Genomic DNA, 57,671 nt, shown 5'->3' on the forward strand with positions numbered 1-57,671 from the left:
CACCCCTGAAACACCGCCGGCCAGGAGAATTCCGCGACGTCCCCCTGCCGCGATCCGTAAAGGAAGCCATCGAACGCTTTGAACAGCGACACGGCGCGACGGACGAGGGCTACCTGCTGCGCGGATCGAACGGCTATTTCACCTACCGGATAGAGAGCACGCGAGCAGCCAAACTGCACACCGTGCTGCCTCCGCCGGACGGCATGACCCTCTCCGGCTACCGCGACCTGTTCGCCTCCGTCTGCCTGGAACACGGCATCCCCATCACCGACGTCTCCGAATGGCTGGGTCACCGCAAGATCGAGACGACCTACCGCACCTACCGACACGTGATGCCCGGATCGCTCGCACGGGCCAGGCAAGCCCTGGACCACACCCCCGCAACCTGATACCCACCCGCCCCCCGCAGGCCAGGGCACCGCCTCATCGACGGAATATCGGTGGCCTGCCATCACCTCGACACCGAATACCCGCCGCTCCCCCACAACAGGGCAACCAGCGCCGACCAGAGCCCCTCCGGCAACGGCACCGCCACTACAAACAAGATCCACTGACGAACCGTCAGGAAAGTCAGCAAGAGGTCAGCATGAAGACTGCCGAAGCCGCCCACACGTGAGCACACCTGCACATTGGCGAATCCGCATACTCCCCTTCGCTACCTGCAAAAACGCCGGTCAGCGCGCCATCTGCTAACTGACTGCAAATCGCAGTGCCAGTGGAAGCCGAAGGGGTACCGCACCGCCCAGTACCTGACCGGTCCGCCCTGCCATGCACGTGGACCACCACGCCCCGCTGCTCCTGATCACGCGTTGACGGCCTGGTGACGGTCGCCCTCCTCCTGGGCGGTGCCGACAGCCCTACCCCCGCATTCAGGTCGCTGACACCAAGATCCCGCAATTCACTGACCATTCACGGACCAACGCTCTGCTGACGGCAGTCACAGCAGCCCAAGTGCAGAATTCGCAGTGGTTTTTGGCATTGCTGAGAGCTCATCGTGTCCGTCGGGTACGACCGCCGCGCGTCGGGCCCGGTCGGGCGCATCGGTGCCCGACCGGCACGAGGTGAAGAGTGAGCGGTTGCGCTCCGGCGCTCAGAAGGTACTTTTTTCTCCGCCCGTTCGGGCGCCGCGTTCCCGTCGTCCGCTCGGTTGAAACATCAGAGAAACGTTAATTCCCGTGCAGATTTGCATACTTAGGGATCAGCGCATCATCTGTACATTGGTCTGATCGGGCGTCAGCCAATGGAGGAATATTCTCAATGAACGCGAGCGGGTGGATAGTGAAAGGCCTCCACCGGGATTCGGATCCCTTGGTGTGAGTAGGAATGGAGGCCGCAGGTGACCATTGACGAATGGCTCAAAACTAATGTAACCACCGACACGAGAGCACTCGAGTGGTTCAGCGGCCCGGAGTGCGAAGACCGCATCGTCCGGGCCTATCGCGAGCTGCTGAGCGGTTATGAGATCGACACCTCGAAGATCCTCAAGACCACATGCTTGGTGAACGGCGAGCACACCGGCGTGGTGCGTGTCCACGAGAACAACTTCTTCTCGATCTGCGCCCACCACTTCCTGCCGTTCTTCGGGAAAGTCAACATCTCCTACGTGCCGGGTGACCGCATCCTCGGGCTCGGGAAATTCCCTCGTCTGGTACAGGCGTTCAGCCGGCGCTTCCAGATCCAGGAGTACCTCGTCAAGGACATCGCTGAAGAGATCATGTCCTCCGGCGGCGCAAAAGCCGTGCGAGTCACCTCCCGTAGCCGCCACCTCTGCATGTGCAGCCGTGGCCCTTCCGACCAGACCGCGATGACCGACACCTCGTATGTGGCAGGTCATCAGGAGTTGCTGGGCAAGTTCGGCCTGGAGGACTGATCCGGACTCGCGTGGCGGGAGGTGTTCACTGATCGACCCTCCCGCCACGCGGCCCCCGGTCACCCCGTCCCTCGACGGCCGACGGCGCAGGACAACGCGCACGGCCAGCACTAGGAGAACCCGTGCGCGACAGGAAGAGAGGCCGGCACCACCGCGTGTCGACGTCGACCTGGAAGTACGTTCTGGCGACATGGCTCGCCGGTGTGCTGGCGGCCGTCGGCCTGGGTGCCGTCTCACCGGCGGGTTCCGCCCTGCGTTCGGCACTGGGCCTGTCATCCGGTGCGCTCGCATGGGCCACATCGAGCATCACGGCTGTGAGCGCCGTCCTCGGCATCCCGGCGGGATGGTGGGTTCGCCGCTTCGGCGCCCAGCGGGCCCTGTCCTGGGGCCTCTTCGTGATGGCGGTGGCAGGCGCCGGCAGCGCGACCGCCGGATCATGGGGACTGCTGCTGGGGTCACGTATCGCTGAAGGAGTCGGCTACCTGCTTGTGTTCGTGGCGGGTCCGGTCGTTCTCACCCGCATCACTCAGGGCAGCATGCGATCGGCAGCGCTCGCGTTGTGGGGCACATGCGTCCCTACGGGGCTCGCCATCGCCTCGGCCGCGGGCGGAGCGCTGGCGTCTTGGTGGACGTGGAACCAATGGCTGGTCCTCACAGCGCTTGGTCCGCTGATCATGGCCGGAGTACTCACGGCCGTCCTGCCTCCGCTGCCGAGGGCGGCGGTTCCGTGCACTCACCGCGAGGCCGGTACTTGGAGCGGGGCGTTGAGGCTCGGGGTGGCGTACGGAAGTCTGTCGCTGGTCGGCGTTGCCGTGGTGATGGTGCTTCCGCCTTTCCTCACCGAGTACCGGCAGGCTTCGCCGGCGGTGGCCGGTACCGTGGTGGCGGTCGTCTGCCTGGGCAGCGCGGCCGGAGGGCTCGCCGCCAGTTGGCTGCTGCGGCGCGGTCTGGCCCTCTCCTCACTGGTCCCGCTGGGCGCATTGATGCCGGTGGCCTGCCTCCCCGCCTTCTCGGCCGAATTCCCACTCGCGGTCAGCGGCGGAGCGGCCACGCTTGTTCTTGTCGTCGACGGCCTGCTCATCTCCGCTGTCTTCGCTGCCGTCCCCGGCTCGGTGAACCGTCCTGAGCAGGTCGATGTCGCCAATGGCATCCTCAACCAGCTCGGGAGTGTGGGGATTCTGATGGGGCCACCGGTCTTCGGACTGGTCATCGCTGCGGCGGGGTGGGGCGCCGTCGCCGCGGCGACCCTGGTCTTCGGTGGAGTGGGCGCGGTCCTGCTGCTGACGAGTTCGTGCGCGTACGCGACCGGTTCGGCAGCCGGGGTGTCCGCGTCGCCTGACGCACCGGATGGTGTGGATATGAGGGAGGGATCGGAAACGTTGGGGAAGGCGGCGGACGTCAGCGGGCCCAACCACACGAGATCCTGACCGAGCCATGAAAGTGCGGCGTTTTGGACTGCTTTGCCGGCGGACGGCATTCCTTCACCTGGGAAAGGGCAGGATGAAAATCGATTCCCTTCTGTTGCGGGACAACTCCTATGGCGAGTACTGCCTGTACTGCCACGCGGAGACGGTCAAATGGAGCGTCGTGGACGGAAGAAAACGCTGCATCTGCGGTACGTGCGGCCGCGAGGCGGAAAGAGCCGTCATCGTCGACCCCCGCATCTGCTGGTGGACCGATGCAGACGGCGAGTACTGGCATGAGAGTGCGGGTGTATTCGTACGCGACCGGCGAGCGAGGTTTCTCTTCTTCCAGCGAATCGCCTTTCCTTACGCTCTGACCGTACCCGCAGGCCACGTCGAACGCGGAGAGGAACCCAAGTGCGCGGCCGCGCGGGAGCTGTGGGAGGAAGTAGGAATCCGCAGCGCGAACGGGGATCTCCGGCTCGTTGCGGACGAGTACTTCAAGGGGGATGTGTGCAGAAGGGGCTCGGACGCGCACCGTTGGCACGCGTATCTGCTGGAGGTCGATGAGCGCCGGGAAGCAGGAGCCCTTGGGGAGCTGACCGTGAATGAGGAAGGTGAGGCGCCCGTCTGGCTCACTCTCGACCAAGCACGCTCCCACCGGACGACGTTGGCGGTGGAACGCCTCATCGATCAGTACTCCGAGAGGCTCCTCCCCTCCGCCCCGCGAGCCTGAACGCCGGCGGTGCCTTGCGCATCGCGGGGCCTGCCGGCCGGTCGCGGCCGGGTCGTGGAGACCGGTGGGTGCCTGGCGGTGGACGGTTCGTATACGCGGCGCGATATGCGGCGGGGTATGGGATGGCGGGTGATAGTGGAGATGTGTCAGTGTTCCACCGCCGCCTCAGGGAGGCTCGTTGACCGGCGTGGTCGGCGGAGCGCGGGTGGTGATCGTGATGGGCGTATCGGCGTCCGGAAAATCCGCCGTCGGAGCGCGGCTCGCGCAGCAGCTCGGCGTGCCGTTCCTCGACGGCGATGATCTGCACCCGGCGTCCAGCCGCGCCAAGATGGCGTCCGGACACCCTCTCGACGACGCCGATCGTCAGTCCTGGCTGGCGGCTCTTACGGAGTGGATCCGCACGACTGCGGCCGGTGGACACGGGGGTGTGGTGGCGTGTTCGGCGCTGAAGCGCGAGTTCCGGGACCAGTTCCGGCGTTCGGGGGCGGAGGTGTGGTTCGTCCATCTGGCTCTCGATCGTGAGCTGGCCGCGGAGCGGATCGCGCGCCGGAAGGGGCACTTCATGCCGCCGGAGCTGCTCGACTCCCAGTACGACATCTTGGAGCCGCTTCAGGCCGACGAACCGGGCGTCACCCTCGACGCCTCCGGCAGCACGGCACAGGTCGTGGCGGCCGCTCTGCGCGCAATGGCGGGGCCTGAGCGGTAGCGGGTCGCCCTGACGATCGCGTCCTCCTCGGACATCGCCGTCTCGCTTGTCTTCGCCGACTGGCATCAGGCGTGGGGCTCGCTGCTCCTGCTCCTGCTCACGACCAGCCGGGGGCCGGGCACGCCCGCGACCTGCGCGTCTCGTACGCGCCTCGGGGAGACAGGGCCGAGCTCGGCGCGCCGGAGCGAGCCCCCCGGCTTACGCTGATCGGGGGGCCGCATTCGGGTGAGGTGCACGCCGAAGGGGGCGCCCCTATGGACGACTATCCGCTGATCGAGAACCACGGCCTGCTGGGCGATCTACAGACTGCGGCACTGGTGACCACGGATGGGACGGTCGACTGGTTCTGCCTCCCGCGGTTCGACTCACCCAGCGTGTTCGGGGCGCTGCTGGACAAGGACAAGGGCGGGCACTGCACGGTCCGGCCCCTGCACACCACGCACGCGACCAAGCAGTTGTACCTTCCCGACACGGCGATTCTGGTCACCCGGTTCATGACCGAGGCAGGCGCCGGTGAGGTGGTCGACTTCATGCCCGTGACCGGGACCACGGTCACCTCCAGCCACCGGTTGGTCCGCATGGTCCGCTGCGTGCGCGGCAGCATGACCTTCGAGATCGAAATCGCCCCGCGGTTCGACTACGGACGCAAGGCCCACCAGTTGCATGTCACCGAGCACGGTGCGGTATTCGTCTCGGACGACGGCGTGGAGCTCACCGTGCACCCCATCCGCGAACCGGAGGACGAGCGGCTGGTGGACGTTCTGGCGGACCGGCACGACGACCTGCACTTCTCGCTGACCCTGGAGGCGGGCCAGCAGCGCGGGCTGGTCCTGGCGTCGGCCGCCGACGGGCCGCCCAGGGAGATCCGCCTCGCGGAATACCAGCAGCTCTTCGACGACACCGTCGTGTACTGGCGCTCCTGGCTGGGCCAGTCACGCTACTCGGGGCGCTGGCGGGAGGCGGTGGAGCGCTCCGCGGTGACGCTGAAGCTCATGACGTACGCCCCCAGCGGTGCCCTGGTGGCCGCCCCGACGGCGGCGCTCCCGGAGCAGTTGGGCGGCGAGCGCAACTGGGACTACCGGTTCACCTGGATCCGTGACGCCTCCTTCTCGGTGTACGCCCTGCTGGGACTGGGCTTCACCGAGGAGGCCAAGGCGTTCATCGGGTGGCTCACCGACCGGGTCAAGGAGCGGGCCGGCAGCGACGAGGAATCCGGCCCCCTCAACATCATGTACAAGGTCGACGGCTCCTCCGACCTGGACGAGCAGATCCTCGACCACTGGGAAGGCTATGCGCGTTCGGCCCCGGTGCGGATCGGCAACGGTGCCGCCACGCAGATTCAGATGGACATCTACGGCGAGGCGCTGGACAGCATCTACTTCGCGCATCGGCACGGAATCCAGCTGGGGCACCGGGGATGGACCTCGCTGCTGACGAACCTCGACTGGCTGGTCGACCACTGGGACCAGGCGGGAGAGGGCCTGTGGGAGACCCGCGGCGGCCGTAAGAACTTCACGTACGGCCGCGTGATGTCGTGGGTGGCGTTCGACCGCGCTCTGCGGCTGGCCGAGTCGAACGGCCGGCCGGCCGCGGCCATACGCTGGCACGGCGCACGGGACGAGATCTACGAGCAGGTCATGGCAAAGGGCTGGAGCGAGGGGCGTCAGGCCTTCGTCCAGCACTACGGCAGTGACGTACTCGACTCCTCGCTGCTGCGGATGTCGACGGTGGGGTTCATCACGCCCGACGACCCCATGTGGGACTCCACCCTCGACGCGATGGAGCAGGAGCTGGTCAGCGACAGCCTGGTCTACCGCTACAACCCGGAGGCCTCGCCCGACGGGCTGCGCGGCTCCGAAGGGACCTTCTCGCTGTGCACGTTCATGTACGTCGATGCCCTGGCACGCGCGGGGCAACCTGAGAAGGCGAGGCTGGTGTTCGAGAAGATGATGGGGTACGCCAACCATCTGGGGCTGTACTCCGAGGAGATCGACCTGACGGGTCGTCAATTGGGTAACTTTCCCCAGGCCTTCACCCATCTCGCCCTCATCGACGCGGCCATCACCCTGAACGCGACGCTCGACCGGCGGTAGCCGGAATCGGCTCAGGTGGCCGGACCCGCGCCCGTCGTCGGCGCGGGTCCGAGAAGGACGAGCGTGTCGCCTTCCGCCGCGGGGCCCGGCAGGGTTTCGGTGACCGGTTCCAGCCGGCCGTCACGCCGGACGACGAACAGGGTCTGGTGTCCTGGCGGGCTCGGGACCGACGCGGGCTGTACGCGGAAGCGGGCGCCCTGCTCATGACGGGCCATCAGGTCGTGGCGGAGGAGGGCCGGGCCGAAGAGGGTGTCACCGGCGGTGTAGGGGGCAACGACGCCCTGGCCTCCGGGCGGCGGGCCGATGCGGTGGACGGGGCCGTCGATGCTGTCCCGCATGACGATCGAGGCGAGTGCGTTGAAGTCGTCGTTGTCGGTCAGTAGGAAGAGCGACGTGACCTCTTCCAGCCGGGCTTTGGGATCGGTGGCCACGGCCATGAGCTCTCCGGCGGCCAGCTCGATCCCCGCTTCCGTGATCCGGTTCCGCTCCTGTGCGAGTCCCGCCCACATCAGCACATCGAGTCCGGCGGTGCGCAGCGACCGGGCGAGATCGATGACCCAGGGGTCCCCGCCCACCAGGAGCGGGCGGGCCCGCGTGGGGCGTGCGACGCCCAGCCTGGCGGCCACCGGCCGCGCCGTCAGTGCGTAGACCACGACCGTTCCGACGATCACCAGGAAGGTGATGGGAAGGATCTTGCCGGCGCCGCGCAGGCCCGCGGTGGTGAGCGAAGCGGAGAAGGTCGTGGCGGTGGACGCGGCGACGATGCCGCGCGGGGCCATCCAGCCGATGAAGGCGCGTTCCCGGCCGGCGAGTTCCGTCCCGGCGGTGGCCAGCAGGGCAACCAGGGGTCTGACCACCAGGACGAGCACGGCGACGAGCGCGAGGGTGGGCAGCAGCACAGGGACGACGGACTTCGGTGTCACCGTCGCCGAGATGGAGATGAACAGCACGCTGATGATCAGTTGCACGAGCGTCTCGAAGAACGGCCGGCGTGCGGGCATGTCGAAGCCGGGCAGGTTCGCGACGGTCAGCCCGGTGACGATCGCGGCGATGAGCCCGGTGTCGTCGAAAACCATGTCGCAGCCCGCGGCCACCACGACGACGGTGGCCAGTTGGGCGAGCGTGCCGAGCGTCTCGCCGAGCCTGAGCAGCCGGAGGGTGAACCACAGCAGTGCGGCGCCGACCGCTCCGCCCACGAGCCCTACCGCGAGACCGGTGAAGAAGGAAGCGGACCGGAAGCCGTGGCCGGTCCGGAAGCCGCCGGAGACGATGGAGTGGAAGACGACGGCGCCGAGGATGCCGCCGACCGGATCCATCAGGGACCCTTCCCACAGCAGGACCCGCCGCACCTTGTCCGACGGCCTGACGTGGTCGAGCAGCGGACCGACGACGGTCGGCCCGGACACCACGAGGATCACGCCGATCATGCCGGCGACGGCGAACGGAACGCCGAACAGCTTCGGCCCCAGGCCCATGACGGTTCCCGCGGTGAGCAGCACGCCCAGCACGATGAGCCGTACGACGACGCTCCGCGTCGCGCCTTTGAGGTGGCGCAGGTCGAGCCCCAGGCCGGTGTCGTACAGGATGAGCGCCACCGACAGCGACACCAGGGGCGAGAAGGCCGGCCCGACGAGCTTGTCGGGACGGACGGCCTCGGTGACCGCTCCGGCGGCGAACCCGGCCGGCAGCAGCACGACCAGGGCCGGGATCCGCAGCCGGCTCGCGAGGATCTGGGAGCCGACGGCGAGGGCCACGGTCAGGCCGAGGCCCAGCAGGATCTGGTCCTCGGTCACCGCGCTCTCACCCTTCGGCGTGCACCGTGCCGTCCGCGGTCTGCACCCGCCACGAGGTCAGCCTTCGTCACCGGCACCGGTGCGCCGCAGGTCGGCGTCGGTGAGGCCCTCCAACTCGCCATGGGTGTCCAGCCAGTAGAGCAGTGCGACCGCGGGGACGATCAGCACGAATGCCACGAGGGTGACCCACCCCAGCCAGCGGAGCGTGGTGTGCGCGCCTGCGCCCTCGGCGACGGTCAGTGAGCCCGGGATGAGGTACGGGCGCTGTGCCATCCCCCAGGCGAGGACGGCCGACGCGACCACGCCGACCGCGCTCACCCGGGACCAGGCCCCTGAGGAGCGGATCAGCAGCCAGGCAGTGGCGAGCGTGCCCAGTGCCGACGCGATGACGAAGCCGAGCCCCACGCCGTGTGTGAGCCCGTGCCATACATGAGGCGCGTCCCCGCGGGTGACGAACAGTGTGATCACGGCGAGAGAGGCGACGACGGCCAGGGCGCCCAGTGCCCTCCGCCGGAAGTAGGCGTCGAGATCCGGCGCGGCGAAGCGGCGGGCGTCCGCTGCCAGGAAGACCGCGCCGAGCAGAGCCGTGGTCGCGATGGCGAGCAGGCCGAAGAGGACCGAGGTGGGATGGGACCAGGCATCCATCGATGCCGTCGTCCCCGGCGTGACGCGGCCCGAGGCCACTCCGCCGGCCGCGGCGCCGAGGAAGAACGGCGTCAGGAGCGAGGAGAGGGCGAACATCGCTCCGTACAGGCGCCGTCCGGCCAGCCGTCTGACGGGCTTGCGCAGGGCGAAGCCGGCGCCGCGCAGGACGATGCCGACGGCGGCCAGTGCCAGGGGCAGCCACATGGCCGTGAACGTCCGCTGGAAGAAGACGGGGAAACCCGTCCACATGATGACCAGCACGAAGATCAGCCAGACGTTGTTGACCTCCCATACGGGAGCCATCGCGTGGTCGATCAGCCAGCGGGGGCGCTTGCCGCGTTCCGCTCCGCCTGCGGTCAGGTCCCAGAAGCCGGCTCCGTAGTCGGTGCCGCCGGCGCAGGCATAGGCGGCTACCGCGAGCAGCAGCACGACGGCGATGACACCGGCGATCACGGTCGTCCCCCGGTGGACGAGGCGGTTCCGTCGCCACCGGACCGAGGCGTGGCTCCGGCCGGAACCGTGGAGCGGGGCCCGTACGGATTGTCCGCCTCCGGTTCCGCCGGTCTCCCCCTCCCGCCCGTCCCGTCGGCGAGCCGCCAGCGGGCGCCCATCTTCAGCAGCACCGCGAGGAACGAGGCGAAGACGACCGCGTACACCACGATGACCAGGCCGAACATGATCCACAGGCCGGTTGAGCGCGTTGACGTCACCGCTTCCGCAACCCGCATGTTCTGGTAGACGATCCACGGCTGGCGGCCCACTTCGGTGGTGATCCAGCCGCATTCGACGGCGACGACGGAGGCGACGCCGGCCACGGCGGCGCACCGGTAGAACCACGGTGAGGCGGGCAGCCTGCGGCGGCGCAGCCAGATCAGGGCGTACCAAAGGGCGAGCAGCGCCAGCGCGGAGCCGATTCCCACCATGATGTCGAAGGTCCAGTGGGCGAGGGTGGCCTGAGTGGCCGTCGGCCGGTCGCTCGCCGGGACGGACGTCAGCCCGGTCACCCGGGTGTCCGGGCGGAAGCCGGCAAGGATGGAGTCGAGCTGCGGGATCCGGATACCGCCGGAGATGCTCCCGTCCGGGTGCAGCCGGCCGAACAGGTACTCCGGCACATGGGTGTCGGTCTTCCAGACGATCTCCATCGCGGCGAACTTCACCGGCTGCTTGTGGAAGACCTGCCGGGCGATGGAGTCGCCCAGCACGAACTGCACCGGTGTGAACACCGCGGCGAGCGTGAAGGGGATCGTGAACCCGAGCCGGTGGTAACGGTCCCGGCGACCGCGCAACCAGCCGACGGCGTAGACGCCGGCCACGACGTAGCCCGCCGTCACCAGCATCGCCACGACGAAATGCCAGTACTGCGGGCCGAACATGGGCGTGAAGATCGCCTTCCAGATCTTCACGTCGACGGGGTTGCCCGCGGCGTCGAGGGTGAAGCCGCGCGGGGTGTTCATCCAGGAGTTGGCGGCCAGGATCCCGAAGGCGCCGAGCAGGGCGACGGCGGGCAGCGGCAGTCCGAGCAGGAAGTGGGTCCGGGAGGGAAGTCTCCGCCAGCCGTACAAGTAGATGGCGATCAGGACGGCTTCGAGGAAGAAGGCCCATGCCTCGACGCCGAACCCGATGCCGAAGACATCGCCCCATCTGCCCATCATGTTCGGCCACAGCAGCCCGAATTCGAAGGACAGCACGGTGCCGGTGACGACCCCGATCGCGAACTGGACCGCCATGACCGCCGACCACCGCCGCGCCAGCAGCAGGGCGGTCCGGTCGTCCCGCCGCAGACCGTAGGCGTGCATGAGGAGCGTGATCAGGGGCAGCGCCACGCCCAGGGGCACCAGAAGGATGTGGGAGGCGAGGGTGAAGGCCATCAGCGATCTGGCCGGGAGCATCTGCGCCGGCGCGTCCGCCAGCAACGAAACCGTGGTGTGCATCTGCGTCTCCCCGGGGGCCGACGTGAGTGAGGCCGGTCAGCCGCCGGTGGCGAAGCCGGGGAAGAGAGTCATCCCGCCGTCCACGTAGAGGGTGGTGCCCACGACGTAGTCCAGGAGGTCGGAGGCGAGGCCAACGGCCGCGTGGGCGATGTCCTCGGGGGCGCCGATGCGGTCGTAGGGGATCAGCCGCAGAAGGTCCTGCTGGGCCTCCGGCGTCTCCCAGGCGTCGCGGTTGATGGGGGTCTTGATGGCGCCGGGGGCGATCGCGTTCACCCGGATCTTCTTCGGGGCGAGTTCCTGGGCCAGCGTCGCCATCATCATCTGTACGCCGCCCTTGGACGCTGCGTAGTTGACGTGCCCCGCCCACGGGATGATCTGGTGCACCGAGCTCATACAGATGATCTTCCCGGCCGCGCGCGACACCTCGGGGACCACTCCGCGGCGTACGAACTCCTTGGCCGCCTCGCGGGCGCACAGGAACTGCCCGGTGAGGTTGACGTCCAGGACCTTCTGCCACTGGGCGAGGGTCATCTCGGTGAACGGTGCGTCACGCTGCAATCCGGCGTTGGCCACGAGGATGTCGATCGTGCCGAATTCCTCGACCATCCGCGCCATCATGGCGACGACCTGGCCCTCGTCGGACACGTCCGCCTCGTAGGCAGCGGCCCGCACCCCGAAGGAGGCGATCTCCTCGACCACCTTCTCGGCTTCCTCACGGCCGGCCACATAGTTCACGGCCACATCGGCTCCGGCCCGGCCCAGGGCGACGGCCGTCGCCCTGCCGATGCCGGAATTCGCGCCGGTGACCAGCGCCTTCTGGCCCTTCAGCAGGTGTGCGGGGATCACGTCCTGAGGCGGGCCCTCGGGGGAACTCACGATGACTCTGTCCTCCACTGCGCGATCCGGATCAGCCGGGCCGCGGCCCGGAGTGCAGGCGTCACACAATCACCGTGGCGGGGCAACAACGCGAGGGAAAGGCCGGTTTTGCGCTGCCCGACTGACGATCTTCGCCCGGTCGGAGGTGCGTCACCGCGGGCCGGTCAGCCCAGCCGCGCCAGGAGGTGGTCGCCCACCCGCAGGGCGTTGGCGATGGCCGTCAAGGACGGATTGACCGCGCCGATGCTCGGGAAGAAGCTCGTGTCGACGACGTACAGGTTGTCCAGGTCGTGGGCCTTGCAGTGGAGGTCCAGGGCCGAGGACGCCGGGTCGTGGCCGAACCGCACCGTGCCCGCCTGGTGGGCGGTGGCGCCGATCGGCATGCCCTTGTGCAGATAGATGCTGTGGGACAGCAGACGGTGCTCGTGCATACCGAGGTGGCCGAGCATGTGCTGGAGCTTGTGCCGCAGGCGCGTCAGGCCGGCGATGTTGTTGCTCTCGTCGAGGGCGAGGTGGATACGGCCGTCGCCGTCCAGCGTGACCCGGTTGTCCGGCTGCGGCAGGTCCTCTCCGCACAGCCAGAAGTCGACGGCGTGGTGGGCGAGGACTTCGAAGGGCATGTCCGGTGCCACCGCTCCGGCCCAGCGCGGGGCCTCGCCGTGGATCTGCTCGGCATCCGATTTGCCGAGCATCTGGATTCCGCCGAGGGGGTAGTCCCAGTCGTCCGCGCCCAGGTACCAGTCGTGCAGGGCGAGGGTCTTCTGGAACTGGGTGTCGTTGGGCTCCTTCGAAATCGCCATCAGCGCAAGGTTGTTGTGCCGCATGTAGTGCCGGCCGACCACGTCCGAGCTGTTCGCCAGCCCGTGGGGGTGACGGTCGTTCGCCGAAGCGAGCAGCAGGGCGGCGGAGTTGACCGCCCCGCAGGCCACGACCACGATGTCGGCCGAGAACCGGGCCTCCTCCTCGCCCGGGAGCTGGGCGACAACTGCCGTGACACTGCACCCCGTTGGATCGGTCTCCAGTCTGGTCACCCGGGCATGGGTGACCATCTCGACGTTGGGGTGCCGCAGTGCCGGCTCCACACAGATCACCTGGGCGTCGGACTTGCCGCGGACCAGGCACGGGAAGCCGTCCACCCGGTTGCAGCGGATACAGACGCTGGAGGGGGTTGCCTGCCCGTTCGCGTCCTGCGTGAGGTTGACGCCGATGGGCAGGTGGAACGGATGCAGGCCCCGCTTCTCCAGGTCGTCGCTCAACTGCTGGATGCGCGGCTCGTGTTCGACCGGCGGGTAGGCGTACTGTCCGCTGCACGGCCCTTCCCAGGGGTCCTCACCGTGCCGGCCGTGCACCAGGTAGAGGTGTTCCGCCTGTGTGTAGTACGGCTCCAGGTCCTCGTAGCGGATCGGCCAGGCGGGTGAGACACCGTCGTGGTGGCGCAGGGCGCCGAAGTCCTCGGGGCGCAGCCGGAACAGGGCCGCGCCGTAGAACTTGGTGTTGCCGCCGACGTAGTAGTTGACCTCGGGCGGGAACTCGTTGCCGTGTTGGTCGAGCCAGAACTCCGGAGCCCGGTACTTGCCCTTGACGAACACGGCGGTGGAGTCCCAGTTGTCGCGTTCGCGCCGCAGGTAGTCACCGCGTTCGAGGAGGAGCACCCGTTTGTCCGAGGGGGCGAGCCGGTGGGCGAGCGTGCCACCGCCGGCGCCGGTGCCGATGATGATGACGTCGTAGTGGGAGGAGCCGCCCACGGCGACCACCGTCCTTGCCTTGCGGTCCCCAGCCGTTGCCGGGACCTGCCCATCGCTTTCTCCCCTCTTCGAACGTATACGCCCCGCAGCGCCGCGGCACCTGGAACGGCCCGCGTCCCGGCACGGTCACAGGACGGCGATCGGGTTCACCGGCGAACCGGTGGCGGCCGGGAGCCGCAGGGGGGCGACCACGCACAGGAAGTGCCAGCGGCGCAGCTGTTCGCACACCGGTACCAGTTCCTCGAAGTCCAGGTAGTCCATCAGGTGCAGCCCCATGGCGTGCATGGCCAGCACATGCACCGGAAACGGGACCTCGGTCACCACGCTGGGGGCCGTGTCGTTGTTGCCGTCCGACCCCAGGACGGCCACCCGACGCTCGGCCAGGAAGCGCATCGCTTCCGGGTGGAGGCCCGCCCGCGCCTGCGCCGCGTTCCAGGCGCCGAGGCTCCGGCGCCTACGGCGGTGCCCGACGCGTACCAGCAGCAGGTCGCCCGGCCCGACCGTGACGTCCTGGGCGTTCTCGGCCGCCGCGAGGTCGTCGGCGGTCACGTGGTCACCGGGGTCGAGCCACGGCACGCCGCGCAGGCGCGGGATGTCCAGGAGGACGCCGCGGCCGACGATGCCGTCCCGCACCAGGTCCAGCGTGAGCGCGCCGGCACCGTCCGGCGTCACGCTGCTCGCCGGGACACCGCCGTAGAGCTCGCCGTCGAACAGCACGTGGCACAGCGCGTCGAGGTGGCTGTCGGCGTCCCCGTGCACGTTCATGGCGAACCGGTCGAGGGCGAAGTGCAGTCCCGGGGCTTCGGTCTCACCGGGCGCCGGTGCGGTCATCCGGTGGGAGGCGGGCTGCGGGTTGTCGGGCCCCGGTGCGGTCTCGATGGGAGCGGCGAGCGACACCGTGCGTCCGGACCGCACCGCGGTGGCGGCGGCCGCCACCCGCTCGGGGGTGAGGTGGCCCAGCGCGCCGCGCCGGTGATCCGTGCCGTCCAGCGCCTGCTCACGTAGCCGGCGGTAGAGGGACCGGAAGGCCGCCTCGGACACCGGGTGCGGCGCAGCGGGGTGCGCCGACGGGGGGTGCGGTTGCGCACTCACGGTGACTGCTGTCCGGGCCGGGCGGGGCGCCGCGGCTCACTGGGGCGGGATACGGAACGCCGGTTCGTTTCCGTTCGTACGATCCGTCACGTGAGCTCCTCCTCGTTCGGCGCAGGGCTCTGGTTCCACTGTCGGCCTCCACCGGTCCCCGCGCATCCCGGGGTCAGCCGTGCGTTGCCCGCCGGCCGGGGTTCTTCCGGAGAAGGACCTCCCTGCGCCGGCCTGCGCGGCATACGCACGCCCTATGTCGTGGACAGGATGTCGGCGGTACCGGTGTGTGCTGCTGCCACGGAGAGCACCGAGGTGGCGATGTCCGTGGCCTGAACGCGGATTTCGGGGATCGCCGTGGTCTCCCAGAGGTTCCCCAACCGCAGGGCGCCAAGGGCCCACAGGGGCGCGGGGGTGTGCCCGTCGAGGGGGACGAGCCTGCCGTCGGGTGCGGTGTCCAGCCCCAGGCCGAGCGGGCCGGGGCGGGCCGCGCCGCTTCTCAGCAGGGCGCTGAGGAACGGGTCGGTGGAATCGTGGACGGAGCGGGGCGCGCCGGTGCAGTTCACGACGGCGCCCACCTCCAGCGACCGCCCGTCGGCGAGACGGATGTGCACACCACCAGGGGTGGGAGTGGCCTGGGTGACCCGGCCGGAGGTGACGCTCAGCCTGCCCTCGGTGCGGGCGGTGGCCAGGGCGTCGGCGGTCTGCGGCGGCATGCGATGCCGGTGCACTTCCCAGCGGCGGAGGTCCTCGGCCAGGAAGCGGCACCGGTCGTCCGGGCTCAGCCGCTGCCACAGCGAGGAGGACCAGGGCCGCAGACCGTCGATCGCCGGCCGCCAGTCTCCGTGCAGACGGCGGCAGACGGCCGCGTGGTGCAGCACCATCCGGCGCAGGGCGGGCAGATCGGCACACTCACCGTAGGGCGGCGGCGGAACCGTCGGTGACGGTTGCCGGGTGTGCCGCTGGGGCACCAGGCCGTGCCGGGAGACGGCATGGACGGTCCGCCCGGGCCTGGTGAGGGAGAGGGCGAGGTCCGCCATGGTCAGCCCGGTTCCCATGAGCAGCACATCGGACTCCGGCGGCACCGCATCGAGCGCGCCCGGCCGCCACGGATCGGAGATGATCCGTGGCGAACTCACCGGGTGCGGCAACCAGCCGCCGCCCGACCGGGGTTGGCCCAGCGCGAGGACCACCGCCTGGGCGCGCAGGCGGCCGCCCGAGGCGAAGGCCAGGTGCGGACCGTCCTCGACGGCGAGGTCCACGACCCGTTCATGGCGCCGCCGGAAGCGCCCGAAGGCGGAGCTCTCGACCGCCCGGGCCAAGTGGTCGGACAGATAGTGGCCGTAGTGCCGGCGGGCGACGAACTCCCCGGGGCCGACCCTTCTGCCGAGCTTCCCGGAGAGCCACGAGGTGAAGTCGTCCGGCCGGTCGGGCCGCGCGCTCAGCCTGCCCGACGGCACGTTCAGGAGGTGCCGCGGATCGGTGGTCGAGTACGCGGTTCCCTGCCCGGTCGCCGTCGCCGGGTCGATCAGCTGGACCTCGAGGGGAAGCCGTGCCAGGGCGGCCGCATCGAGCAGCCGCGCTGCCGTGAGGGTGCCGGCCGCCCCGGCACCCACCACGGCGACGGTGGAGAACGCCCCCTCAGCCATCACTCGGCCGTGCCATTCCAGCGGCCAGGGTGGTGCCGTCGGCCGGGTCGATGAGGAGGAAGGAGCCGGTGCGCCGCGAATCGGCGTACGCGTCCAGGGAGAGGGGTTCGGCGGTCCTGACCACGAGCCGGCCGATGTCGTTCGCGACCAGTTCGGCCGGGGCCGGGTGGTCGGAGAGATCGTCCAGGGTGAGGCGGGAGGGGATGTCCTTGACGACGGCCTTCACGGTCCGCGTGGTGTGCGTGAGCAGTACGCGGTCCCCCGCCTTCAGCGGGCGGTCCGAGACATGGCAGACGGTCGCCTCGACGTCCTGGGTGGGTACCGGAGCGGTGGCGGACGGGGCGATCAGATCGCCCCGTGAGACATCCAGGTCGTCCGCCAGCCGGACGGTGACGGACTGGGGCGCCCAGGCCGCGTCCGTGGCCCGGCCCAGGACGTCGATGCCGTCGATCGTGCTGGTGCGGCCGGACGGCAGAACGGTGACGGCGTCACCGACGCGCAGCACGCCGGAGGCGATCTGGCCCGCGTAGCCGCGGTAGTCGGGGTGTTCGGCGCTCTGCGGCCGGATGACGTACTGCACCGGGAAGCGCGCCACGTCCTGCGCCGGGTCCGAGACCACCGACACGGTTTCCAGGTGCTCCAGCACGGTCGGGCCGCCGTACCAGTCCATGTGGGCCGAGGGCGTCACGACGTTGTCGCCGGCCAGCGCCGAGACGGGGATGGTGGTGATCTCCGGTACGCCGAGGGAAGCGGCGTAGGCGGTGAACTCCTCGGCGATGGCGGCGAAGACGGGCTCGGCGTAGTCGACCAGGTCCATCTTGTTGACCGCGAGGACGACATGCGGGACGCGCAGCAGGGCGGTGACCGCGGCGTGCCGGCGGGTCTGCTCGACCACGCCGTTGCGGGCGTCGACGAGTACGAGCGCGAGGTCTGCCGTGGAGGCGCCGGTGACCATGTTGCGGGTGTACTGCACATGGCCGGGGGTGTCGGCGAGGATGAAGCGGCGCTTGGGGGTGGCGAAGTAACGGTAGGCCACGTCGATGGTGATGCCCTGCTCGCGCTCGGCGCGCAGTCCGTCCGTCAGCAGCGCCAGGTCCGGCGCCTGCTGGCCACGCCGCTGCGAGGCCGCTTCGACGGCTTCCAGCTGGTCGGCGAGGACCGATTTCGAATCGTGGAGCAGCCGCCCGACGAGAGTGGACTTGCCGTCGTCCACCGACCCCGCGGTCGCAAAACGCAATGTGTCAACGATCATCAGAAGTACCCCTCGCGCTTGCGGTCCTCCATGGCGGCCTCGGACAGCTTGTCGTCGGCCCTCGTCGCGCCCCGCTCGGTCAGCCGGGACGCGGCGATCTCGGCGATGACCTTCTCGACGGTGTCTGCGTCGGACTCGACCGCTCCGGTGCAGGACATGTCGCCGACGGTGCGGTAGCGCACCTTCCTCACTTCGAGCTGTTCATCGTCCCTCGGGCCGCCCCATCCGCCGGGGGCCAGCCACATCCCGTTCCTGTGGAAGACCTTCCGCTCGTGGACGTAGTAGATGGCGGGCAGTTCGATCTTTTCCCGGGAGATGTACTGCCACACGTCCAGCTCGGTCCAGTTGGACAGCGGGAAGACCCGGACGTGCTCACCGGGCGAGTGCCGGCCGTTGTAGAGCTGCCACAGCTCGGGACGCTGCCGGCGCGGGTCCCAGCCGCCGAACTCGTCGCGCAGCGAGAACACCCGCTCCTTGGCGCGCGCCTTCTCCTCGTCCCGGCGGCCACCGCCGAAGACCGCATCGAAACGGTTCTTCTCGATGGCGTCCAGCAGCGGCACGGTCTGGAGCGGGTTACGGGTACCGTCGGGGCGCTCCTGAAGCGTGCCCGCGTCGATGAAGTCCTGTACGGCGGCGACGTGCAGGCGCAAGCCGTGCCGCTCCACGGTGCGGTCGCGGTAGTCCAGAACCTCGGGGAAGTTGTGCCCGGTGTCGACGTGCAGGAGGGAGAAGGGGATCGCGGCGGGCGCGAACGCCTTCAGCGCCAGGTGCAGCATGACGATGGAGTCCTTGCCGCCGGAGAACAGGATCACCGGCCGCTCGAACTCACCCGCCACCTCGCGGAAGATGTGCACCGCCTCGGACTCCAGCGCGTCCAGGTGGGTGAGCGCATACGGTCTGCCGGTCTCGCCGGCGCGTGCTGCCGCAGTGGTCATGCCAGCCCTTTCTCGATGAGCAGCGTCTGCACCGCCGCCGCGGACTCCGCCACGGTCTGGAGGTGCGATTCGATCCGCAGATCCGGCGCCGTCGGCTCCTCGTACGGGTCGTCCACGCCGGTCAGACCGGAGATCTCACCAGCCGCCTGCTTGGCGTACAGCCCCTTCACATCGCGCTCGGAGCACACCTCGACGGGCGTGGCCACATGCACTTCGAGGAACGTGGTGGCGCTCTGTTCGTGCCGCTTGCGCACCGCCTCGCGGACATCGGCGTACGGCGCGATCACCGGGACGAGCACGGTGACGCCGTTGCGCGCCAGCACCTCGGCGACCAGGCCGATCCGCTGCACATTGCGGCGCCGGTCCTCGGGTGAGAAGCCGAGTTCGGACGAGAGCGACATCCGCAGCTCGTCGCCGTCGAGTACCTCCACCCGCCGGTGCCCGCCGCGCAGCAGCTCGGCGACGGCGCGTGCGATGGTGCTCTTGCCGGCGCTCGGCAGACCGGTGAGCCAGACGGTCGAGCCGGGCCAGCAGGTGCAGTGCGAAGCGTCGCTCACAGTGCGCTCCACTCTCGGACGGCAGTGGCCAGCACGGTGCGGGCCGCCCGGAACTCCGCCGCGTCGATGTGCTCGTGGGGCGTGTGGTCGAGCTTTGCGTCACCGGGCCCGTAGGCCACCATGGGGACGCCCTGCCAGGTGGTTGCCAGGGTGTTCATATCGCTGCTGCCCTTCTTGAGCAGGAAACGGGGTGTCACCTCCGCGGCGCGGAACGCCCGCTGGAAGACCTTCACCAGGCTGCTGGAGCGCCCCGTCGCCACACCCGGTGTGGCCCGCAGGACTTCGAGCTCCACCGGAGCGGCGACCGCGGCCCGCAGCGCGGCCAGCAGTTCCTCCACGTCGAGCGCGGGCGGGACCCGCACATCCACCACCGCTTCACCGGCCTGCACATCACCCTGGTTGCGCGCATGGATGCCGAGCACCGCGGTCATGGCTTCCTCGTCCAGCCGCTCGACGGCCTGCCGGACGGCGCGCAGCGCTTCGACCATCCGGTCGCCCGCCGTGCGCACGCCCTTGCCCGCCGTGTGCTCGGTGTGCTCGGAGACGCTCAGCCGGACCTTGACCAGGCCGTAGTAGCCGATGGTCAGCGCGGCGGCGCCGCTCGGTTCGCCGATGATCACAGCGTCGGCCGGATAGTGATCGCGGACGTGGAAGGCGCCGGCCGCGGTGATCTCTTCCTCGACCGCCCCGACCACCCGCAGCTGCACATCGTCGGGCACGTCGAGTTCGGCCAGCGTCTGGAGATACGTCACCAGGCTCGCCTTGGCGTCGACGCTTCCGCGTCCGGTGAGCACCTCACCGTCCCAACGGGCGGGCCAACGGTGCGGAACGGTGTCGAGATGGCCGAGCATCAGGAGCCGCCGCGAGCCCGTACCTCGGGTGGCCACCAGGTTGCCGGCCGCGTCGATCTTGGCGTCAATTCCCTGCGCCGTGCACCACTGCGCGAGGAACTCCGCGATCTCCCGCTCGTCCCGGGAGACGGACGACAGCTCCACGGCGCGGGCGAGGAGGGTGAGGTCCTCCGCGGGAGCCGGCGCCCGCCAGAACCAGGTGGCCTCGGCGGTGGACAGCGTGTGCGGGCCGGTGATGGCGATGTCGCAGGTGCCCTCCAGCGCGATCTCCGCGGCCCGTACCTTCTGCCGCATCCGGCCGCGGGCGTACTGCTGCCCCTCGCCGGCGTGGGCGTGGCGCAGGGTGCTGGTGGGCGACGCCGGATCGGTGAGCAGCCCCGCGGTGCCGGTGACCAGCCGGAGGTGGTCGGCGTCCATGGCCTTGGCGACTTCGGCCGCCAGGACGTCGGCGTCCACGTTCAGGGCGGTGCCGCCGTCGTCGGCGGCGACCGGCGGGGAGAGGCACACCACGTCGAAGGCGGCCAGCAGACTGGTCAGCCGGGGTGCGTCCACGGCGCTCACCGTGCCCGCACGATGGTCGCGGACCAGCCGCGTCCGGCCCTCGTCCACCACGCGCAGCGGTCCGTTGGCCTGCGCCCGCACCAGCGAACCGGTACGGGAGACGGTGGCGAACACGGACATGCCGCGGCCGGTGAGTTCCTTCTCGATCAAGGGCAGCGTGATCTGTTCGTAGGCCGCGACGATATGCGGTATCTCGTCCGGCGGGCAGTATCGTATTTCGTCGCCGTCGCGCGAGGTCACGGTGCGGATGTCGCGGCCGATGGCGCGGTAGTGCTCCTTGATGCCGGCCGCGCCGCCCGCGATGACCAGCAGCCGGGCGCCGCGCTGGTGCAGCGCGTGGAGTTCGTCGAAGACCTGGGTGTGTGCGAGGCTCGCGCTGCCCAGCTTGACCACATAGAGCGCGGCATCGCGAGAGCTGGCTACTTCCCCCAAAGTGGGCATGCCAGAGTTGCCTTTCGTGCGAGTACGGAAAGGGTGCTGTGCGGGCCGGGACGGCCGGGATCAGCCGGTCGGCACGGCCAGTTGCCGGTTGCGGCGCCGGGCCGCTGCGGTGCCGGTGAACAGCGACCCCAGGACGGCCACCGCGGACAGCAGGAATGTCGCGGTGTAGCTCACCTCGGCGAGCAGTCCGCCGAGCAGCCCCGCGACGCCGACGGCAACGTCGAAGAAGGAGGTGATGGCGCCGAGAGCGGCCCCTCGTTCGGCTTCCGGAGAGGTGTCGATGGTGATGAGGGCCAGGGCGGGGTAGAGCAGGGTGAAGCCGCCGCCGGCGATGAGCGCCCCGACCGCGGCCGGCCACAGGGACGGGGCGAAGGCGATGAGCACCATGCCGATCGCCTCGACCGAGGCGGAGACCACAATCACCGGCAGGGCGCCGATACGGTCCGGCATCCGTCCTGCGACCAGCCGGACCACGACATAGGCGACGCTGAACAGGCTGATCAGCAAGGAGCCGTTGGCGATACCGCGGGCGCTCAGCGACAGCGCACCGAAGCTCGCCACCGCGGCGTAGCCGAAGGCACCGCAGCCCAGCGAGAGGCCGGGCAGCACCGAGGACGGCGGCAGCAGCCGGCCGGAGACCGCGGTGCCGAGGCGTGCGCTGTTGGGGAGCAGGAAGAGCACGGTGACCGCGAGCGCGGGGAGGACCGAGGCGAGCGTCCACACGGCGCCGAACGATCCGACGCGGAACACCACATCGCCCAGGACCGGCCCCACCGTGAGTCCGGTCCACATCGCCAGCCCGTAGAAGCCGACGATCTGTCCACGGCGTTCCGGAGGGGTCAGCGACACCGTCCACACCGACCCGGCGGTGAAGAGGAACGCCTCTCCGACGCCCATGACCAGCCGCGCCAGGAGGAGGCCGGGCAGGCCCAGCGGCAGCGCGTACAGTCCGCCGACGACGATGATGAGCAGGGCGCCGCACATCATGACCGGTCGGCTGCCCCGCCGTTGGGCGACCTGTCCTGCGTACGGCCGGACCAGCAGTGCCACCACGCCGGAGACCGTGAAGGTCGCGCCGACCTCGAACGGTGAACCGTGCAGCTGCTCGGTGACCAGTCTGGGAATGACCGGTATCACCAGGCCGAACGACGCGAAGGTGCAGAACAGCGCGGTGATGACGCCCACGAACGTGCGGACCCAGGGCTGCCGCCCCGGCGCCTCCGTGGACGGGACCACCGGTGTCTTCGCCGGCAACGCTTCCTTGCTCACATTCTCCTCCGTCAGCCGATACCGCGGGTGTTGCCCCCGTCCGCCACCAACACGGTGCCGGTGACGAACGCCGCCTGTTCGCTGGCGAGGAACGCGGCCAGACTGCCGAGATCCTCGGCCCGTCCTATCCGGCCCAGCGGCAGTCCCCTGGCGACCTCGGCGAGGCGGTCCTCCACCTCCGCCCCGTACTGCTCGTCGAGGATCGGTGTCCGGTGGAAGCCGGGGGCAAGAACATTGACGGTCACTCCGCTCGCGCCGAGCGAGTGCACCAGTCCTTTGACGAAGCCCAGTACGCCGAGCCGGGCGACGGAGGACAGGCCGCTGCCGGGGTGCGGCTGGCGCACCGCCTCGGAGGTGATCATGACGATCCGGCCCCAGCCCGCTTCGGTGAGGTACGGCTTCGCGGCCAGCGACAGCGACACATGGGGCAGCAGGTTGTCGTTGACCGCCTGGCGGTACTCCGCGACCTCGAAGCTCTCCACCGGGCCGAACGGCACGCCGCCGGAGTTGGTCACCACGATGTGCAGCGCGCCGAACTCCTCGGCCGTGTGCCGGACCCATGCGGCGGCCGCGTCCTCGTCCCGCAGGTCGACGACGGTGCTGAGGACCCGGCCCGGGCCGCAGCCGTCCACCTCCGCATGGGCGCGCGCCAGCTTGTCCGGATCCCTGCCGCACAGCGAGACATGGGCGCCCTCCGCGGCGAGGGTGCGCGCGACGGCGAGGCCGAGGCCGCTGCTCGACGCCGCGACAAGGGCGCAGCGTCCTTCGAGTCCGAGATCCACTATCGGGGATACCTTTCCGGCGAGGGCCATACGCGTCCGGGCAGCACGGGGTAGCCGTAGCGGACGAGCAGCGGGGCGGTCAGCGCCGTCACCGTCGCGGTGTCGGCGCGGGACAGTTCGGTGTGCCAGCGGGCGTCGGGACGGATCAGGGTCTCGCCCTGGCGCAGCCGGTCGGGGTTGCCGGTGACGGTGTGGTTCCCGTTCAGCCACACCTTCCCGGACCGGTCCACGGGGGACTCGTCGTCGAGGCCGGCGAACCGCAGCACCTCGGTGACGACCTCCTGCGGGCGGACCACCAGGTCCTCGTGCCGGACCCGCAGATACCGGCCGGGGGCGCTCTCGCCGATCAGGTCCGACGCGAGGTTGAAGGCGGTCCAGTAATTGCTGCTGCGGGCCGGGCTCATCGGGTCGATGTACTGCTTGCTGCGCCGGTACGACAGCGCGGTGGCCCGGGGGTCACGCACGACGTGGAGCACCCGGACGTCGAGGTCGGTGCGGCCCAGCAGTGCCGCCGCCTCCGCCGGGTACTTCGAGCCGTCCACGATCAGCCGCTCGCCGCCCTCGCGGGCGACCAGCCGGTAGATGTCGGCCGTACGGTCGAGGAGTTCGGTGATGCCGGGTGCGGGTACCGCCGCGCCGCGCGCCTCGGCGAGCCGGGTCCGGGTGTGGCGGGTCCTGAGCAGAGCGTGCTGACGCATCATCATGTGGTGTGCGGTGGCGGTGACATCGGGTGTCGCCGACTGGTTGGCCTTGAGAACTGCCGACCACAGGTGGCAGTCACTCAGGCCGAGCCCGCAGCCGCACTCGGAGTTGGTTCCGGATTCCAGTACTCCGTTCTGCCACAGGTAGTGCAGCTCGCCGACATGCAAGACCCCGGGAAGTTCATTGAGGACATTGCCCAGCAGAGTACTGCCGCTGCGCATCCAGCCGGTGATGTAGAGGACGCGTGGGAGCTTTTCGGCCATCGGGGGTGGGGGTCCTTCCGTCGTCATCGCAGGGCGGCCGCCTTCGGGAACATGCGCGCTCAGTCCCGCGACAGCAGCAGGAAGTGCTGCGGCAGGTGAACGGCGAGTCCGACGCGGGTGGTTGCCTCGATGAGGTCACAGCCGTCCGGGCCGGCACCGCGGCGCAGCGCCAGCGACGCCACGTCCGGCACGAGGAGCGTGGCCGCGGCCCGGAAGTCGCCGAGCAGCACCTGGTCACGTCCGATCATGCGGGTGCGGGAGACGGTGATGCCGGCCTTGGCGAGCAGTTCGAGGACGCCGCCCTTGACCAACTCCCAGTAGGTGAAGGGGTGGACGACGATGCCGTCGCACGAGCCGCCGGTCTCCTCGACCTCGGCGGCCGCGGAGGTGAGGGCCTCGGCGAGGTCGCTGCCCAGCCGCCCCTCGCGGCTGTCGGGGAGCGTGAGCAGTCCGGGGATCTTCTTGTCCGCGGTGCCGTGCAGCAGGGCGTCGTTCTCCCTGGCGGACAGCCGTACCAGCACCCGGTAGTCGACGAAGGACGCCAGCAGACTGGGCTCGTCCAGCAGGCCGACGGGCAGCGGGACGGAGACCGAAAGATCGGTGAGTTCGGCCTCGTTCAGCCGCGGGGCGAAGGCGGCCTCGGGCGTGGTGGCGTACGAGGTGCCGGAGGCGCTCAGCGCGGCGGCGGGGGGCTCGTGCACGAAGGGCACGGTGCGGTCGGGCACGGACGCGGTCTTCAGCAGATGGCGCACGGCGTAGCGCGGACGCGTCGCGAAGAGCGGGAAGACGGCCGGAAGATGGGCCCGGAAGGGAATGACAAGGTCCTCGGCGGCGTCCGCTCCCCGCACGGACCAGGCGAACTCCTCGCCCGGCGTGCGGGTGTGCAGTGCCGGGTCGGCGAGTGCGACGCGCACGCCCTCGTGGATGGCGGCGCCGGCGGCAGCTCCCTGCATGACAACTCCTCGTGGTGCGCATGGATATGCGGAAGAAGGGGTGTGGCAATGGACAGTAGACGTATTCACCGGCCGGCCAGGGCCCTCGTCCGCTGTAGCTCTTTATGGGCCACATAACGCCGTCTTATTTCTTCGTTCAAATAAGCTGCGGTGATGGGAACAAAAACAATCCGTACCTGGTTCGCCCGTCCGTTCCGGCGTTACTGTTTCCTCGCCGCGCCGCAGTGAATTCAGCAACTGCGGTGCGAGCACAGCCATTTCTGACTCCCTTGGAGGACGCATGTCCGTCGCGGCGTGTCCTGAGTGCGACGCTCAGGTGCAGATCGAGCCGAATACCCGGGTGAACGAAATCGTCGAGTGCGGCGACTGCCGGAGCGAACTGGAGGTGACCTCGCTGGCTCCGGCGACGCTGACCCAGGCGCCGGAGGTCGAGGAGGACTGGGGAGAGTAGTGGTGAGTTCCCCGGAACCGTCCATAGCCGTGCTGGCCTCCAGGGTCCGCACGGAGGAGAAGCGCATCATGGCGGCGCTCGAAAGGCGCGCGGTCCCCTTCAGCTACGTGGATGCACGAGAACTCTCCGTCATGCTCGGCGGGGGGCCGACGGCCCACCGGGTGTTTCTCAACCGGGAGATCGGGCAATTCCGCGCCGGCTACGCGGCCTCCGCGCTGGAGGCCAGGGGCGCGAAGGTCGTGAACACCGCCGCCGCCACCACCTTGTGCGGCGACAAGTGGCTGACCTCCGTGGCCCTTCAGCGGCGCGGACTGCCCACCCCCAGGACCGCACTGGCCATGACCCCGGACGCGGCGCTGACCGCGCTGGAGGAGATCGGTTACCCGGCGGTGATCAAGCCGCTGGTCGGCTCGTGGGGCCGGCTGGTGACACCGGTGGAAAACCCGCGGATCGCGTCCACGGTCCTCGAGCACATCGCGGCCCTGCCGTCCCCGCAGTCCCACATCGTCTATGTGCAGGAAATGATCCCCAAACTCGACCGCGACATCCGCGTCATCGTGGTGGGCGACGAAGTCCTCGGCGCGACCTATCGCCGGGGTTCCGAATGGCGCACCAATGTCGCCCGGGGCGGAGTCAGTGAATTCTGCGCGCTCAGCGACGAGGACGCCAAACTCGCGGTGACCGCCGCTGACGCGGTCGGCGCGGATATCGCAGGCGTCGATCTCGTCGTCGACAGCGAGGGGATGACATCGGTTCTGGAGGTGAATCACCGAGTGGAATTCGCGGGATTCCAGGAGGCGCAGGGAGACCGCGTGGACGTGGCCGACCACATCGTGCGGCATCTGCTGTCCAAGGCGGCGGCATGATGCGCGTTGCCGTGGTGGGCGGCGCCGGATACATCGGCGGCGAATTGCTGCGTCTGCTGGTCGGCCACCCCGAGGTGGAGCTGGCGGCCGCCACGTCCCGCAGCTTCGCGGGCCGGGCGGTCGCGGGCGTCCATCCGAACCTGCGCGGGCGCACCGAACTGCACTTCTGCGAGCCGGCCTCGCTCGGCGCGTACGACGTACTGTTCCTGGCGGCACCGCACCGGGAGACCATGCGGCGCATGCCGGAATTCCTCGGCCACGCGAAGACGGTCATCGACCTCTCGGGAGACTTCCGGCTCCGTTCCCCGGAGGTGTACGCCGACTATTACGGCGTCCCGCACGAGGCACCCGAAATGCTCGGCTCGTTCACCCCGGGCCTGCCCGAATTCCACCGGGCGGAGCTGGGGACCGCCGACCGTATCTCGGTGCCCGGCTGCATGGCCGCCGCGGGAATCCTCACCCTGGCCCCGGTGGCCCGGGCGGGACTCATCGAGGGTGCGGTCACCGTCGACGCGCGGACCGGCTCCAGCGGATCGGGCGCCACGGCGGGCTCGGGCAATCTGCACGCCGAGCGGAGCGGTGCACTGCGCGTCTTCGCGCCGACCCGCCACCGGCACGAAGCGGAGATGGCCCAGGCGACCGGGCTGACGGTGCGCATGAGCGCCAGCGGTGTGGAGGCCGTCCGCGGTGTCCAGGTGCTGTGCCGGGTGCAGCTGGCACCCGGAGCCGACGAGCGCGCCGTACGGGCCGCCTATCGGGCGAGCTACCAACACGAGCCGTTCGTAAGGGTGGTGGCCGAACGTCGCGGGATCCACCGGTTCCCGGACCCGAAGATCCTCTCCGGGTCCAACTTCTGCGACGTCGGGTTCTCGGTGGACCCGGATGCGCCGCACGCGCTGCTGATCGGGGCGCTGGACAACCTCGTCAAGGGCGGCGCGGGCAACGCCGTGCAGTGCATGAACATCCGGTTCGGCCTGCCCGAGCACACCGGGCTGGAGTTCACCGGTCTGCACCCGAACTGATGCCAATCGACAGCGGGATGGAGTAGAGGGATGAGTGGTGCGATCGCACCGCCGGACATACGGCCCCCGGCCGACACCCAGCGGCTGAAGGCGGCGGCCGGCCGCATCCGGGAACATATCGTCGACATGTGCGCCGGCCGGGAGGGCGGCCACATCGGGGGCTCGATGTCCCTGGTGGAAATTCTGGTGGCGCTCTATTTCGACGCGCTGCGGATCGATCCGGCCCGGCCGGACGACCCGGACCGGGACATCCTGGTGCTGAGCAAGGGCCACGGCGGCATCGGCCTGTACGCCACACTCGCCGAGCGGGGCTTCTTCCCCGCCGAGCGCCTCGCCGAATACGGCACGGCCGGCAGTGAGTTCATGGCCCACCCGCACCCGGAGATTCCGGGAGTGGAGATGCCCACCGGCTCCCTGGGCCACGGGCTGGCCCTGGGCGTCGGGTTCGCCCTGGCCGCCCGCCTCGACCGCAGCGACCGGCGCACCTTCGTCGTGATGGGCGACGGAGAGCTCCAGGAAGGGTCGGTCTGGGAAGCCGCCATGGCGGCCTCCAGCCACGGCCTGGACGGCCTGACGGCCTTCGTCGACCGCAATGAGCTACAGATCACCGGCGGTACGGAACAGGTCGTCCGGCTGGAACCGCTCGCGGAGCGGTGGCGCGCCTTCGGCTGGCACACCTACGAGGTGGACGGCCACGACCTGGACGCGCTGCGTGCCGTACTGCACGCGGCGCCCGAGCCCGGCAAACCCACGATGGTGATCGCCAGGACGGTCAAGGGCAAGGGGCTGTCCTTCGTCGAGGGACAGGCCCGCAGCCATTACGCACGGCTGAGCGACCGCCAGCGGCAGCGCGCGATGAGCGCGCTGCGCGCCACGACCGAGAGGGGCGAAGCGTGAGCGAGACCACCACCGCCGGGCCGAAGCCCGCACTCTCCTCACGGGAGACCTACCGCAACGCCCTGATGGAGCTGCTGCCTTCGGACCCGCGCCTGGTCTGTCTGGACACCGACACCGGACTGTTCAACGGCGTGGACCTCAGCGCGGCCGGTGACCGCTACCTGAACCTGGGCATCGCCGAGCACACCCTCATGGGCGCCGCCGCCGGGCTCGCCCGCAGCGGCCGGATCCCGGTCGTGAACACGATGGCGACCTTCGCGGCGAGCCGGGCGGTGGAGGCGGTGAAGCTCGACATCGCCCTCAACGACCTGCCGGTGAAGATCGCGGCCACCCATTCCGGGCTGTCCGCGGGCCACCTCGGGCCCACGCACCACTCGCTGGAAGACCTCGCGGTCATGCGGGCGCTGCCGAACATGACGGTGGTCGTCCCGACGGACGCGCACACCACCGACCGGCTCTTCCGGCAGTCCCTCGAACTGCCCGGGCCCGTCTACCTCCGCCTCGGCCGCAACGCCACCCCGGACCTCCCGGCCGACGCGCCGCCGGTGGAACTGGGCCGTATCCAGGTCCTGCGGGAGGGCGGCGACCTCACGCTCGCCGCCTGTGGCCCCTACCCCGTCCACCTCGCTCTGGAGGCGGCCGACCAGCTCGCCGCCGACGGTATCGCGGCAACGGTGCTCAACGCCCACACGGTCAAGCCCCTGGACACCCGGACGCTGCGCGAGGCGGCGGTGGCGACCGGTGCGGTGATCACCGTCGAGGAACACTGGCTCAGCGGCGGCTTCGGCGGCGCGGTCGCCGAAACGCTCAGCGAGCTGCCCGGTACCCGGGTCAGCGCGATCGGGGTGCCCGGGGCGTTCGCCTCGGTCGCCGGCAGCCAGCAGTACCAGCTGGAACGCGCGGGGGTCACGTCCTGGGCGGTCGCCGCGCGGGCCAAGGAAATGCTCGGTTCTTCAGGGAGCCCGGCCCACCCGCGGACGACAGGAGAGGACGAACGGTGACCCAGGAACCCAACACGGCCGCCCCGGCCGGCGTTTCCGCGCAGCTCGTCGGCAGGTACCGGGAGGCCGGCTGGTGGCGCGACGAGACCATCCTCGACGATCTGCGGCGTGCGGTCGGCGAACACCCCGAGAAGACGGCCGTGGTGTGCTGGCACACCGACGGCAGGCCCGCCGAGCACCTGACGTACCGGAAGCTGGCGTGGTACGTCGAGCGGCTCGCCGCCGCGCTGGTCGGCCTCGGCGTCAAACGCGGCGACGTGGTGACCCTCCAGCTCCCGAACTCATGGGAGTTCATCGCGCTGTGCCTGGCCTGCGCGCGGGTCGGCGCCATCGCCGGCCCGGTCGTACCGATCATGCGCCGCCGCGAGGTGGAGTTCATGACGCGGCTGACCGGCAGCCCGCTGTACGTGGGCGCCGCCGAGTACCGCGGCTTCTCGTACGCGGAGATGAGTGCCGAGATCGCCGAGGCGGTGCCGACGCTGCGGCACCGGGTGCTGCTCGGCGGCGCGGAGACCGGAGCCACCGGCGCCCTCGACTTCGCGCGCGATCTGCTCGGCAAGGCGTGGGAGGACGAGCATCCGGCGGCGGAGCTGGACGCCCGTGAGGCTGGCCCCGACGACCCGGCCCAGGTCATGTTCACCTCCGGCACCACCGGTGAGCCCAAGGGCGTCGTGCACAGCCACAACACGCTGTACGCGATGAACAAGGCGCAGGCGGACGTGCTGCGGCTGACGTCCGACGAGGTCACCGCGATGGGCTCGCCCACCACTCACCAGGGCGGCTACACCTGGAACTTCGTGATGCCGCTGCTGCTCGGCGCGACCTCGGTCCACATCGACGCATGGGACCCGAAACTCATGCTGCGGATCCTGGAACACGAGGGTGTCACCTTCTTCATGGGCGCGCCCACCTTCCTCGCCGACCTGATCGAGGCGCAGCGGGCCGACCAGCGGGACCTGTCGGCCCTGGCGACCTTCGCCACCGGCAGCGCCCCGGTCGCGCCGGTGGTGGTGGAACGCGCCCGTGAGGTGCTGGGCTGCCGGGTCTATGCCCTGTGGGGCATGACGGAGAACGGCTGTGTCACCGTCACCCGCCCCGAGGAGCCCGTGCTGCGGGCGGCGGAGAGCGACGGGACGGCGGTCCCCGGCATGGAGGTCAGGATCGTCCACCAGGAGACCGGAGCGCCGGTCCCGACGGGCGAGACGGGGCTGTTGCAGGTGCGGGGCGCGAGCCAGTGCCTGAGCTACTTCCGGCGGCCGGAGATCTATGCGGCGTCGCTCACCGAGGACGGCTGGTTCGACACCGGCGACCTCGCCAGGGACGACGGCCACGGCGGTATCCGCATCGCAGGACGGACCAAGGACGTCATCTCGCGCGGTGCGGAGAACATCCCGGTCACCGAGGTGGAGGCGGCGCTGCTGCGGCACCCCGCCATCCGCGATGTGGCGGTGGTCGGCTACCCGGACGAGCGGCTCGGGGAGCGCGCCTGCGCCGTGCTGATCGCCAACGGCACCCCGCCGACCCTCGGCGATCTGCAACACCACCTCGACGGCCTGGCCATGGCCAAGCAGTACTGGCCCGAGCGCATCGAGGTCGTCGAGACGCTGCCCAAGACCCCCTCAGGAAAGATCCAGAAGTTCCGGCTGCGGGCTCAGCTTCAGTCGGACTGAGAGGAAGACAGATGGACTTCGAGTTCACGGACGACCAGAAGGCACTGCGCGAACGGGTCCGCAGCTTCGCGGCGGAGCGGATCGCGCCGGACTACCAGGAGAACGACCGCCGGGGCAGCTACTCCCCCGGGCTCCTGAAGGACATGGCGGCGCAGGGACTCTTCTCGCTCCGCGTCCCGGTCGAATACGGCGGGCAGGGCCTGGACGCGGTGAGTACCGGCATCGTGCTGGAAGAGCTGGCGAAGGCCGACCAGTCCGTGTGCTACCCCGTGCTCAACGCGGCACTGATCGCCGGTGTGCTGAAGGCGAACGGCACCGAGGAACAGCTCGCACGGTGGCTGCCGCCGATCGCCCGCGGTGAGTCCGTCGTCGCCCTGTGTCTGACCGAGCCCGGGCACGGCACCGACGCCGCCGGGATCGAGCTGCCGGCCGTGCCCGAGGGCGAGGGGTGGCGGCTGACCGGCCACAAGACGTCGATCATGATCGGCAGTTACGCCACCCACGGCCTGGTCTTCGCACGTACCGGTGGGCCCGGCGCACGCGGCGTCACCGCGTTCTTCGCCCCGCTTGAGGAGGGCCGGGTCAGCCGCACCCAGCTGTCGGACCTCGGGTGCCGGTCGGCCGGGCGCGCGGCGCTGGAGTTCGACGACCTCGTGGTCGGGCCCGAGGACGTGGTCGGCGCACCGGGGCTGGGCTTCGTCCAGGTCATGCGCGGCTTCGACTACTCGCGCGCGCTCATCGCCCTGATGGCGGTCGGTGCCGCGGGAACCGCCATGGAGCACGCCTTTGCGCACGCACGCGAGCGCGTGGCGTTCGGCCGGCCCATCGGCACGAACCAAGGGGTGGCCTTCCCCCTCGTCGAGCAGGCCACCTATCTGCACGGCGCCCGGCTGCTGGCCTATGAGGCGCTGTGGCGCAACGACGTGGGCAAGGACCACCGGGTCGAGGCCAACATGGCCAAGTGGTGGGCGCCGAAGGCGGCGGTGGAGGCGGCCCATCAGGCGCTGCTCACCCTCGGCCACTTCGGCTGGTCGGAGGACCTGCCGACGGCTCACCGCCTCCGGGACGTGATCGGGCTCCAGCTGGCGGACGGCACCGAGAACGCCACCAAGCTGGTGGTCGCCCGGCAGCTGCTGGGCCGCGAGTACGCGCCGTGAGCGCACCGCCGGCCGCCTGTACGGGCCTCGGTGACGGGGTGTTCGTCGCGGATTCGACCATGGCCGGCTACCCCGGCATGAACGGCGTCTTCCTGATCCCCGGCGCCCGGCCGGCCCTGATCGAGTCGGGCACCGCACTGTCCGCCGCCCGCACCCGGGCGGCCCTGGAGGCCTTCGGGCTCGCCCCCGGCGACCTGGGCTGGATCATCGTGACGCATGTCCACCTCGATCACGCGGGCGGGGCGGGCGAGCTGAGCCGTGCCTTCCCCGCCGCGAAGGTCGTGGTGCACCCCTTCGGGGCGCGTCATCTGGCCGACCCGGCACGGCTGGAGGCCAGCGCCCGACGGGTCCACGGGCCCCTGCTGGACCGGGTGTACGGATCGATGACCCCGGTGGCGGCGGCCCGCATCCAGGCGGCCGAGGACGGTGCCCGCATCGACCTGGGCGACCGGGAGCTGCACATCCTGCACACGCCGGGACACGCCCCGCACCACCTCGTGGTGCAGGACACCGGCACCGGGGTGCTGTTCACCGGGGACGCGGCCGGTGTCCGGGTCGACGGTATGACCTCGGCCCGGCCCGCCTGCCCGCCGCCGCACTTCGACCGGGACGCGGCGGTGGCGAGCATGCGCCGTATGGCGGCGCTGAAGCCGGCCCGGGTCCTGCTGACCCACTTCGGGGATCCCGGCGACCCGGCGGCCTTCCTCGCCGACGCGGAGGACCGGCTCCAGCGGTGGTGTGCGGTGGCGGAGCAGTCGGCGGCCCGCGGCCTCGAGGACGACCTGGAGTCCGAGTTGCTGCGCCGGTTCGCCGGCGACGAAGGCATGCCGTCCGACGACCCCGAGCGGTTCGCGGTGATGGGCGGCTTCGAGTCCAACGCCGCGGGCCTGCGGCACTGGCTACGGACGCGGAACGAGGAGCGCGAGTAAGTGCGTTACGACGATCTCTGGATCAAGAGCACGGGCAGCTACCTGGGCGAACTGCGCCCGGTGGCACCCGACATAGCCGCCGGACGGTATGCGGAGAAGGACGCGCGGGAGGCGGGTACGGTCTCGGTGTCCGTCGCGGATCTCGCGCCGCCGGAGATGGCGGTGCTCGCCGGCCGGGCGGCCGTGGAGGGGGCCGGCGGGTTCGACCCCTCGTCGGTTCTGCATCTGCACGGCAGCACCTACTTCCAGGGCCTCGACATGTGGCCCGCCTCGTGCTGGATCGCCGGGCAGCTGCTCGGCGAGAACCTGGGCGCCCTCTCCCTCCAGACGTCCGCGCTGTCGAACAGCTCACTGGCGTGCCTGGAGATCGCCGGCAGCATGCTGGCCGGCCGGCCTGATCTGTCCGGCGCGCTGCTGACCTGCGCCGACCGGTTCGCACCGCCCGGGATCGACCGGTGGAACATCGACTCGGGAATGGCGTTCGGGGACGGCGCCGCCGCGGCGCTCCTCGGGCGGGGCGGCGGCGCACTGCGGGTGCTGTCGGTCTCCTCGTACACGGACACGACGCTGGAGGGGCTCCAGCGGGGCAACGAGGCCTTCCACCCCGTCTCGCCGACCGCGCTGGAGACGCTTCCCATGCGGCGCAGGGCCCGGGAGTTCTTCGCGCAGGGCGGTATGGCGCCGAAGGAGGCCCGGCAGCGCTCGGTGGACGCGGTGCAGCGCGTCGTCAAGACCGCGCTGGACGAGGCCGGATGCACGATCGCCGACGCCCGCTGGGTCGTCCCGCCGTTCGTGGGCCGCCGGCTCTTCGAGTCGGGCTTCGTCGAACCCCTCGGCCTGGACCCCGACCGGACCCTCTTTCCCTTCGGCCTGACCACCGGCCACCTGGGCTCGGTCGACCAGCTGCTCAGCCTCGACCACCTGATACGGGGCGACCGGCTGCATCCCGGGGACCGCATCGTCCTGATCGGCACCGGCATGGGCTTCACCTTCACCTGTGCCGTGCTCACCGCGTAGAGGAGGATCACATTGCCGCCCGAACACTCCGCATTCTCCGTGCTGTTGGGTGCCGACTTCGCCGGCAAGTCCTCGGTGATGGCCGAGCTCGCGGCGACCCGGCCCGACTGGCGCCTGGTGTCCACCGACGGGGAATTCACCGAATCCGCCTTCCCGTTGGTGGCACAGCTCCGGCGCCATGTGGTCAGCGACGTACTGCCGGGGCTCGGTACGTCCTACTCGCCGGAATTCCTTGCGGCCCTTCTCCAGACCGCGGTCCTCCACCTCCGCGACCGGATAGCGCAATGCGAGCCCGGCACACCGGTGGTGGTGGATTCCTATTACTACAAAATCCTGGCGAAGTGCCGGCTCGCCGGGGTCGGGGAGAACCCGATGTTCACGTGGTGGCGGTCCTTTCCCCGGCCCCGCCGCATCGTGTACCTGGAGGTGCGCCACCGCACGGCCTGGCAGCGCAGCCGCCAGGGCGCCCTGCTCAACCCGCTCGAACACGCCGGATCCCGGCCCACCGAGCTCGCGTTCGAGAGCTACCAGCGCGATCTGCGCAAAATCATGCTCGAAGAGACAAGGGACATTCCCATGACGGTGATCGAGGAATGCGGAGACGTGGCGCGTACCGCGGCCGCGGTACGACGGGCGCTCGCCGATGAAGACCACTGACGGCTGGGGCGCGCCCGGCCACGAACAGCGCTACCGGGAGCGGGTCTTCGCCGAACGTGCCCGGCTGCGCGGGGCCGCTCCGGCGTTCATGGCGCATCAACGGCAGGTACTGGCCGATCTGCTGGAATTCAATGCCGACACGGCATTCGGCCGGGCGCACGGCTTCGGCAGCATCCGCACGATGGATGAATTCCGTCGCGCCGTTCCCGTCCAGGACTACGCGGCCCACGAGCCGTGGATCGAACGCATGGCGGCGGGCGAGGAGAACGTGCTCACCGCTGACCGGCCCGCGGTGTACTTCACCAGCAGCGGAAGTACCGGCGCACACAAGAAGATCCCGGTCACCCCGCGCTTCATGAAGACCACGTTCTTTCCCTTCTATTACGCGGCCTGGGCGCCCTTGATCGAGAGTTTCCCGGATGTACTGGCCCGCCCCGACGCCGTACTGAACCTCAAGCACGACCCGTTGGCCGCCCCGCCCACCACCAGCGACGGCCGTCCGCATGTCGGCGCCAGCCAGGTCGACTTCGGCGAGAAATTCGGCGAGGCGCTGTCCGCCGAGCCGGGCACCGCCGCGCCCTGGGCGACCCTGCCCGTCCCGGTGGCGGCGGACGCGCATCTGGAGAAGATGTATCTGCGGCTGCGGCTGGCCGTGCAGAGCGACGTCCGGTGCCTCATCGGGATCAACCCGGCCATGATCGCTGCCGTGCCGTACCAGCTGAACCTCTGGTGGCCGCGCATCGTCAAGGAGGTACGCGACGGCACCCTCGGTGGACTGCCGTACGGTGCCCCGGCACCCGGGCGAGCGGCCGAACTGGAGCGACTGGCGGACCACTTCGGGACGGTCCGGCCCGCGCACATCTGGCCCCGTATGCGGGCGCTGTTCTGCTGGACCACCGGCGCGGCGGCGCTGTATCTGCCGCGGCTGCGCGAGGAGTTCGGCCCCGGGGTGACCGTCCTGCCGGCGCCCGTGGCCGCGTCCGAGGGACCCGTAGGCGTCGCCTGGGACCGCCACCCCTCCGCGGGCAGCCTGGTGCCCACCGCCTCGGTGTACGAGTTCGTGGACGCCGAACACGACCTCACTCCGGAGGTCGCCACCCTGCTCCCCGACGAACTCGAGGCGGGCCGCGACTACCACGTCATCTTCAGCCACGTGGGCGGGCTCTACCGCTACGCGGTCGGCGACGTGGTCCGGGTCGTGGACCGGGTCGACGGTGTGCCCCGGGTCGCCTACGCGGGCCGCAGCGGGCGGCTGGACGCGGCCGGCGAGCGGCTGCGCGAGGCCCAGGTGATCCGCGCCCTTCAGGCCGCGGCGGGCGACACGGGCCTGGAGCTGCGCAACGCCTCCTGCCGGGTCGCCGGGCCGCCCGGGCGGGCCCCGCACTACCGGTTCGCGGTGGCCCCGCACACACCGTGGACCGAGGAGGAAACCGGCCGCTTCGCAAGGCTGCTGGACGTCCGGCTCGGCGCGCAGTCGCCCGGGTACCGGACGGCTCGCGAGTCCGGGCGGCTCGGCACCCCTGCCCTGCATCTGCTGCCGCACGACGCCTTCCAGCGCGACTGGCACGAGGCGGTCGGCGCCGGAGTACGGCCCACCCAGGTCAAGGACCGCGTCTTCCGGCAGGACCCCGCCCTCTGGCAACGGCTGACCGGCGTGCCCACCACCGACGAAGAGGAACCCCAGCACCCATGACCGAGACCTTGGACGCCGTGGAGCGCACCGCGCTGCTCACCGCCGCGCTGCGCGCCGCAGAGACGCTGCGCGCGGACCGGCTCTACGAAGACCCGTACGCAGCCCGGCTCGTCGGGGACGTCGGCCCCGAGCTGCTGGCGGAGGTCCGTGCCGCGACCTTCCCGCCGGACCGCCCCCGCACGCTGCCCAGCACCCCCGACTACAACGCCATCCGGACGCGGTTCTTCGACGAGTACCTCCAGCGTGCCGCCCGGGAGCCGGGGATGCACCAGATCGTGCTCGCGCCCGCCGGCATGGACTCCCGTGCCTACCGGCTGCCCTGGCCGTCGGACATCCGCTACTTCGAGGTCGACCGGCCTGCTGTGCTCGGCTTCAAGGCCGCGCGGCTGGGCGAGGTCCGGCCCCAGGTGGAGCACCGGACGGTCGCGGTGGACCTGACGGCGGACAGCTGGGAGGACGACCTCATCGCCGCCGGCTACGACCCCGCGCAGCCCTCGACCTGGCTGCTCGAAGGGCTGCTCTACTACATAGCCGAGCCGGACGCCCGGCGCATGCTGGACCGGGTGGCCGCCATCACCGCGCCCGGCAGCCGCTTCGCCGCCGACATCGTCAACGCCGCGGCGCTCACCCTGCCGCACATGCGGGGACTGCTGGACGTCTTCGCGGGCTGGGGCTGCCCCTGGCTGTTCGGTACCGACGACCCCGAGGGGCTGCTCGGCAGCCATGGCTTCGAGGTCGAGGCCGTCCAGCCCGGCGATCCGGGTGCCGACTTCGGCCGCTGGCCCGACCCCGTACCGCCGCGCCATGTGCAGGACGTACGCCGGGTGTTCTTCGTGCACGGGCACCGGCGCTGACGATGGGGAGCGCGGTCATCGTCGGCGGCAGCGTCGCCGGTCTCTCCACGGCCCTCGCCCTCGCGGAGGCCGGATACCGGGTCCGTGTCCTGGAGCGGGCCGACCCGCCCCCCGAGGGCCCGCCCGGGCAGGTCGCGGCGGGCTGGCACCGCCCCACCGTTCCGCAGGCGAGCCACTCGCACACGCTGACCTCCCTCGGTGTGCGGGTGCTCCGGCAGCGGGCGCCGCAGGTCCTGGACGCGGCCCTGGAGGCGGGTGCCACACTGCTCGACCTCACCGACTGCGCGCCCCGGGCGCACGGCGGCTTCCGCCCCGAGCCGGACGACGCCGAACTGGCCGCACTGGCCGTCCGCCGTTCGGTGCTGGACCTGGTCCTGTACCGCGTCGTGCGCGCCGTGCCGGGCGTCCGGATCAGCCACGGCACGACCGTACGCGCGCTGCTGACCGACGACGGCGGCCGGCGGGCCACGGGCGTGGTGACCGGGCGCGGCGAGCGGGTCCCGGCCGATGTCGTCGTGGACGCCACCGGGCGCCGGGCACAGTCCCGGTCCTGGCTCGCGGCAGCGGGTGTCCCGGTCGCCTCGGACCGCACCGCGCCCTCGGACCTGCGCGGCTTCAGCCGTCACTACCGGTTGACCGGCACCGGCCGGCCGGGCCCGCTGAACCGGGGCAACGCGGCCGGCGGCATCTGGGGCCACTACGCCGGCGTGCTGCACCCCGGCGACAACGGCACCTTCGCCATCGCCCTGGCGGTGCTGCCCAAGGACCCCGCGATGACGGCACTGAGCAGCCCGGCAGGGTTCACCGCGGCCGCCCTGGCCACACCGTATGTGGCACCGTGGCTCGCCGCGGGCGCCGCGGAGCCGGCGGGTCCCGTGCGGTCGATCACCTGCCCGCCGAATGTGCTGCGAGGTGTCGCGACGGGCCGCCGGCGGCCGGTCGCCGGTCTGTTCTCCGTCGGGGACGCCGCCTGTGTCACCAACCCGCTGTTCGGCAGGGGCCTGTCGCTGGCGCTGGCCCACGCCTTCCAGGTGGCCGACATGCTCGGTGCCGCTCCGCGCGTGGACGAGGAGTTCGGTGCCCAGGTGGCCGCCGCGACCGAGGACCTGCTCGGCCCTTGGTACGAGCAGTCCGCGCAGGACGACGCGGCGCGTATCGCTGCCTGGAAGGCGGCCGTGCACGGCGAGGCGCCGGCGGCGCCGCCCGCCCCACCGGGGCCCCCGGGCCGCCCGTCGCTCCCCGAGGCGGCAGCGGCCGCGGCGGTGGACGGGAATGTCTGGCGCGGGGTGACCCGGGTGCTGATGAGCCTGGACACCCCCGGCAAGGTCTTCGACGCCCCCCTGTTCCGGGCCGGAGTGGCCGCCGCGCAGCCCCCGCCGGCACCGGCGGCGGCACGGCCGCCGGGCCGGGACGCGCTGCTGGACGCGGTCACCGCAGCGACGGGAGGGACCCGATGACCGGGCATCGCGTACTGCTGGCCCCGGTCACCATCACCCCGTCGAAGCCGCTGACGCCCAGCCACCTCAAGGGGCTCCTGTGGACCGATGTGATGTACCGGGCCACCGGCCACCTGGCCGAGGTGTCCTACCGCTACAGCCACACCACGTACGACCCGACCGAACAGACCCTGGGGTTCTGGGAGTACCTGGACCGCGTCGAGGGCCGGGCCGACTACTCCGGGATGACGGAGGAGGAGATCGGAGAGCTCTACGTCGCCTACCGGGCCGAGGGACGGCACCCGACCGCGGCGGCCCTGCGCCCGTACGCCGAGGCCGTGGAGCGCTACGGCTGGCGCCATCCGGCCGGGGAACGGGTGCTGGAGATCTGGGCGTCCCACTACGCACGCCTCGGCCTGCACGACCCCGGGCTGCTGGCGCACCAGCCACCCGGCATGACCCTCGACGAGGCGCTGGCCGCGCTCGCCGGACTCGGTATGTGCCTGGACCACCGGCGGCTCGGCGGACCCGTCTACCTGGACGCCACCCGCCACGGACTTCCCCTGCGGCAGATCGTCACCGCGGACGGGCGGCCCAACTACCTGGCCTGTGCGCTGCGTGAACTGCTGCCGCTGGCACCGCAGTTCGACGAAGTGGTGCTGCTCTACGACAAGGAGCTGGACCCCGACTACCAGTTGCTCGGCCGCGTACTGGAACGGCTCGGCCCGCCGGTGCGACGGCCGCCCATCGGCCGGGTGCCGATCGACGGGAAGATCCGGTCCGCACGCCACGGAGACTGGCACACCACCACCGCCGGGGCCCTGCTGAAGGCCGCCGCACGCGACCACGACGCCGCGGCCGTACGGCTCGGTATGCGCCTGTACTTCATCGCGACGCTGGGCCCAGGCCAGCAGCAGTCCTTCCGAAGCGACCTGCTGCACCAGTGCATGGCGCGCGCCGAACGGCTGCTGGCCGCCGCCCGTGAGGCCGGCGCCGACGCGGCCTGTGTGCCGGAGAGTCTGGCCCGCCACCGCCGCGACCACCTCTACGTCGACCCCTACCGCCTCACTTCCTCGCTCCTCGGCAAGCGCCGCCCCACCCCGCCCCTCGACCTGATCTCGTCGGTGTTCCTATGACCCTGTCCGCAGACCGTCTGCTGTCCCTCGCGGCCGAACGACTCCACACCGCGCGGCCGGAGCTGGCCGCACGCCATGACCTGTCCACTCCCGCGGCGTTGCAGGCCGTCAAGGCCGAGATCGCCGGGGCGACCGATCCGGCCCGGACGGCGGAGGCCGTGGTGGTGGCCGTCATCGGTGAGCTGGACCTGATCGGGTGGGTGCGCGAGACCTGCGCGTTCACCTGCTCGCTCGACGCCGAGCGCCGGCAGGCGTGGCGCCGCGCCTTCACCCGGACCGTGTATCTCGCCGGCTCTCCCGGAAACCTCCGGGACCGGTTCTCCTTCGACCATGTCGCGCCCGACGCGTCGGCCGCGTGGCTGGGCCCGGCGCCCGCCGCGGCCTCCCACGGGCTGCGGCGCCTGCTGAAGAGCTTCGACGGCCGGCGACCGCTGGACGACCTGTCCCCCGCGACCGTGGAACTGCCGGCGGGCCCCGGCCCCCGCTCCCGCCCTCCCCGGCACCGGACGTTGCAGCTCGTCACCGCCGGCCTCACCCTCACCGATGCCCTGGTCCACCTCAACCACCTGCTCGCCGAGGCGGTCATGGACGAGCTGATCGCTCCCGGCGACCGGATCACCGTGCGCGGCGTACCGCGGCTCGACGAGTCGTCGGGACCGTTCGCCGCGCTGCGCATCGACACCGCCATCGACTCGCCCGACAGGCTCCAGGCCTTCGCCGGGCTGACCCAGGAGACCCCTGATGCCGCCCCGTACCACCGCTGACACCGACCGCATCCGATTCGGCTACCACGGCTCCGCGGACCTCGTCCGCCGGCTGATCCATGACGCGGGCTTCGACGATCACGACGTCGTGCTGCGCCAGTACGACGTGACCGACCCCTTCCGCGCCCTGCGGTCGGGCGAACTCGACGTGATGACGGTCAAGTTCGAGGTGCGGGAGCCGGACCTGTCCGTCAGCCCGGTGCTGGCCCACGACCCACGGGCCGCCGTGGTCGGCATCGCCCATCCGCTCGCCGGCCGCGAGTCGGTGTCCATCGAGGAGCTCGCCGACTACGAGACGTTCGCCCGGCCTGGCCGGATGCCCGCCTACGTATGGGACGCCGTCGTTCCCCCGCACACCCCGGCCGGCCGGCCCCTGCGGCGTTGCCACCAGGTGTCGACGATCCCGCAGATGATGCGTCTGGTGGCGGAGTCCACCGCGGTGCACATCTCATTGGCCTCGCTCGCCGATGTGGCGCCGCCGGAGGTGGCGATCGTCCCGATCCACGACCTTCCCGGCGCGCCGGTCGCGGTGGCCTGGCGCCGCGGGGAGGAGCTGCCCGGCCATGTGCGCGCCTTCGTGGAGCGGGTGCAGCGAGGGGGCGGCGAACGATGACCCGCGCGGAGACCACCACTGTCGTCCTGCTCCATGCGCTCTCCCTCGACTCGTCGATGTGGCGGCCGCAGTGCCGCGCCCTTGAGCATCGCGGTCTGCGGGTGCTCGCGTTCGACCAGCGTGGATTCGGCGGCGCCCCGCTCGGTGCGGGCCCGCCGTCCCTCGACGCCGTCGCCGAGGACCTGGCCGCGGCGCTCGATGCCGGGGGCCACGACCGGGTCGTGCTCGTCGGCTCCTCCATGGGCGGCTATGTGGCGATGCAGTTCCTGCGCCGCCATGCCCACCGGGTGGACGGTCTGGTGCTGACCGGTACCAAGGCCTCCGCGGACTCCGCGGAGGCGGCGGCCCGGCGTGAGGGCTTCGCGCAGAGGGTGCTGGACGACCGGCTGCGGCCTGAACTGATCGCCGCGACCACGCCGTTGCTGCTCGGGGCGACCACCCGGGCCGAACGCCCCGAGGTCCTCCAGCGGCTGCTCGACGAGGTGGCCGCGGCGTCACCGGCGGCCGTGGCCTGGGCGCAACGGGCCGTCGCCGCCCGCCCGGACTCCTTCGACGTACTGCGCGCCACGACCGTTCCCGCGCTCGTGATCGCCGGTGAGGAGGACGAGCTGATCCCGCCGGACGAGGCGCGGCGGATGGCCGCCGCGCTGCCCCGGGGACGCCTTGTCACCGTGCCGCGCGCGGGCCACCTCCAGCCGCTGGAGGCACCGGATGTCTTCACCGGGACCCTGACGCGGCTGCTGGACGACATCGCCGGATACGAAACGCTGCCGGAAGGACACCTATGCTGACCGACGACCACCAGGCCTGGGGGTACGCCTCCTCGACCGGTCTGGGCTTCACCCACCGGGAGATCGTCGAGGCGCACTTCCGCGCCTGCGCCCCGCAGTACCGGCTGGCGCTGGAGGAGGCGGACCTCCGTCCGGGCAGCCGGGTCCTCGATGCCGGCTGCGGCAGCGGCACCTTCCTGCCCTGGCTGGCGGAGCTGGTCGGAGCCACCGGACGGCTGTCGGCGCTCGACCTGGCCGAGGAGAACGTCGGCCGGGTGCGGCAACTGGCGCAGGGGCTCGAAGCTCCGGTCGAGGTGACGCAGGGAGATGTGCTGCATCTGCCCTACGACGACAATTCCTTCGACGCCGTCTGGTGCGCCAATACGACCCAGTACCTCGGGGACGGCGAACTGGAGCGCGCGCTGGCGGAGTTCGTCCGCGTCGTGCGGCCGGGAGGCCGCGTGGTCGTCAAGGACCTCGACGCAAGCCTGATCACGGCCCGTCCGGCACCCCCGTTCCTCTTCACGGACTTCTTCCGGCGGGCCGCCGAATCCCCCGGGTACGCCCGGCAGTTGCTGCGCGCCCGCGATCTGCACCGCTGGCTGTCGCGGGCCGGCCTCGCCGCCGTACGGCAGCGCACGCTGCTGATCGAGCACTATGCGCCGTTCGATGCCGCGGTGCAGAGGTTCTACGGTCTGGCATGTGCGCGGGTGGCCGAACAGGCACTGGCCCTGGGAGGCGAAGAGGGCTGGCGCGGCTTCGCCGATCCGGATGCGCCGGCCAACCCCCTTCACGACCCCGGTGGCTATATCAGCGAGGGAAATGTCGTCGCCGTCGGAACAGTGCCCGGATAAGCCGCCGCCGCGGGTGCCGTCCGGTGCCGGACGGCATGCCGGGCTTCATGAAGGCTGGAGGACGGCGAAGGGGTACGAACCCAGGGCCTCGCGGATGGACTTCAGGGCGGCCTCGGCGTAGTCCGCCGGTACCCGGGAGGAGATGGCCAGTCCGGTCGGCACCGGCCCCGGCGGCGCGGGCAGGTGAGGGGAGATCGCGGTGGGCAGCCCCCACAGCTCGTCCGCGTTGGCCACCAGGCAGGCGACCCCGAGACCGGCCTGAATGGCGGCCCGCAGTCCGATGAGCTCGGGCCCTTCGTAGGCCCGCTTCCACTTGATCCCGGACTCCTCGAAGGCCGCCAGGGTCCGCCCGCGCAGGGTGCACGGTTCGGTGAAGAGCACGAGGGGCAGCGGTGCGTCGTTCCCGATCGCCGGCCGCCCGAACCAGGCCATCTCGATGTGCCCGATCTCCTCGACGCGGTAGGCAGGGTCCTCCCACGGGTTGATGAGCAGTGCCAGGTCCAGGCTGCCGTCCGACAGCTGCTCGGTGAGCGATTCGCTCACTCCGGTGCGTATGGTCACCCGGGAGTCGGGTGCCACCCGCTTCAGGCTCCGCAGGATCGCCGGGAGCGCGTCGCTGAACTGGTCGGAGATGCCGAAGGAGATGTGCATACCGTCGCGTGGGGGTGCGAACCGCGCGACGGCCTCGTCGTTGAGGGAGAGCATCTTCCGGGCATAGGCGAGCAGCTCCTTGCCGGCCGGACTGAGGCGCATGTTGCGCCCGGTGGTGGCGAAGACAGGCTGTTTGAGAAAACCTTCCAGGCGCCGTATCTGCTGGCTCACGGCCGGCTGCGTCAGATGCAACGCCTCCGCCGCGCGACTGAATCCCCCCAGGTCAACGATGGTCGCCAGGGTCCTCAGCGTTCCGATCTGCAGGTCGTGATTCATTCGTTCCCCCGCTTCCCGTAAGGAGCCGGCCGTCGACCCGCACAACCGTCAACTGACGATTGATCAGCTAACTTGGTCCGTTACACATGAGTCGATGACCGCTACGGATCAGGGACTGTAAACAGCACCTTTGATCACTGTCAACTGGTATAGGATGCAGGGGAATTCGGGTTCCACACTAGTGTTGATGTTAGGTTGCTCTTATGCCCAACGGGATGGAGGGGTGGTCGTGACCGATACGGGCAACACGTCAGGACGCGCGCTGGCCGACAAGTTGAACCACCTCTTCGACACGGTGATTCCGGCGGGTCGCGGCCCCTACAGCTCGGAGGAGGTCGCGCGCGCCATCACCTCGGACGGCGTCCCGATCTCGGGCAGCTACATCTGGCTGCTGCGCAGGGGGCAGCGGGACAACCCGACACTGCGTCATCTTGAGGGGCTGGCAAGGTTTTTCGGCGTTCCGCCGGCCTACTTCTTCGACGACCAGGTGTCCCAGAAGGTCAACGCGGATCTCACGCTTCTCACCGCCCTTCGGGACTCACAGGTCCAGCAGGTCGCGCTCCGCACCGCGGGACTGTCCCCGCAGACCCTCAGCTCGATCAGTGAAGTCATCGAGCGCGTACGGGAGTTGGAGGGTCTCCCCCGTCACCCGACGCCCGGGGATTCCTAGCTACGAAGAGGTACGTCGGGTCCCTGATGTCGGCCAGACGTGAGCATCGACCGAACCAGGGGGGCAGTCAGTGAGTTCTCGGGCGATGAACCGGCGCTGTAGAGCTCTGGTCCGCGATCTGGAGATCACCTCGCCGCTGGACATGCGGGCGCTGTGCGACCGCGTGGCCCAGCACACCGGCCGGCCGATCCGGCTGGAGCCGATAGCGCTCCCGCCCCATGGCCCGTGCGGCCTCTGGGTCGCGGTCGGCGAGACGGACTACATCTTCTACGAACAGGAGACCAGCCGGCTGCACCAGGAGCACATCATCGCCCACGAGTTGGGGCATGTGCTCTGCGACCACCGCACCAGCGCGGCAGTGGGTGAGGAATCGTCACTGCTGATCCTCCCCAACCTGGACCCCCGGATGGTCACGCGGGTGCTCCAGCGCACGCAGTACAGCAGCATGGAGGAGCAGGAGGCCGAGGTCATCGCCTCACTGATCCTCCAGGAGGCGCACCGCAGGACACTCGAACCCACGTGGACGGTGCCCTCGGGCTCCGCCGAAGTGATCCAGCGGCTGGACCGCTCACTGCGGCACACCCGCAAGGGCGACCACCGGTGAACGTCTACCTCCACCCGCTGTGCGCCGTCGTCGCCTGGCTGGCGTTCGCCTACAAGCTCAGCGCCTTACGGAAATCACCCCGCGACTACGCACTGATCGCGCTGTGCGGCGCGCTGCTGTTCTCTGCCCTCAGCTTCACCGTGGCAGACCCCTCCCGCTACGACGACGTCGACCGGTTGATGGGCGTCCCCAACTGCGCAGCGCTGCTCTCCATGGGGTGTGTGGTGGTGCTCCTGGCGTGCCAGCAGGTCGTCCTCACCTTCTGGGCGCACCCGCCCGGCCTGGCCTGGCGCAGGGCGCGGCCCAGAGTGCTCGCCGCCGGTCTCGTACTCGCCGTGCTGATCGGCCTGTTCGCGGCGATGTCGCCCTCCGAAGAGCGGCCGAAGGACTTCTCGCTGCACTACTCCGGCCAGCCTCTCTACGCCGCCTACCTCCTGATCTTCCTCGTGTTCTACACGGTCGGCGAGATCGAGACCGGACGGCTGAGCCACCGCTACGCCAAGGTCTCGCACCGCCTGTGGCTGCGCAGAGGGCTCCGGCTCACCGCCGCCGGGTCCTGGCTGACCCTCGGCTTCAGCCTGATCCGGATCACCGACATCGTCCTGTCCGGCTCCTCCACGGCCCTGCGGCCACTGGAAGCGGTCGCCTGGGTGTGCGGCGACGTGGGCGCGCTGCTGACCCATATCGGCTGGACGCTCCCCGGCTGGGGGCCGGCACTGAGCGCTCCGCGCCGCTGTCTGCGTGCCAGGCGCCAGTACCGACAACTGCGCCCCTTGTGGAACGTGCTGCACGAACTCACACCGACGATCGAACTGACCGCCCCGGCGAACGGATTCTGGAGCAGATTCCGGCCCTCCACCCTCGAGTTCAAGGTCTACCGCCAGGTCATCGAGATACGGGACGGCCAGCTCGCGCTGCGTTCGTACACCGATCCCGAAGCCGTCCGTATCGCGCGGGAACGGGCCCGGGCGGCCGGACTGACCGGCAAGGACCTCCAGGCGATAGAGGAAGCGGCACAGCTCGCCTCCATGGTCAGATCCCGGGAACGCAATGCGCTGCCCTCGGCGCATCCGGTGCCGCGTACCGCCACCGGGCCCCAGGGGTCCGACCTCACCGACGAGATCAACTGGCTGGTCAAGGTCGCGGACGCCATGAAGAACTGCCCCCATGTAGCCGCCGGTGTGGAGGGCAGCCAGGCCGGCCTGGTCCCGTCCGCGGCCCACCGGCCCTGAGAACCGACCGCACACCGTATTTCCACCGACAGAGCCCTGGAGGGCGCGCGTGCCCACGATGCAAGACACCCTGCTCACACTGAACTCCTACTGGGCGGAGCAAGGGTGCCTGATGGCCCAGCCGATGAACAGTGAGGTCGGAGCCGGAACCCTCAACCCCGCAACGTTCCTCAGGGTGCAGGGCCCGGAGCCCTGGCGGGTCGCCTACCCCGAGCCGAGCGTGCGCCCGGACGACGCTCGCTACGGAGAGAACCCGAACCGGCTCCAGACCCACACGCAGTACCAGGTGATCCTCAAGCCGGAGCCGGGCAACGCCCAGGAGCTGTATCTGGGCAGCCTGCGGGCGCTGGGGATCGACGTCGCCGCGCACGACATCCGCTTCGTCGAGGACAACTGGGCCTCGCCCGCACTCGGCGCCTGGGGGCTCGGCTGGGAGGTGTGGCTGGACGGGCTGGAGATCACCCAGTTCACCTACTTCCAGCAGGCCGGCGGTATCGCGCTCGACCCCGTCTCCGTGGAGATCACCTACGGCATGGAGCGGATCCTCATGGCGCTCCAGAACGTGAGCCACTTCAAGGACATCAGCTACGCGCCCGGCGTCTCCTACGGGGAGATCTTCGGCCAGGCCGAGTACGAGATGAGCCGCTACTATCTCGACGACGCCGATGTGCGGACCCAGCACGCGCTCTTCGAGACCTACGCCGACGAGGCCCGCCGGATGCTCGATGCCCGGCTGCCGGTCCCGGCGTACACCTATGTGCTCAAGTGCTCCCACACCTTCAATGTGCTGGACGCCCGTGGGGCGATCTCCACCACCGAGCGCGCCCGGGCCTTCGCCCGGATGAGGGCGCTCGCCCACGATGTCGCGGGCCTGTGGGCGGCGCGGCGCGCGGAACTCGGCCACCCGCTCGGCACCGCCGGGGCCGGGCCCGCCGCGCAGCCGGCGCCGTCCACCGGACCGGCACCGTCCGGCCCCGCCACGCTCGCCTTCGAGATCGGCGTCGAGGAGATGCCGCCGGCGGAAGTGGGCCGCAGCGCGCGGGCGGTCGAGGAAGCCCTGACGGAGAAGCTCGCCGGCACCCGGTTGCGGCACGGCGCGATCAGCGTCGTGGCCACCCCGCGCCGGGTGGTGGCGCTGGTCGAGGACGTGGCGGCCCAGGAGGACGATCACCAGCGGACGGTGCGCGGCCCCCGGGTCGCCGGCGCCTTCGACGCGCGGGGGGAGGCCACCGAAGCGGCCCGTGGCTTCGCCCGCAGCCAGGGCGTCGAAGTGGGCGCTCTCGGCCGGGCCGTCTTCGGCGCCCATGAGCACGTCGTCGTCACCCGCCAGGTGAGCGGCCGGCCCGCGCTCGAAGTGCTCGCGGAGATCCTGCCCGAGGTGGTGACCGGGCTGCGCGCCGAGAAGAACATGCGCTGGAGCGCCCCCGGCCTCGTCTTCACCCGTCCCATCAGGTGGCTCCTGGCGCTGCTCGGCGACCGGACCGTGCCCTTCACCGTCTCCAGCCTCGCGGCGGGCCGGACGACACAGGTGCACCGCGATGCGCCCTCCCCCACGGTCGAGGTGCCTTCGGCCGAGGGCTACCCGGCCTTCCTGGCGGAGCACGGCATCCTGGCCGACGCGGCCGAGCGCCGCCGGCTCGTCGAGGAAGGTGCCGGGCGCCTCGCCACCGAGGTCGGTGGCCATGTCGACCTCACGCAGTACAGCGGACTGGTCTCGGAGATCACCGACCTCGTCGAACGGCCCGTTCCGGTCCTCGGCAGCTTCGACCCGAAGTACCTCGAACTGCCCGAGGAGATCCTCACCACCGTCATGCGCAAGCACCAGCGGTACCTGCCGGTCCAGGACGCCGAGGGCCGACTGCTGCCGCACTTCATCGCGGTGGCCAACGGCAACTGCGACCAGGACGTGGTCCGCGCGGGCAACGAGGCGGTACTGCGCGCCCGGTACGAGGACGCCGCGTTCTTCTGGCGCGCCGACCTTGCCACTCCGCTGACCGGGATGCGCGACAAACTGGCCCTGCTCACCTTCGAAGAGCGCCTCGGCTCGATGGCCGACCGGGCGGGGCGTATCGCGGCCGTCGCGGCACGCCTGGCCGAGGCCGTCGACCTGGGACCGGAGGACCGGCAGGCGCTCGACCGCGCCTCCGGGCTGGCGAAATTCGACCTCGGCTCCCAGATGGTCACCGAACTCTCCGGACTCGCCGGGGTCATGGCCGCGGAGTACGCCGTGCGCGCCGGTGAAGGGGACGCCGTCGCCACGGCTCTCCTGGACATGGAACTGCCGCGCTTCGCCGGAGACAGACTCCCCGCCACCGGCGTCGGCGCCCTCCTGGCCCTCGCGGACCGCTTCGACCTCCTGGCGGGCCTCTTCGCGATCGGCTCCGCCCCCACCGGAAGTTCGGACCCGTACGGGCTCCGCCGTTCCGCGCTGGGTGTGGTCCACATCCTGCGCGCACGCCCCGAGTTCGCCTCCCTCACGCTGGAGCGCGGCTTGCTGATCGCTGCCGAGCAGCAGCCCGTCCCCTGTGCGAAGGAGGCGCTCGACGACGCGCGGCACTTCGTGCTCCGCCGGTTCGAGCAGCAGCTCATCGACAACGGCCATCCGGTCGCCCAGGTACGCGCGGTCCTCCCGCAGGGCGGCAGCCCGCTCCAGGCGGAACAGACCCTCACCCAGCTGGGCTCGCTGCTCGAAACCCCCGGCTTCACGGCCCTCGTCGCCGCCATGCAGCGCGTCCGTCGCATCCTCCCGCCGGATGCCGCACCGTCCTACGACCCTGACCTCTTCGAGACCGCCGCCGAGCACGACCTCCACACCGCCGTGGAAAAGCTCCGCACAACCCTCGGCGACACCCCCCGGCTGGACCGCTTCGCCGCCGAATCGGCCGGGCTCGTCACCGCGGTCAACGGCTTCTTCGACCAGGTCATGGTGATGGCCAAGGACCCGGCCCAGCGCGCCAACCGGCTCGGCCTCCTCTCCGCACTGCACTCCCAGGCGGAACACGTCCTGGCGTGGGACGAACTCACCTGACGACCGCACCACTCGCAACAAGGCGCCGGACGGGAACTCTTGCCCGTCCGGCGCCTGTTGTGCCGGGTGACCGGGGTGCGGCTCGCCGCGCCCCGTCGCACCGCTATCCCACCGGGTCCGCCATTCCGCGCTGGTGGGGTATCGCGGGGGCGTCGGACTGCTGGAGGGCAACGGTCCGGGTAGGAGCGGGGATTCTGATGCCCTCGGCCCGGTAGCGCTGGTGGAGGCGCTTGATGAACTCGTGCTTGATGCGGTACTGGTCGCTGAACTCGCCGACGCCCAGGATCACCGTGAAGCCGATCCTGGAGTCTCCGAACGTATGGAAGCGGACGGCCGGTTCATGGTCGGGGAGGGCGCCGGTGACATCGGTCATCACGCTCTCGACGACCTCGATGGTGACCCGCTCGACGTGTTCGAGGTCGCTGTCGTAGCCGACTCCCACCTGGACCAGGATCGACAGCTGCTGTTCCGGCCGGGTGAAGTTGGTCATGTTGGTGCCGGCCAGCTGGGCGTTGGGGATGATCACCAGGTTGTTGGAGAGCTGACGCACCACGGTGTTGCGCCAGTTGATGTCGACGACATAGCCCTCCTCGCCGCTGCTGAGCCGGATGTAGTCGCCGGGCTGCACCGTCTTCGACGCGAGGACATGCACGCCCGCGAAGAGGTTGGCGAGGGTGTCCTGCAAGGCCAGGGCGACCGCGAGGCCTCCGACGCCCAGCGCGGTGAGGAGCGGGGCTATGGAGATGCCCAGGGTCTGGAGCACGACGAGCATGCCCATCGCCAGCACCACGATGCGGGTGATGTTGGCGAAGATGGTGGCCGAGCCGGCCACCCCGGACCGGGACTGGGCCAGGGACTTCACCAGACCGGTGATCACCCGCGCCGCGGTGACCGTGACGACCAGGATGAGCAGTACGGTCAGCGACCGGTTGACATTGCGTCCGACCGTCGGCGTCAGCGGCAGCGACGCGGTCGCCGCGGCCAGTCCGGCGCAGATCGCCGCCCAGGGCACCACGGACCGCAGGGCCCCGACGATGACGTCGTCCCCGCTCCACCGCGTCCTGAGCGCATGCTTGCCCAGCCACCGCAGCATCGCCCGCAGCAGCAGGCCGGCCACGATGCCGGCGGCCAGCGCGGCCCCGGCGACGATCAGGTCGTGCAGCGTGACCGCCCGGTTCACCGGCCGGCTCCCACTGCTCCCAGGAGCTGCCGTGCTGTGCGCTGGATGTGATGTCTGGTCACGTGCCACCTGCTTGTCTCTAGGTCTGCGAAGGTGCCGAGGCGTGTGAAGACACCAGGGCACGATCCGCCATCCTGCCGCATGCGCATTGGCGGGTGGCGCGTGGGCCGGGGCGGAGGGGATCACCGGTCCTTGTTCGACGGGGACTCACCGGAACGGGTGACCCGGTACTCCGCTTGGCCCCGGTGCTTCTGCGAGGTGGCCGCTTCGGTGTTGGGCTGGCGGTACAAGCCGTGCACCGGCTGACTTTGGTGTGCCCTTGTGACTGTTTTCGACATCAACTTCCGGCACCACTTCCGCTTCGGCATTCCACGACTGGGATTTCGCCTGCGCGCGAACCCCCCGAAGCGCGCGAAGCCCCATGAAGGAGAAGCGTGACCACCATCTCAGCGCGCCCCACGGCAGCACCGGAAATCGAGCAGCTTCCGGAGCCGCCGCTGCGCAGATCCAGGGAAATCCAGGGCAATATCCTGGCCGCGTTCAACAAGGACTACATGGCGTTCCGCTATGTACGGTTCCCCGACGACAAGGGCGTCGGCGGCCGCGGCTGGCTGTCCGTCATGCTGAACACCGTCTCGGTGACCGCGGCGGTGGAGGACTTCAACGAGGAGTTCTCGCTCTCCCGTCGGGCCTACGGCCAGGACCCCTCCATCATCGCCACCTGGGTCGGGGTGTCCCTGACCTACCAGGGCCTGCTCCAGGTCGCCCACGAACCGGACAAGGTCAAGCAGGACCTGGCACCCTTCGAGGCGTTTGTGACGGGCGCGGCCGGAAGGGCTGCGCAGCTGGGCGACGACGGTACCAGCGCGCCCGCGGAGTGGCACTTCGGCTCGGACCAGAAGAGCGTCCATGCCGTACTGATCGTCGCCGCGGACACCGAAGAGGCGCTGAACGAGAAGCTCGGGAACATCGCCGCCGCGGATTCGGCGCACGGGGTGACGCTGGTCCATCAGGACGACGGCCGCACCCTGACCGGAGAGCTGCGCGGGCACGAGCACTTCGGGTACAAGGACGGGATCTCCCAGCCGGGGGTCAAGGACTTCCACCGGGAGGACCGGGACAACCCCGGTGTCCGGGAGAACCGGACGGGGTCCACGCTGGTCGAACCGGGCGAGTTCGTCTTCGGTCACAAGAGTGAGAGCGGAGAGCCGCCGCAGGGGCCCAAGTGGCTGGACAACGGTTCCTTCCAGGTGGTGCGCCGGCTGCGGCAGGACGTCCCCGGCTGGAACGAGGCCGTGGTCCGCGAGGCAGGCAAGTTCCAGCCCAAGCCCCTCACCCCCGATCTGCTGGGGGCGTGCCTGGTCGGCCGTAAGAAGGACGGCACCCCGCTCGCCCAGGGTCAGAACCCGGTGACCGGCGTCGGTCCGGACAGCAACGACTTCACCTACGAGAACGACCCGGAGGGGAAGCAGACCCCGTGCGCCGCGCACATCCGCAGGACGCACCCCCGCCACTTCGAGTCCACCCAGCGGCACCGCATCATGCGCCGCGGCATTCCGTACGGGCCCGCGTACACCGGGGGCAAGGACACCACGGACCGCGGCCTGATGTTCGTGTGCTACGGCACCTCGCTGGAGCGGCAGTTCGAGTTCGTCCAGCGGGCCTGGTCGAACAACCCCGCCTTCCTTCCCGGGGCGAGCGGCGCACCCAACGGCCTCGACAAGGTGACCGGCACCCTCCCCCAGGGCGGCTCCGGCAGCCCGGACGCCCACATCGTGCTGGCCGACGGCGAGAAGGGCACCGTGTCGATGAACCGGTTCGTGCAGACCACCGGCGCGGTGTACGCGTTCACACCGTCCATCAGCACGCTGCGCCGGCTCGCCGCGAACGAGCCCCTCGACAGGAAGGCCTGAGTCACGATGACCGACACCCGTCATGACATCCGCACCGGCCACACCGGGGCCGAGCGCGCCGACGACAAGACCTACCAGCAGCTCGCCCGCGAACTCCTGCTGGTCGGGCCCGAGCCGGCCAACGAAGACCTCAAGCTGCGCTACCTCGACGTACTGATCGACAAGGGGCTGGAGCCCCCCGCCACCCGCAAGCGCATCCTGATCGTCGGAGCGGGCATCGCGGGCCTGGTGGCCGGCGATCTGCTGACCCGTGCCGGGCACGAGGTGACGATCCTGGAGGCGAACGCCAACCGCGTCGGTGGCCGGATCAAAACCTTCCACGCCAAGAAGGGCGAGCCGCCGCCCTTCACCGACCCCGCGCAGTACGCGGAGGCCGGGGCGATGCGCCTGCCCAGCTTCCATCCGCTGACCCTGGCCCTGATCGACAAACTCGGCCTCAAGCGCCGGCTGTTCTTCAACGTCGACATCGATCCGAGCACCGGTAACCAGCACGCCCCTGTGCCTCCGGTGGTCTACAAGTCGTTCAAGGACGGCAAGATCTGGACGAACGGCGAGCCCAGCCCCGAGTTCCGGGAGCCGGACAAGCGCAACCACACGTGGATCCGCACCAACCGCACGCAGGTCCGCCGCGCCCAGTACGCCATGGACCCGTCCCAGATCAACGAGGGCTTCCACCTCACCGGCTCCGAATCGCGGGTGACGGCCGCCGAGATGGTCAACCAGGCCCTGGAGCCGGTGCGCGACTACTACTCCGTACGGCAGAGCGACGGGACGCGGGTCAACAAGCCCTTCCCGGAGTGGCTGGACGGCTGGGCCGAGGTCATCCGGGACTTCGACGGCTTCTCCATGGGCCGCTTCCTGCGCGAGTACGCCGGGTTCAGCGATGAGGCCGTCGAGGCGATCGGGACCATCGAGAACATGACCTCCCGGCTGCACCTCGCCTTCTTCCACAGCTTCCTGGGCCGCAGCGACATCGATCCCACCGCCACGTACTGGGAGATCGAGGGCGGCAGCCGGCAGCTCCCCGAAGCGCTCGCCAAGAACCTGAAGGACCAGCTCGTGATGGGCCGGCGGATGACCCGGCTGGAGTACTACGACCCGGGCCGCGACGGCCACCGAGGCGGACTCGCCGGGCCGGGCGGCCCCGCCGTCGCCGTCCAGACCGTGCCCGAGGACGACCCGTACGGAGAGGTGGAGACCTGGACCGGTGACCTGGCGATCGTCACCGTCCCGTTCTCCAGCCTGCGGTTCGCCACCGTGACCCCACCGTTCTCGTACAAGAAGCGCCGCGCCGTCATCGAGACGCACTACGACCAGGCCACCAAGGTGCTGCTGGAATTCTCCCGCCGCTGGTGGGAGTTCACCGAGGAGGACTGGAAGCGGGAGCTCGACGCCATCGCGCCCGGTCTGTACGAGTACTACCAGCAGTGGGGCGAGGACGACGCCGAGGCCGCGGTGGCGGTACCGCAGAGCCTGCGGGACCTGCCCACCGGACTGCTCGGCGCGCATCCGAGCGTGGACGAGAAGCAGATCAGCAGCGAGCAGGTGGAGTACCACCGCAACGCCTCGCTGCGCGGGGGCGTACGGCCGGCCACCAACGCGTACGGCGGCGGTTCCACCACCGACAACCCCAACCGCTTCATGTACTACCCCTCCCACCCGGTCCCCGGCAGTCAGGGAGGTGTGGTGCTGGCCGGCTACTCCTGGTCGGACGACGCCGCGCGCTGGGACTCCTTCGAGGAGGCCGAGCGCTATGTCTACGCGCTGCGCAACCTCCAGTCGGTGCACGGCCGCCGGATCGAGGTCTTCTACACCGGTGCCGGCCAGACCCAGAGCTGGCTGCGCGACCCGTACGCCTGCGGTGAGGCGGCCGTGTACACCCCGCACCAGATGACCAGCTTCCACCTCGATGTGGTCCGGGCCGAGGGTCCTGTGCACTTCGCCGGTGAGCATGTTTCGCTCAAACACGCCTGGATCGAGGGGGCGGTGGAGACGGCCGTACGGGCCGCCATCGCCGTCAACGAGGCGCCCGCGGCGGACGAGAGCGCCTTTGGCGCGGGAGCCGCGGGATCCCGCGAGCGCGCCGCCTCGGCCACTTCGCAAGGCCGGACCCGAGAGGGGGTGCTGACGTCATGAGCACTTCTCCGACCTGCACCGTGGCCGAGTACCTGGGCCGCAGACTGGAACAGCTCGGCATCACCCATCTGTTCGGCGTGCCCGGCGACCATCTGGGCCCGTTCCTGGCGACGCTCCACGCGAAGACCTCGGTGCGCTGGGTGGGCACGCCCACCGAGGGGGGCGCGGGCCAGGCGGCGGACGGTTATGCGCGGGTGAAGGTCGCCGATGCGCAGCTCGCCCTCGGTGAGCAGGGCATCGGCGCGGTCGCCGTGACCTACAGCGTGGGCGCGTTCAACCTGCTCAACGCGATCGGCGGCGGCTTCGCCGAGTATGTACCGCTGATCGCGATCAACGCGGCCCCCTCGTACGAGCAGTGGCTCAACCAGCAGGAGATCGGCCTGCTCACCTCGCACATGTCCCAGCGCCCGGCGAGCAATCTGGAGGTCTACCGCCAGGTCACCGTGGACGCCCAGGTCATCTCCAACCCGGGTCTGGCGCCCACCCAGATCGACAGCGCGATCACCGCCTGCCTGTCCCACCGGCGGCCGGTCTACCTGGAGGTCATGGACGACGTCTGGGGGGCGCAGTGTCCTGCGCCCGAAGGCCGGCTGACGCGCCGGGAGCGGCCCTTCACCGCGAAGAACCAGCGCATGCTGGACCGGGCGGTCACCGCGTGCGTGGAACTGGTGCGCAGCCACGGCAATCCGATCCTGTGGGCCGGTGAGGAGATCGACCGGTTCCGGCTGTCCGACGAGTTCGAGGCGCTGGTACGCGAGACCCGGATCCCGTTCTGCACCACCATCGGCGCCAAGTCCGTGGTCTCCGAGTACACCCCGGGCTTCTCCGGCGTCTACAACGGCAAGGCCAGCCATCCGGATGTGGCCGCGGTCTTCAACAACGCGGGCTGCCGGATCGGGCTGGGCTCCTGGGCGACGTCGAAGAACCTCGGCGGGGCGCAGTCGATCGGGGACGACTGGGCGATCGCCGCCCACGACGGGGTGCATGTCGGGGCCTCGTACTTCCCCGATGTGCAGCTCGCCCGGTTCCTCCCCGCACTGCGGGAACGTCTGACCGCCGAGTTCGGTGCGGGTTCCTTCTCCGCGGACTACTTCGCCCGTGCGCGCAGCGCGGGCCTGGACGTCCCGGAGACCACCGCCGCCCACCTGGCCGGCCAGACCGGCGGGCCGTACCCGGAGAACGTGACGTACGACAGCTTCTTCCGGCACATCAATGCGTTCCTCGCCGCGCAGACCACCGAGCCCCCCAACGAGCGCACCAACCCGTTCACCGTGGTGTGCGACGCGGCGTTCGCGCTCATCGGCTCGATGAATCTGCGGATGGCGGAGCGCGCCTCGTACGTGGCGCAGAACAGCTGGCTCTCCATCGGCTACTCGGTCGGCGCGGCCACCGGCGTGGCGCTCGGCCGGCAGCACGCGGACAAGCGCCCGATGGTGTTCGTCGGGGACGGCTCGTTCCAGGAGACGTGCCAGGAGATGTCCACCCATGTGCGGCACGGTCTGCGCCCGGTGGTGTTCGTCCTGGACAACGAGGCGTTCTACGGGATCGAGCAGATGCTGGTCCAGCCCTGTTACTACAAGGAGGGTGCGGGGGCTCCGCCCTCCGACGGTGCCGAGTTCTACAACGAACTGCACCCCTGGCAGTACGACAAGCTCGCGGAGGTCTTCGGCTCCGCCAAGCACCCGATGAGCGGTTTCGCCGTCCGTCGGCACGACGCGCTCGAAGCCCTGCTCCAACGGATCGCCGAGCCCGCCGACCCGGTCAACCAGGGGCCGGTGGTCGTACGGGTGCAGCTGGCGCGGCACGACTATCCGGAGGCCATGAAGTACAAGATCATCGAGAACTGTCCGCCGTCCGGCGGCACGCCGGCGGAAGGAGACGAGGGATGACCCGGCCGAACCGCCAGGGGTCCGCGGCGGCCGCCACCGTCGACGACTCCGCGAAGGCGCTCCGGCACGCCATGAGCGGTCTGTCCGGGCCGGAGGCCACCGGCTGGACCGGCACCGTCATGCCCGACGGAACCCCCGGCGCGGGCACGAAGGTGCTGATCCTGGGCGCCGGCATCGCGGGCCTGACGGCCGCCTACGAGCTGAGCATGCTCGACTACGACGTCACCGTCCTGGAAGCGCAGGACCGCGTCGGCGGGCGCAACCGCACGGTGCGCAAGGGCGACAAGCTCTTCGAGCTCGACGACCACGGCGCCGTCACCCCGACGCACACCTGCGACTTCGACGACGGTCTGTACCTCAACGTCGGCCCCGGACGGATCCCGTACCACCACCGGCGGGTGCTCACGTACTGCCGTCGATTCGGGGTGGACCTGGAGCCGTACATCATGGAGACCACGGCGAACCTCGTCCGTCCGCCGCAGGCCGAGGTGGCCTGGCGCAACCGGCGGGTGGCGAACGACACCCGCGGCCACCTCGCGGCGAAGCTCGCCGAGTCACTGGTCAGCACGGACACCTTCACCGGTCAACTACGGGACCTGCTGCGGGTGTTCGGTGCGCTCGACCCGAACGGCAAGTACCGCGGGTCCACCCGCTCCGGGTATCTGGACCGGCCCGAGATCGAGGAGTTCCCGGTACCGGCCCCGCCGCTGTCGTTCGAGGAGCTGGTCAACTCGGGCTTCTGGAAGACCCGTTTCTACCAGCCGGTCGACTATCTGTGGCAGGCCACGATGTTCCAGCCGGTCGGCGGCATGGACCACATCGTCACGGCGCTGGCGCGCGAGGCCAAACGGGCCGGCGCAAAGTTCGTGCTCGGCGCCGAGGTCAGGAAGATCGAGATCGACCCGCGCGGACTCTCCGTCGCGGTCACCTACCGCAGCAAGGGCAACGAGGAGGTGCACACCAACGCCCGCTACTGCGTGAGCAGTATCCCCGTCCCGGTGCTGCGCAAGCTCCAACTGACCCACTTCTCCGACCCCTTCCAGCACGCCCTCAGCGTGGTGGAGTTCGAGAAGACTTGCAAGGTCGGCTGGCAGGCGAACCGCCGGTTCTGGGAGGGCGACCTCGGCGGCACCGACGACACCGAGGGGATCTACGGCGGTATCAGCTGGACCGGCCACAACATCACCCAGATGTGGTACCCGTCCCATGGCT

Annotated in this window: 48 protein-coding genes and 1 pseudogene (1 of these 49 running past the window's edge); 32 read left to right on the forward strand and 17 right to left on the reverse strand. The window is 70.4% G+C overall.

From position 1 onward, the window contains the following. The 6 genes and pseudogenes from ACZ55A_RS05755 to ACZ55A_RS05780 form a co-directional block, all read left to right on the forward strand. Nucleotides 1-389 (forward strand): annotated as a pseudogene (locus ACZ55A_RS05755) (tyrosine-type recombinase/integrase); the annotation flags it as partial. A 947-nt stretch (nt 390-1,336) separates the two neighbouring features. Then, nucleotides 1,337-1,870 carry a GTP cyclohydrolase I gene (folE, locus tag ACZ55A_RS05760; RefSeq protein WP_468834743.1) on the forward strand — a complete coding sequence of 178 codons (534 nt, stop codon included), beginning with the start codon at nt 1,337-1,339 and terminating at the stop codon, nt 1,868-1,870. Between the two features lie 122 nt (nt 1,871-1,992). After that, the gene (locus ACZ55A_RS05765; RefSeq protein WP_468834746.1) at nt 1,993-3,297 is read left to right on the forward strand and encodes an MFS transporter; all 1,305 of its coding nucleotides are present in this window, start codon (nt 1,993-1,995) and stop codon (nt 3,295-3,297) included. A 73-nt stretch (nt 3,298-3,370) separates the two neighbouring features. Beyond that, nucleotides 3,371-4,009 (forward strand): NUDIX hydrolase, encoded by a 639-nt coding sequence (locus ACZ55A_RS05770; RefSeq protein WP_468834749.1) that lies wholly within the window; start codon nt 3,371-3,373, stop codon nt 4,007-4,009. A 217-nt stretch (nt 4,010-4,226) separates the two neighbouring features. Then, the gene (locus ACZ55A_RS05775; RefSeq protein WP_468836560.1) at nt 4,227-4,715 is read left to right on the forward strand and encodes a gluconokinase; all 489 of its coding nucleotides are present in this window, start codon (nt 4,227-4,229) and stop codon (nt 4,713-4,715) included. Between the two features lie 254 nt (nt 4,716-4,969). After that, nucleotides 4,970-6,808: a glycoside hydrolase family 15 protein gene (locus ACZ55A_RS05780; protein ID WP_468834753.1), complete on the forward strand. Its 1,839-nt coding sequence runs from the start codon at nt 4,970-4,972 to the stop codon at nt 6,806-6,808. An 11-nt stretch (nt 6,809-6,819) separates the two neighbouring features. Here the strand turns inward: ACZ55A_RS05780 and ACZ55A_RS05785 are convergent, their stop codons facing one another. From ACZ55A_RS05785 to ACZ55A_RS05855, 15 genes are all read right to left on the reverse strand, one after another. Next, nucleotides 6,820-8,601 carry a cation:proton antiporter gene (locus ACZ55A_RS05785; protein ID WP_468834756.1) on the reverse strand — a complete coding sequence of 594 codons (1,782 nt, stop codon included), beginning with the start codon at nt 8,599-8,601 and terminating at the stop codon, nt 6,820-6,822. A gap of 57 nt (nt 8,602-8,658) precedes the next feature. After that, nucleotides 8,659-9,699 (reverse strand): cytochrome d ubiquinol oxidase subunit II, encoded by a 1,041-nt coding sequence (locus ACZ55A_RS05790; protein WP_468834758.1) that lies wholly within the window; start codon nt 9,697-9,699, stop codon nt 8,659-8,661. Further along, nucleotides 9,696-11,177, reverse strand: coding sequence for a cytochrome ubiquinol oxidase subunit I (locus ACZ55A_RS05795; RefSeq protein WP_468834761.1), 1,482 nt, complete (start codon nt 11,175-11,177; stop codon nt 9,696-9,698). Before ACZ55A_RS05795 ends, ACZ55A_RS05790 begins: the two co-directional genes overlap by 4 nt. Nucleotides 11,178-11,213: 36 nt before the next feature. Further along, complete coding sequence (locus ACZ55A_RS05800; RefSeq protein WP_468834766.1) at nt 11,214-12,053, reverse strand: SDR family oxidoreductase; 840 nt, start codon at nt 12,051-12,053, stop codon at nt 11,214-11,216. 164 nt (nt 12,054-12,217) lie between these two features. Beyond that, nucleotides 12,218-13,807: a GMC oxidoreductase gene (locus ACZ55A_RS05805; protein ID WP_468834769.1), complete on the reverse strand. Its 1,590-nt coding sequence runs from the start codon at nt 13,805-13,807 to the stop codon at nt 12,218-12,220. A gap of 117 nt (nt 13,808-13,924) precedes the next feature. Then, nucleotides 13,925-14,839, reverse strand: a complete 915-nt coding sequence (locus ACZ55A_RS05810) for a cyclase family protein (protein WP_468836562.1) — start codon at nt 14,837-14,839, stop codon at nt 13,925-13,927. Between the two features lie 293 nt (nt 14,840-15,132). Continuing rightward, nucleotides 15,133-16,527, reverse strand: coding sequence for an FAD/NAD(P)-binding protein (locus tag ACZ55A_RS05815; RefSeq protein ID WP_468834772.1), 1,395 nt, complete (start codon nt 16,525-16,527; stop codon nt 15,133-15,135). Next, a complete protein-coding gene (locus tag ACZ55A_RS05820; RefSeq protein ID WP_468834775.1) occupies nt 16,520-17,779 on the reverse strand; it encodes a sulfate adenylyltransferase subunit 1 in 1,260 nt (419 codons plus the stop codon). The genes ACZ55A_RS05815 and ACZ55A_RS05820 overlap by 8 nt, the downstream gene beginning before the upstream one ends. Next, entirely contained in the window at nt 17,779-18,714 is a 936-nt protein-coding gene (gene cysD / locus ACZ55A_RS05825) for a sulfate adenylyltransferase subunit CysD (RefSeq protein WP_468834780.1), read from the reverse strand. The genes ACZ55A_RS05820 and cysD overlap by 1 nt, the downstream gene beginning before the upstream one ends. After that, entirely contained in the window at nt 18,711-19,271 is a 561-nt protein-coding gene (gene cysC / locus ACZ55A_RS05830) for an adenylyl-sulfate kinase (protein WP_468834784.1), read from the reverse strand. The genes cysD and cysC overlap by 4 nt, the downstream gene beginning before the upstream one ends. After that, on the reverse strand, nt 19,268-21,124 hold the full coding sequence (locus ACZ55A_RS05835) for a M20/M25/M40 family metallo-hydrolase (RefSeq protein ID WP_468834788.1): 1,857 nt from the start codon (nt 21,122-21,124) through the stop codon (nt 19,268-19,270). The genes cysC and ACZ55A_RS05835 overlap by 4 nt, the downstream gene beginning before the upstream one ends. A gap of 60 nt (nt 21,125-21,184) precedes the next feature. Beyond that, nucleotides 21,185-22,393, reverse strand: coding sequence for an MFS transporter (locus ACZ55A_RS05840; protein WP_468834794.1), 1,209 nt, complete (start codon nt 22,391-22,393; stop codon nt 21,185-21,187). Between the two features lie 11 nt (nt 22,394-22,404). After that, nucleotides 22,405-23,175 (reverse strand): SDR family NAD(P)-dependent oxidoreductase, encoded by a 771-nt coding sequence (locus ACZ55A_RS05845; RefSeq protein ID WP_468834797.1) that lies wholly within the window; start codon nt 23,173-23,175, stop codon nt 22,405-22,407. Continuing rightward, a complete protein-coding gene (locus ACZ55A_RS05850; protein ID WP_468834800.1) occupies nt 23,175-24,140 on the reverse strand; it encodes a sulfotransferase in 966 nt (321 codons plus the stop codon). Before ACZ55A_RS05850 ends, ACZ55A_RS05845 begins: the two co-directional genes overlap by 1 nt. A 59-nt stretch (nt 24,141-24,199) precedes the next feature. Next, nucleotides 24,200-25,093, reverse strand: coding sequence for a family 3 encapsulin nanocompartment shell protein (locus ACZ55A_RS05855; RefSeq protein ID WP_468834803.1), 894 nt, complete (start codon nt 25,091-25,093; stop codon nt 24,200-24,202). Nucleotides 25,094-25,373: 280 nt separating this feature from the next. Here ACZ55A_RS05855 and lysW point away from each other — a divergent pair, with 280 nt between their 5' ends. The 18 genes from lysW to ACZ55A_RS05945 are packed head-to-tail and all read left to right on the forward strand — an operon-like array spanning nt 25,374 to nt 42,880. Further along, nucleotides 25,374-25,544, forward strand: coding sequence for a lysine biosynthesis protein LysW (gene lysW / locus ACZ55A_RS05860; protein ID WP_468834806.1), 171 nt, complete (start codon nt 25,374-25,376; stop codon nt 25,542-25,544). A 2-nt stretch (nt 25,545-25,546) separates the two neighbouring features. Beyond that, nucleotides 25,547-26,410, forward strand: a complete 864-nt coding sequence (locus ACZ55A_RS05865) for a RimK family alpha-L-glutamate ligase (protein ID WP_468834809.1) — start codon at nt 25,547-25,549, stop codon at nt 26,408-26,410. After that, complete coding sequence (argC, locus tag ACZ55A_RS05870; protein ID WP_468834817.1) at nt 26,407-27,432, forward strand: N-acetyl-gamma-glutamyl-phosphate reductase; 1,026 nt, start codon at nt 26,407-26,409, stop codon at nt 27,430-27,432. Before ACZ55A_RS05865 ends, argC begins: the two co-directional genes overlap by 4 nt. A 30-nt stretch (nt 27,433-27,462) precedes the next feature. After that, nucleotides 27,463-28,329, forward strand: coding sequence for a transketolase (locus ACZ55A_RS05875; RefSeq protein ID WP_468834821.1), 867 nt, complete (start codon nt 27,463-27,465; stop codon nt 28,327-28,329). Further along, a complete protein-coding gene (locus ACZ55A_RS05880; RefSeq protein WP_468834826.1) occupies nt 28,326-29,330 on the forward strand; it encodes a transketolase family protein in 1,005 nt (334 codons plus the stop codon). Before ACZ55A_RS05875 ends, ACZ55A_RS05880 begins: the two co-directional genes overlap by 4 nt. After that, nucleotides 29,327-31,000, forward strand: coding sequence for an AMP-binding protein (locus ACZ55A_RS05885; RefSeq protein ID WP_468834829.1), 1,674 nt, complete (start codon nt 29,327-29,329; stop codon nt 30,998-31,000). The genes ACZ55A_RS05880 and ACZ55A_RS05885 overlap by 4 nt, the downstream gene beginning before the upstream one ends. Before the next feature lie 11 nt (nt 31,001-31,011). Continuing rightward, nucleotides 31,012-32,157, forward strand: a complete 1,146-nt coding sequence (locus tag ACZ55A_RS05890) for an acyl-CoA dehydrogenase family protein (protein WP_468834833.1) — start codon at nt 31,012-31,014, stop codon at nt 32,155-32,157. Further along, nucleotides 32,154-33,086, forward strand: coding sequence for an MBL fold metallo-hydrolase (locus tag ACZ55A_RS05895; protein WP_468834836.1), 933 nt, complete (start codon nt 32,154-32,156; stop codon nt 33,084-33,086). The genes ACZ55A_RS05890 and ACZ55A_RS05895 overlap by 4 nt, the downstream gene beginning before the upstream one ends. Next, nucleotides 33,087-34,103, forward strand: coding sequence for a ketoacyl-ACP synthase III family protein (locus tag ACZ55A_RS05900; protein ID WP_468834838.1), 1,017 nt, complete (start codon nt 33,087-33,089; stop codon nt 34,101-34,103). 12 nt (nt 34,104-34,115) lie between these two features. Next, nucleotides 34,116-34,760: a hypothetical protein gene (locus ACZ55A_RS05905; protein ID WP_468834841.1), complete on the forward strand. Its 645-nt coding sequence runs from the start codon at nt 34,116-34,118 to the stop codon at nt 34,758-34,760. Next, nucleotides 34,747-36,453: a GH3 family acyl-acid amido synthetase gene (locus ACZ55A_RS05910; protein ID WP_468834847.1), complete on the forward strand. Its 1,707-nt coding sequence runs from the start codon at nt 34,747-34,749 to the stop codon at nt 36,451-36,453. Before ACZ55A_RS05905 ends, ACZ55A_RS05910 begins: the two co-directional genes overlap by 14 nt. Beyond that, nucleotides 36,450-37,307, forward strand: coding sequence for a class I SAM-dependent methyltransferase (locus ACZ55A_RS05915; RefSeq protein ID WP_468834851.1), 858 nt, complete (start codon nt 36,450-36,452; stop codon nt 37,305-37,307). The genes ACZ55A_RS05910 and ACZ55A_RS05915 overlap by 4 nt, the downstream gene beginning before the upstream one ends. 2 nt (nt 37,308-37,309) lie before the next feature. After that, nucleotides 37,310-38,764 carry an NAD(P)/FAD-dependent oxidoreductase gene (locus ACZ55A_RS05920; protein WP_468834854.1) on the forward strand — a complete coding sequence of 485 codons (1,455 nt, stop codon included), beginning with the start codon at nt 37,310-37,312 and terminating at the stop codon, nt 38,762-38,764. Then, the gene (locus ACZ55A_RS05925; protein ID WP_468834859.1) at nt 38,761-39,879 is read left to right on the forward strand and encodes a hypothetical protein; all 1,119 of its coding nucleotides are present in this window, start codon (nt 38,761-38,763) and stop codon (nt 39,877-39,879) included. The genes ACZ55A_RS05920 and ACZ55A_RS05925 overlap by 4 nt, the downstream gene beginning before the upstream one ends. Beyond that, the gene (locus ACZ55A_RS05930; RefSeq protein ID WP_468834863.1) at nt 39,876-40,643 is read left to right on the forward strand and encodes a DUF6182 family protein; all 768 of its coding nucleotides are present in this window, start codon (nt 39,876-39,878) and stop codon (nt 40,641-40,643) included. The genes ACZ55A_RS05925 and ACZ55A_RS05930 overlap by 4 nt, the downstream gene beginning before the upstream one ends. Continuing rightward, nucleotides 40,621-41,256: a LysR substrate-binding domain-containing protein gene (locus tag ACZ55A_RS05935; RefSeq protein WP_468834866.1), complete on the forward strand. Its 636-nt coding sequence runs from the start codon at nt 40,621-40,623 to the stop codon at nt 41,254-41,256. The genes ACZ55A_RS05930 and ACZ55A_RS05935 overlap by 23 nt, the downstream gene beginning before the upstream one ends. Continuing rightward, entirely contained in the window at nt 41,253-42,047 is a 795-nt protein-coding gene (locus tag ACZ55A_RS05940) for an alpha/beta fold hydrolase (RefSeq protein WP_468834870.1), read from the forward strand. Before ACZ55A_RS05935 ends, ACZ55A_RS05940 begins: the two co-directional genes overlap by 4 nt. Beyond that, nucleotides 42,041-42,880, forward strand: coding sequence for a class I SAM-dependent methyltransferase (locus ACZ55A_RS05945; protein ID WP_468834873.1), 840 nt, complete (start codon nt 42,041-42,043; stop codon nt 42,878-42,880). The genes ACZ55A_RS05940 and ACZ55A_RS05945 overlap by 7 nt, the downstream gene beginning before the upstream one ends. Before the next feature lie 45 nt (nt 42,881-42,925). On the opposite strand, the gene ACZ55A_RS05950 is transcribed toward ACZ55A_RS05945, so the two are convergent. Continuing rightward, nucleotides 42,926-43,807, reverse strand: coding sequence for a LysR family transcriptional regulator (locus ACZ55A_RS05950; RefSeq protein ID WP_468834875.1), 882 nt, complete (start codon nt 43,805-43,807; stop codon nt 42,926-42,928). Nucleotides 43,808-44,036: 229 nt separating this feature from the next. Here ACZ55A_RS05950 and ACZ55A_RS05955 point away from each other — a divergent pair, with 229 nt between their 5' ends. The 4 genes from ACZ55A_RS05955 to ACZ55A_RS05970 all read left to right on the forward strand — a co-directional run bounded on the left by ACZ55A_RS05955 (nt 44,037) and on the right by ACZ55A_RS05970 (nt 49,341). Then, nucleotides 44,037-44,477 carry a helix-turn-helix domain-containing protein gene (locus tag ACZ55A_RS05955; RefSeq protein WP_468834877.1) on the forward strand — a complete coding sequence of 147 codons (441 nt, stop codon included), beginning with the start codon at nt 44,037-44,039 and terminating at the stop codon, nt 44,475-44,477. Between the two features lie 70 nt (nt 44,478-44,547). After that, nucleotides 44,548-45,081 carry a hypothetical protein gene (locus ACZ55A_RS05960; protein WP_468834880.1) on the forward strand — a complete coding sequence of 178 codons (534 nt, stop codon included), beginning with the start codon at nt 44,548-44,550 and terminating at the stop codon, nt 45,079-45,081. Next, a complete protein-coding gene (locus tag ACZ55A_RS05965) occupies nt 45,078-46,313 on the forward strand; it encodes an MAB_1171c family putative transporter (RefSeq protein ID WP_468834883.1) in 1,236 nt (411 codons plus the stop codon). Before ACZ55A_RS05960 ends, ACZ55A_RS05965 begins: the two co-directional genes overlap by 4 nt. 58 nt (nt 46,314-46,371) lie before the next feature. Further along, the gene (locus ACZ55A_RS05970; RefSeq protein ID WP_468836564.1) at nt 46,372-49,341 is read left to right on the forward strand and encodes a glycine--tRNA ligase; all 2,970 of its coding nucleotides are present in this window, start codon (nt 46,372-46,374) and stop codon (nt 49,339-49,341) included. A gap of 103 nt (nt 49,342-49,444) precedes the next feature. On the opposite strand, the gene ACZ55A_RS05975 is transcribed toward ACZ55A_RS05970, so the two are convergent. Beyond that, a complete protein-coding gene (locus tag ACZ55A_RS05975; RefSeq protein ID WP_468834886.1) occupies nt 49,445-50,521 on the reverse strand; it encodes a mechanosensitive ion channel family protein in 1,077 nt (358 codons plus the stop codon). A 434-nt stretch (nt 50,522-50,955) separates the two neighbouring features. Between ACZ55A_RS05975 and ACZ55A_RS05980 the strand changes: the two genes are divergently transcribed. The 4 genes in view from ACZ55A_RS05980 to ACZ55A_RS05995 are tightly spaced (at most 6 nt apart) and all read left to right on the forward strand, a layout consistent with a single transcriptional unit that may run on beyond the window. Then, on the forward strand, nt 50,956-52,434 hold the full coding sequence (locus tag ACZ55A_RS05980) for a Dyp-type peroxidase (RefSeq protein WP_468834890.1): 1,479 nt from the start codon (nt 50,956-50,958) through the stop codon (nt 52,432-52,434). A gap of 6 nt (nt 52,435-52,440) precedes the next feature. Next, nucleotides 52,441-54,570, forward strand: coding sequence for a flavin monoamine oxidase family protein (locus ACZ55A_RS05985; RefSeq protein ID WP_468834895.1), 2,130 nt, complete (start codon nt 52,441-52,443; stop codon nt 54,568-54,570). Then, the gene (locus tag ACZ55A_RS05990; RefSeq protein WP_468834898.1) at nt 54,567-56,459 is read left to right on the forward strand and encodes an alpha-keto acid decarboxylase family protein; all 1,893 of its coding nucleotides are present in this window, start codon (nt 54,567-54,569) and stop codon (nt 56,457-56,459) included. Before ACZ55A_RS05985 ends, ACZ55A_RS05990 begins: the two co-directional genes overlap by 4 nt. After that, nucleotides 56,456-57,671, forward strand: partial view of a flavin monoamine oxidase family protein gene (locus ACZ55A_RS05995; protein WP_468834901.1) — the 5' portion only. The gene runs 449 nt beyond the window's last position; the window shows 1,216 of its 1,665 coding nt (coding positions 1-1,216); the start codon lies at nt 56,456-56,458; its stop codon lies beyond the right edge, outside the window. Before ACZ55A_RS05990 ends, ACZ55A_RS05995 begins: the two co-directional genes overlap by 4 nt.

It is taken from the genome of Streptomyces sp. NPDC034111 (assembly GCF_055575375.1).

Excerpts from the sequence above, each read along its gene's own strand:
- ACZ55A_RS05945 (WP_468834873.1), top strand. The coding sequence starts at position 42,041 with ATGCTGACCGACGACCACCAGGCCTGGGGGTACGCCTCCTCGACCGGT.
- ACZ55A_RS05820 (WP_468834775.1), bottom strand. The coding sequence starts at position 17,779 with ATGATCGTTGACACATTGCGTTTTGCGACCGCGGGGTCGGTGGACGAC.
- ACZ55A_RS05855 (WP_468834803.1), bottom strand. The coding sequence starts at position 25,093 with ATGCAGGGAGCTGCCGCCGGCGCCGCCATCCACGAGGGCGTGCGCGTC.
- ACZ55A_RS05970 (WP_468836564.1), top strand. The coding sequence starts at position 46,372 with ATGCAAGACACCCTGCTCACACTGAACTCCTACTGGGCGGAGCAAGGG.
- cysD (WP_468834780.1), bottom strand. The coding sequence starts at position 18,714 with ATGACCACTGCGGCAGCACGCGCCGGCGAGACCGGCAGACCGTATGCG.
- ACZ55A_RS05780 (WP_468834753.1), top strand. The coding sequence starts at position 4,970 with ATGGACGACTATCCGCTGATCGAGAACCACGGCCTGCTGGGCGATCTA.
- ACZ55A_RS05815 (WP_468834772.1), bottom strand. The coding sequence starts at position 16,527 with ATGGCTGAGGGGGCGTTCTCCACCGTCGCCGTGGTGGGTGCCGGGGCG.
- ACZ55A_RS05925 (WP_468834859.1), top strand. The coding sequence starts at position 38,761 with ATGACCGGGCATCGCGTACTGCTGGCCCCGGTCACCATCACCCCGTCG.
- ACZ55A_RS05920 (WP_468834854.1), top strand. The coding sequence starts at position 37,310 with ATGGGGAGCGCGGTCATCGTCGGCGGCAGCGTCGCCGGTCTCTCCACG.
- ACZ55A_RS05875 (WP_468834821.1), top strand. The coding sequence starts at position 27,463 with ATGAGTGGTGCGATCGCACCGCCGGACATACGGCCCCCGGCCGACACC.
- ACZ55A_RS05795 (WP_468834761.1), bottom strand. The coding sequence starts at position 11,177 with ATGCACACCACGGTTTCGTTGCTGGCGGACGCGCCGGCGCAGATGCTC.
- ACZ55A_RS05910 (WP_468834847.1), top strand. The coding sequence starts at position 34,747 with ATGAAGACCACTGACGGCTGGGGCGCGCCCGGCCACGAACAGCGCTAC.
- ACZ55A_RS05940 (WP_468834870.1), top strand. The coding sequence starts at position 41,253 with ATGACCCGCGCGGAGACCACCACTGTCGTCCTGCTCCATGCGCTCTCC.
- ACZ55A_RS05850 (WP_468834800.1), bottom strand. The coding sequence starts at position 24,140 with ATGGCCGAAAAGCTCCCACGCGTCCTCTACATCACCGGCTGGATGCGC.
- ACZ55A_RS05935 (WP_468834866.1), top strand. The coding sequence starts at position 40,621 with ATGCCGCCCCGTACCACCGCTGACACCGACCGCATCCGATTCGGCTAC.
- argC (WP_468834817.1), top strand. The coding sequence starts at position 26,407 with ATGATGCGCGTTGCCGTGGTGGGCGGCGCCGGATACATCGGCGGCGAA.
- ACZ55A_RS05985 (WP_468834895.1), top strand. The coding sequence starts at position 52,441 with ATGACCGACACCCGTCATGACATCCGCACCGGCCACACCGGGGCCGAG.
- ACZ55A_RS05915 (WP_468834851.1), top strand. The coding sequence starts at position 36,450 with ATGACCGAGACCTTGGACGCCGTGGAGCGCACCGCGCTGCTCACCGCC.
- ACZ55A_RS05835 (WP_468834788.1), bottom strand. The coding sequence starts at position 21,124 with ATGCCCACTTTGGGGGAAGTAGCCAGCTCTCGCGATGCCGCGCTCTAT.
- lysW (WP_468834806.1), top strand. The coding sequence starts at position 25,374 with ATGTCCGTCGCGGCGTGTCCTGAGTGCGACGCTCAGGTGCAGATCGAG.
- ACZ55A_RS05990 (WP_468834898.1), top strand. The coding sequence starts at position 54,567 with ATGAGCACTTCTCCGACCTGCACCGTGGCCGAGTACCTGGGCCGCAGA.
- ACZ55A_RS05890 (WP_468834833.1), top strand. The coding sequence starts at position 31,012 with ATGGACTTCGAGTTCACGGACGACCAGAAGGCACTGCGCGAACGGGTC.
- ACZ55A_RS05930 (WP_468834863.1), top strand. The coding sequence starts at position 39,876 with ATGACCCTGTCCGCAGACCGTCTGCTGTCCCTCGCGGCCGAACGACTC.
- ACZ55A_RS05775 (WP_468836560.1), top strand. The coding sequence starts at position 4,227 with ATGGGCGTATCGGCGTCCGGAAAATCCGCCGTCGGAGCGCGGCTCGCG.
- ACZ55A_RS05770 (WP_468834749.1), top strand. The coding sequence starts at position 3,371 with ATGAAAATCGATTCCCTTCTGTTGCGGGACAACTCCTATGGCGAGTAC.
- ACZ55A_RS05950 (WP_468834875.1), bottom strand. The coding sequence starts at position 43,807 with ATGAATCACGACCTGCAGATCGGAACGCTGAGGACCCTGGCGACCATC.